Raw genomic sequence first — 44623 nt, 5'->3', positions numbered from 1 at the left:
ACAAGGTAAAAGAAAAAGAACCAAGCAGTTTATTAGCTGCTTGATTCTATTCATTTAAGCTCTATCAACAGGATTTGCCAAGGAGCCTAAAATTATTTACAAATTTTAAAGCTGAAATTTTCCAACAAAAAGTTAGCAGTATTTAGTCATTATTTTTCTTATCAGAATAATATAAATTTTCTAAACGCTGGTACGAGCCTGGCTCCACTTTTTCAATAGCAGTTGCTATGGTATCAAGAGCATCCTTATAATTATAGTCTTGCTCATAAAGGTCCATGGCCTTTTTCTGCGCATTTTGAATTGAACCATTATCAGAATATTTATTTGAATACTGCAAGGTTAATTGCACTAAATCAGCAGAATTAATAATGTCATCTGCTTCTCGTTTTAGTCTTTCAACATCATCAGAAATTTGAATCAATTCTTGCGAGATTTTTTCCATATTCAGACGAACTTGACTCAATTCTTTTGCTACGTGACCGATTTCATTAACAACTAATGTATACATTTGAACAAAAGCATCTGGATTACCCGGCAAATTTTTACGTTCTAACCGCCGGTAAACTAGAGACACTTCTTGCTTAAAACGATTAATTGAATCATTAGCGACATTTTCTGAATCATAAAGGCCATCGACATCTTGCGCCATTGTCTTTTGCTGGTTGCTAATTTCACGTAAACGGTCAAGCATGCTTAACCATGATGCCTTAATTTGTGAATAAACGCCCTTGCCATCAGCAACATTTTGCGTATCAACCGTATATTGCCGCTCCATGTCATTGACTTCCTGCTCTAGTTGCCTGCTGGTAGCAAGCTCATTATGCGTAAGTTCATAACTCTCATCGATGTGACGCAATTTGGCCACCAAGTTTTTGGACTCAACCTGTTCATGAGCAAGAAGTCTCTGGATTTTGTCCTGATTTTCTTCTACAAAAGGTCTTGCCTTATATTCATTAGCCAAAGTATCATAAAGAGCAGCAATCTCTTTTTTGATTTTTGCGATTTCTGTGTTCAAATCGGATACCTTTAATTCCGTCAATAATTTGCCCGCATCGGCCACTTGACCGCGAATTTTTTTAATATCGGCTAAAACATCAACTTGAGTTATATAATATTTTGAAGACATCATTTTCTTATAACTATTAGAAAGTTCATCCAGTTGATCTTTAAACACAGTATCAATTTGGTGACGCGCATTTCTGATCTCAGGTAAAACTGAACTGATATTCCTCAAAGCTACTTTAATCTTTGACAAAATACGCTTTGCTTCAACCTGGTCTCCTTGAGCAGTCAGACTCTTAGCTTCAGAAAAGTCACTTTCCATATTAGTCAAATCAGTTTCAATTTTATCAAGTGCACTGCCGTATTCATATGAATTAGCCAAAACGCTTTTACGCAATTCTTTAAACTGATTGAATAGGTCATTATACTGCTTTTGGTTTTCACGGTTTGATTCAAGTAATTCGGTAAAAACTTCCTTTGTGTTTTTAGCGTCTTTATAAGTTGAACCCATGATTTCCTGAGCCTGTTTGAGATTTTTGTGGGCCTTAAATAGTTGATAGTGTGAGTTTTGGTCAGCAGCTTGTTCAAGAAAACTCTGTGCAGCAGGAATTTTTTTAGTTGATGCCTGCTCATAGCTTTTGCGCCAAGTAGTCAGTGTGGTCAGACTCTCACCTGCTAAATCCATTTTATCCAGATTAATAATGTCTGTTTCTAAATGCATTTTGGCAATTTTAGTGATCAAATCGTCCAATTCAAGAATCTGCCTTAATTGGCGTCGATTGACTATGATCATGAGTGCTATAATTATAATAATGATTAAAATTGCAATGATTACAACTATGGATTGAGTCGATGACATATTTTTCCTCCAAAACTACCCCAATTATACCAAACTTCTACATTATTGTGGGCAAGAGTTTTTTAAACTAGCATATTTCATTATGCTATAAAAATTGATATGCAGTATTGATAAATGCTACCTTACTTTTAAACAAAATATTGACTTTTATATGTCTTTATAAACCAAATTTTCTTTTTCTTCCTATAATAATTAAAGCAGTCAATGTTTTCCTTGCTTTAATAAGTCAATACAACTATAATATAGAACGTGTAAAATATTTGCAGCTATAAGTGGCAAGAACGTCAACATCTTAATACGTTTTAGTGAACGAGTAACCGACGCTGCAATAGGCGAAAATGAAAATTAAGATGCACGAATGTTAAACTTATACGTAATTATTTTACTCCAAAAACTGTTATCAGATTTTATTGGAGGATTTTATGTCAAGATATACAGGTCCAAGTTGGAAACGTTCCAGAAGATTAGGAATCTCACTTTCAGGTACTGGTAAGGAGCTTAGCCGTCGTAACTACGCTCCTGGTCAACACGGTCCTAATTCACGTGGTCGTTTATCAGAATACGGCGAGCAATTGCACGAAAAGCAAAAGTTACGTTGGATGTATGGTTTAAACGAGCGTCAATTTAGAACTTTGTTCAAACGTGCTGGTAAGATTCGTGAAGGTGAACACGGTACTAACTTCATGGCTTTGCTTGAATGCCGTTTAGACAGCATCGTTTACCGCTTAGGTTTTGCTACTACCAGAGAGCAAGCAAGACAATTGGTTAACCACGGTCACATTACTGTTAACGGCAAGCGTGTTGATATTCCTTCATACGAAGTCAAGGTTGGTGAAACCATTGGCCTCAAGGAAAAGTCAAAGAACTTGCAACAAGTTAAGGATGCACTGGAAGCAGTTGTATCCCGTCCATCCTTTGTTTCATTTGATGACAACAAAGTAGAAGGTTCACTTGTTCGTCTCCCAGAACGTGATGAAATGGAACCAGAAATTAATGAAGCTCTAGTTGTTGAATACTACAACAAGTTACTTTAATTTCTACATTTTCACAAAACCCCCCTTTCCTACTTGGAGAGGGGTTTTTGCTACCCGAAAGGAAATCTCATCAATGACTGAAGATTTAAATACCAGAGTTACAAATGCTGCTCAAGGCATTACGCCACAGACAAAACCGGATGAACGCCGAAGATTTTTAGGGTCTCTTCGCGAACGGGTTTTAGTGAGAATGACCAATGCTGAAGTGCAGGATCCCAAGTTAACCAACCTTTTTTTACGCCATTTCAAGGATTACGCGGGTTACAATATCCTGATAAACGGTAATTTACATGATAATTTTGTTAATCAAGTAGAAACTTATTGTAGCAAATACGAAACTTCTTTTACCATTGTTAATAACGAGACAGCAAAAACTGGGTCTGATGATTCCGCAATCTTAGTGGTAGCTTCCAGTGCCATTAACAAAATGCGCATTGAAATAAGTCAAGTTTATCCACCTGAAATGCCTAAAGCTCAACTAGCAACTACTGGTCAAAAAAAGGCTGGCTTTTGGCACCGGCTTTTCCACGGAGACAATTAAATGAAGCCTTTAGCTTATAGAATGAGACCGCAAAATTTGAATGAAGTTGTTGGTCAACAACATTTGATTGGTCCTGGAAAAATTATTCGGAGAATGGTCGAAGCCAAAATGCTATCTTCGATGATTCTCTATGGTCCCCCTGGCATCGGCAAAACCAGTATTGCCAGCGCTATTGCCGGCTCCACCAAATATGCCTTTCGTCAGCTTAATGCTGCTACTGATAGTAAAAAGCAGTTAGAGCAAGTGGCGGCTGAGGGAAAATTAAGTGGAACTGTGATACTGTTACTGGACGAAATTCATCGGTTAGATAAAACGAAACAGGATTTTCTCTTGCCACTTTTAGAATCAGGACAAATTATTCTGATAGGGGCGACAACTGAAAACCCCTATATTGCTATCTCCCCCGCTATTCGTTCTCGCTGTCAGATTTTTGAACTAAAACCACTGGCAAAAGAAGACGTTAACAAGGCAATTGGTCGTGCGCTTAAAGATGATAAGAATGGGTTGGGGAATTACCATGTGAAGTTAACTACTGACGCCAGAAATCTTCTAGTGCAAAAAGGCAACGGTGATTTACGTGCAACTTTAAACGGACTGGAATTGGCAGTGAGATCAACCAAGCAGGAAATGATTGCTGCTGGTAAAAATGATGAAGATGAAATAACTATTAATCAAGATGAGATGGCAAATTCGATTCAGTTACGCAGCCAAAACTTTGACGCTAAAGGTGACGGTCATTACGATTTAGTATCTGCTTTTCAAAAATCAATTCGTGGTTCTGATACTGATGCCGCTTTACATTATTTGGCCAGATTAATTGAATCAGGAGATTTAGTGGCAATCTGCCGGCGATTAAGTGTAATTGCTTATGAAGATATCGGACTGGCAAATCCCGCTGCTGTACAGCACGCGCAAATTGCCATCCAAGCAGCAAAGAATTTGGGATTTCCAGAAGCACGCATCCCCTTAGCTAACGCAGTAATAGAATTAGCACTATCGCCAAAGAGCAATAGCGCTATTAGTGCCATTGATTTGGCTCTGCAAGATGTAAAAAATAAAGATTATGGCGGAATACCAGCAGACTTAAAAGATACTCATTATTCTGGTGCTACAAAACTTGGCCATGGCAAAGGTTACATTTACCCACACTCTTTTGCAAATGATTGGGTAGCCCAACAGTATTTACCAGATAATCTGGTTGGAAAACAATATTTTCAACCCAAGGGTAATTCTAAAATTGAAAAAGGGTTAAAAAAACAATACGAAACTTTGCATGAAATGCAGAAAAATGGTTTAAAATAATAAAAGCATTCAAAAAGAGCCACAATTTTTTTACAATTGTGGCACTTTTCTTGTTATCAAGCAGTTAAACTAACCCTTAAAATTTGCTTTTTTAACAAATTCGCTGGTAGTTAAAGTGTAATACTTTTTACCTTTAATTCTGACTGCTGTTCCGTAAGTATTTACAGACTTATGCTTCTTCAGTACTTTCTTACCTAGGCGATTACCATATTTACTGTATACATAGGCATTATGCTCCAATTTTAGTTTCTTGGCATCGATATTTCCTGCAGCTATATACAAGCCATTTTCAAGTGCATAATATGCTCTCTTATTGATAACTTTTTGAGTTGAAACAGCAATCGTGGAACCGGCATTTATTATCAAGCCGTTTGCACGAACACCGTTTTCATCATAAAGATAAGCATTATGCATTACCTTTTTATTGATAATTACCTGAGTTTGGTCGGCTGCAGCAATTTCCTTTGCTTTCTTTACAGTGGTGCTTACCTTATCACTGGTGAAATTTGCTGCCTTGACGAAGCGGTTTTTGGCAATAATATAGTATTTTTTGCCCCGAATCATAACAGAGCTGCCATAAGTCCTAATTGCTTTACCGGCTTTAGACTTGCCGTATTTTTTGACACGTTTGCCGTATTGATTGTAAATGTATGCATTATGTTGCAATTGTTTAGTAGTACCATTGACATTGCCAACCGCAACATAGTATTTTTTACCTTTTGCTCCCTGGTCTACTAAAACATAATATTGTCTATTATTGATTGTTTCAGTGCCAATCGTTTCAAGTATTGAACCGATTCCTAGAGTAACTCCATTGGCACGATGACCATTATTATCATAAAGATAGGCATTGTGTTTTAGAACAACTCTTACTGTCTTAGCTGGTACCTGGCTGTTTTCCGGCATATTAGGAGTTTGGTTGTTTTGATTGTTATCAGGATTAATATTAGTTATATTTGTGACTTGATCGCTGCCACCACCCGAATTAATAACATTGGTCACATTCACGTTAGTATCAATGGCATCACGATATAGTTGATCTATACCATCATTACGTTTTTGGGTAATGAGTTCGCTTACTGCTGGACTTTCATTTATGCGATTAGTTGCTTTATCAAAATCTTTTTGAATTTGCTGCTTTATCTTATCCTTAACAGTTGAGCTATAATCAGTATTACTGTCTACAATATTGTCAGCAGCTGTCTGAGCATCAGTTAAAGCCCCATTAGCAATTAATTTTTCCCCAGCGAGTTCAGTTGCTAAATCTGTCGGATTAGAATTAAGGATCTTTTTGGCTTCTTCATACTTCTTATCGGTCAGATCATGATTAATGTTTGGACTAAATTTTTGTAATTTGTCAACGGCAGCCTTATAGGCCTTAGCAAGACGTTCAAGCAATACAGCCGGATCATGCTGCAAAACATTTTCATCTTCTTGACTATCAGCAATCGCTTCACTGATAATCTTGTTGACGGCATCATTACGGACAGTATCTATACCTTTTGTATCCGTAGGTTTATCTAATGTACCCGACTGATCTATAGATCCGTTTGCTTCAAGCACATCTTTTTGAATCTGTTTCTTTAAAGCTTTCTTTTCATTATCGGTATATACAGTACCATCCTTATGTTTTAGATTATCAACTCTTGCTTCTGCGTTTGTAGCGGTATCACGAACCTCGCCTTTAGCCAATTCTCTTTCAGCTGCTATTTCTTTTGCGTTAACCTCTGCAACCGTACTACCAGTAATTCCTTTATATTTATTAAATACATTATCAACTTCAGTGGTCTGGGCGCTATCACTAAATTCCTTCTTTAGTCTGGCAATAGCTTCTTTGTATTTTTTCTCAAACTCATCATTTGCATACTTAATAGCATTTTCTAAGTCTGTCTTTTCACTATCCTGAAGTGCTTTTATCTTATTAATTGCAGCTTCAGTAATTTTTTCAATTTTTGCAACAGTTTTTGCATCTTCAATATCACTATTAGCTTGAGTTACAATATCTTTAACGGCAGCTTGTCCCTTAGGACTTAAGACTTTATTTGCCTGTGCAGCAGCATCTTGAATCTTATCTTTACCTGCCAGTTTTGCGAAAGAGACCTCGGCATTAGTAGCAATTGTATTGAACTCTTGTTGTGCCTTACTTACTGCGGCATTAATAGCATCAACATTTGGAGCACTATCAATCTTATCTTTGGCAGCACTCTTGGCATCAGTGATAGCTTTAATAGCAGTATCGTACTCATTTTTTTTAGCAGTTCTTTCAGCTTCGGTTAATTTTTCATAAGCTTTATTGACGCGGTCAAGCGCTGCAGTTGCATCTACATCAACTGCATTCCTGCTGCTGCTTTTAGCATTAGACAAGTCATTATTTTCTTTATCGTCTGTTGCATTTTTGATTTGTTTTATTTTCTGAATAGCTTCATCCCGAATTTTGGTCACGTCTGGGACGCTTTTAGCTCCGTCAATGCTTGTTGCAGCATCCTTATTAATTTTATCAACAGCATTCTGATCATTCGGGTCTTTTAAATTTTGCTTAACAATATCACTTATTTGTTGAACAGTTTCTTTTGCTGACTCTTTGGCAAATTCTAGTGAAGTATCATCTGTTACACCATTAATTTTATCAATGCCAGTTTTAGATATGGTGCTTACATCATTTTTATCTGTAGCACTTGAAATTGCTGCTTCAGCATCATTTTTAGCTTTTTCAATAGTGTCTAGTGCTTTTTCAAGTTTGCCTTTTTCTTTATCTTTACCATTTTGATCCAGGTTATTATATTCATCTTGAACTTTATTCTTGGCATTCTCGGCTGCATTTTCAACTCTTATTTTTTCAATAAGTTTAGCCCTTTCAAGATCAGTTAAATAAGCTGCTTTTTCAATCGCATCAATAATAGCTTTTCCAGCTTTTTCAGCCGCATCTGCCCTCTCAACAGTAGGTTGCTGTCCAACTGTATTTTTGGCATCATCACGAGCCTGACCGATTGCCTCTATTGCTTTTTCTTTATCATCTTCTGATAAATTAGAATTATTGATATTTTCAGTTGCTTTTTGTGCATATTCATCAAGATTCTTTTGATCTAATCCAATTTTTTTATTTAAATTCAAAGCTTCTGAATATACCGTATTTATATTAATAGTGCCATTACTTTTTTCCGTATCAGCTAAGTCTAAATCACCAGCTTTTTCTATATTATTGATAGCAGTCTGATAATAAAGGTTAACCTTATCTTTTAGAGAACTCTTTCTTTCAGCACTAATATTTGGTAAATTGTCAATCAGCTCATTAACCAAGGTTTGAGTGTCAGTTAAATCTTCAATTAGTGCTGCAATTTCATCTGGTTCAAGTACATTATACTTGTTCAACTCCGCTTGGTCAGCATCTGATTTGACAGCAAAAATATTTTTTATTGTTTTATCTGTTATTAAATATATTTTTTGAATGGAGTCAGCAGTGGTAAAATCTGTATCAGCTTGCTTTTTCTCTTCATCAACAAGATTCTCATAAATTTTATCGTTGGCCTTAATAACACTTTTTTTAGCATTATTAGCTTGTTCGTCAACGTTTGCTTTGCTTGTAATAGCATCAATAGTTGTCTTTTTGGCAAAATGCAGTTCTGCAGCCGCTGCAAGATTTAAAATGTCCCTAATAGCAGTTTCTGCTGTTGAATCTATTTCTTCGACATTTTTTCCTGCATTGAGTTTAGCTATCACATCAGTATCAATTTTATCAATCTGAGCCAAATAATCATTTTTAGTGTCCAAGTCGTCTTGATCTTTTGAAGAAGAACCATATGCTTTATTTACTCGAATTTGCGCAGTTTCAATTGTAGATTTTATATCAGATTTTCTATTATTTCGCACTGATTCAATATCACTTTGATCGGATCCATCTTTTTTCAAATGATCTTTAGTAAGATCGTTTTTTGCATCCTGATCAGTATCAGCTTTTTTAGCAGCGTTTGCTTGAACATCTGAAGCAGTATTATTAGATACAGACTTTGGGACAGCGCAAGTGTTTGTGGCACCTTTTTTGTCACCATCAGTCTCAGTATTTTTTTTAAAACCAAGTGTGATTACATTATCATTAGCAGTAGAATTACCTGAAACTGTTTCTGTTTTATCAATAGCATGCTGTGCAGTCGATTCAGTATCAGCTTTAACTGTTTGACTGCCAGCTCCGAAAAGAGTGAATCCCAGTAGAACAGAAGTCGCTCCAATTGTTAATTTGCGAATTAAAAAATGATCCTGCTTTGCTTGCAATTCTATTTTTCTTAATTTCGCATTATAGTTATTTTTACTTAGCATTATTAGTCCTTCCTCATTATTTAAGCACACCTATATTGTATAAGAATCATTATTAGTTGTAAATATATTATATTTATTAATATTAAATTATAAATACTAGTTATTTTAATATAAGTAGTATTACATTAGTTATATCTATTTAATCCCTTTATAACTAAAACAAATTAAAAATAGTTTTCATAAATAGATAGACATAAGTATTTATTTTTGATAAATTTATTTAATTTTGATTTTTAAGTTTTTTTTCAACTAATTTTTTAGTATTAAAAAACTATCCGAAATAGTGGGTTGTGGTTTTAAGGTGTTATATATTAATAAGTCACAAAATATTTCGCAAAAGAAAAAGTGACATAATTGTTTTTTACAGTTGTGTCACTTCTCTTGTTATCAGGAAGTTAAACTACCCTTTAACATTTGCTTTCTTAACAAATTTGCTTGTTGTCATAGTGTAGTACTTCTTGCCCTTTATCTTTACTGGATTACCGTAAGTCTTAATTGATTTACGTTTCTTCAGTACTTTCTTACCTTTGCGATTGCCATATTTACTGTATATATATGCATTATGCTTCAATTTCAGTTTCTTGGCATCGATATTTCCTGCAGCTATATACAACCCGTCTTCAAGAACATAATATAGCTTCTTGTTGACAACTTTTTGCGATACTACGTCAACATTTGAACCAGCATTTATTACTAAGCCATTTGCACGAATACCATTTTGATCATAAAGATATGCATTGTGCATTATCTTTTTATTAATGATGATATGAGACTGGTCTCCTGCTTCAACAGCAGCAGTTTGATTAGCCGTTGCTGTCTTTAAAGGTACATTTTGACCTGAAATATTTGCCGCTTTGACATAACGATTCTTGGCAATGATGAAGTATTTCTTACCGCGAATCTTAACGCTATTGCCGTAGGTAGCAATGACCTTGCCTGACTTTAGTTTACCTGACTTCTTAACCCGCTTGCCGTATTGGTTATAAATGTAAGCATTATGCTTCAATTTTTTAGCTGTACTCTTAACATTGCCAATTGCAACATAGTACTTCTTATTATCAGCACCCTTGTCAACTAAAACATAATATTGTGCACCATTAATTGTTTCAATACCGTAAGTATCAAGAATTGATCCGGCTCCCAAAGTAATGCCATTTGCGCGTTTACCTTTACTATTGTATAGGTATGCATTATGCATTAAAATTACTCTTTCGGAGTCTTCATTCTTATCAGATTCTTTATCTTTATCATCAGTCTTATCAGGTTGAGCAGGTACTATCGGTTGAGCTTGCTGTCCGTTACCATCGCTTTCTATAATATTGGTAACATTAACATTTGACTCTGTAGAGTCACGTTTTAATTGATCAATACCAAGATTACGTTGCACAGAGATTACTTCGCTGACTGACGAGCATGAATTAATACTGTTCACAAATTCATTATAATCCTTCACAATATGCTCTTTGATTTGCTTTTTAGCAGCAGAATCATAATCAGAATTACCATCAACAAGCTTATTGGCAGCCTTTTGTGCATCAGCTAATGCACCCTGGGCAATTAGCTTTTCACCTTCAAGTTCAGTTCTTAAGTCTGTAGGATTTGCTTTAAGTTTTGCTAGCGCAGCTTCATAACTTTGCTGAATGGTACTATCATCAGTGTCAAGAGTAAACTTATCTTTCAAATATTTTGAAGCAGCTTCACGAGCTTGGGCTAGTCTTTGACTGAGAACGTCTTTATCTTGATTTATGATGTTGTTAACTTCCTGACTGTCAGGAACTGTTTCACCATTTATCTTGTCGATTGCATCTTTACGTGCTTTGTCAACACCTGCTGAATCGCTTGCTTGATCAATAGTACCATTTTTATCAATAGCTTCATGAATATCTTTATCAATTTGGTTCTTGATAGCATCTTTTTCAGCTTGAGTATAGTCAGTACCATCTTTGTGCTTTAAATCGTCAATTTTCTTCTTAGCATTAGTGCCAGTGTCTTGAACTTCGCCTTTAGCCAATTCCCTTTCGGCTGCCAATTCGTGTTCTTTAACTTCATCAACCGATGTACCAGTGATGTCCTTGTTCGAGTTGAATGCTTTATCTACTTCAGTGGTATCTGCATCTTTGCCAAACTTATCTTTTAGTCTTCCTACTGCATCATCATGCTTTTTGCTCAATTCTGCTTTGGCATTTGAGATAGCTTGAGCTAAGTCTTTTTCATCATTACCTTTTAAGGCATTAATTTTATCAATAGCGGTTTGCTTAATTCTAGCAACATTGGCAACAGTTTCAGCTGAATCAATATCAACACTTGCCTGTTTTGCTATCTCATCTACCCGATCCTGATTATCTTTACTCAAGCTTGGTTTAGCAGTAGAAGCTACTTTTTTGACTTCATCTTTGGCAGCCACTCTGCTAAAAGCCAATTCAGCTGTTGTCGCTGCAGAATCAAATTGTCTTGAAGCATTGTCAACTGCTGCTGCAACCGCGTCAGCATTAGTAGCACTGTCTATCTTAGTTTCAGCTGCTTTCTTAGCATCCTCAATAGCGGTTAAAGCCTTGTCATAATCAGCTTTAGTAGTTGCCTTTTGAGTGTCATTAAGCTTGTTATAAGCTTCTTCAACCCTGTTTTTAGCCTTAGTTGCCGCCTGGTCAACATTTGTTTTGTTAGTTGACTTGATAGTAGCTAAGTTATCTTTATCTGACTGGTCAGCAGAATTCTTAACACCCTTAATTGCAGTAATTGCTTGGTCACGAGTGCTATTCACAGAATCAATTGTAGTTGCAGCGTCAATATCTTTATTAGCTTGAGCAACAAGAGAGTCAACCTTGTCTTTGTCGTCTTGTTTATTTAAGCCACTCTTGATATCATCAGCAACTGCTTTAACTGCGTCCTTAGCTGCAGCTTGAGCAAAGGCTAGTTCGGCATCGTTCTTGGTTTTGTCAATGTCAGTCTTAGCTTTATCAGAAGCATTGTTGACATCTTGCTTGGAAGTTGCTGAATCTATTGCTTTTTCGGCATTAGCTTTAGCCTGATCAATATCTGCTTTAGCTTTGTCATACTTATCTTTAACTTCCTTCTGCTCATCAAGAGTCAGTTTATTATAGTCATCATCAAGTTGTTTCTTAGCATTATCTGCCGCAGCCTCGACTTTAGTCTTTTCGGTAAGTTTAGAATTTCCTAAATCTGTATCTGTAGCCGTTTTTTCAGCTGTATCAATTACACTCTCTCCAACTTTTTCAGCTGCGTCTGCCTTTTCAACAGTTGGCTGTGAAGCAACAGTCTCTTTAGCATCATCACGAGCTTTATTGATTGATTCAATAGCCTTTCCTTTGTCAGCGTCAGATAAATCAGACTTATTAATCTTGTCAATTGCTGCAGAAGCATGATCATCTAATTTCTTTTGATCATTTGCAATAGCTGTGTCTAAGGACTTTGCATCATCAAGAACTTTGCCCATGTTATCGATGCCTTCTTGTTTAGCACCGTTAACTTGGTCAGAAGTAGTTGTACCTGCGTCTTTGATCTTATTAACTGCATCTTGGTAATAGCGATCTACTTTATCTTTTAGAGCAGCCTTGTTTTCAGCACTGATGTTTTTCAAGGAATCGATGCCATTTTTAACTTCAGTTTGTTTGTTAGTTAAAGCATCAATTGCAGCTTTCTTGTCATTATCAAGCTCAGTTGCAGCTGCCTTATCTGCGTTTGTCTTAACAGTATCAATGTCACTGATGGCTTTATCTCTAATATCATTGATCTTTTGCACTGTATCAGCATTATTTAACTGCGTATTAGCTTCGTTGACAATGCCTTCTACTCTATTTTTATCACTTTCAAGGCTCAAGCCATTTTTGATCTTATCTGCTTCGTTTCTAACATCGTCTTTAGCAACTACCCGTGCAAAAGCTAGTTCAGCCTGAGTGGCTGCTTTATCAAAGGCAGTATTTGCAGTTGAAACAGCTTCAGCTACAGCACTCTTGTCTTTTGCTTGACTAATGGCGTCATTTGCTGCTTTTTGTGCATTTTTAATTGCAGTAATAGCTGCATCATAATCTGCTTTAGTTTTGGTTTGTTGCTGCGAATTGAGCTTATTATATGCATCTTCAACCCGTTTTTTAGCGGCTGCAGCAGCTTCATCAACATTTGCCTGACTGTTATCCTTAGCTTCTTCTAACTTAGCTTGTTCAGCGGTATCAGCGGTATTCTTCACCTTATTAATATCATTGATGGCTTGATCTCTGATGTCATTGACCTTTTGCACTGTATCAGTTGAAGCTTTGTCAATGTTTGTCACTGCGGCGTCAGCGATATTCTGAACTGTTTCCTGATCCTTTTCATCTTTCAGATTCTTAATCACATTTGCAGCTTCAGCCTGAACCGCATCTTTAGCAGCTGTTTTTGCAAAAGCTACCTCTGCAGTAGTTGCTGCTGCGTTAATCTTGTTAACTCCCTCAATAGCTGCTGAAGTGATAGCATCTTTGCTTGTTGCTGCATTGACTGCATCAATGGCTGCAGTTTTGGCATTTTCAATTGCAGTAATTGCATTATCATGATCCAGTTTTGTTGCTGCCCTTTGGCTTGAACTTAGTTTTTCATAAGCATCATCAACTTGCTTCTTAGCTGCTTCTGCGGCATTAGTGATATTCTGAGTGCTGTCTTGGCGCGCTTGATCTAGCAAAGCCTTGTCTACTGCTGATACTGTATTTTTAACAGCATTAATGGCGCTAATGGCGTTTTCTTTGATGCTGTTTACTTTGTCAACCGTATCTGTTGCAGCAGTATCAAAAGCGGTATCTGCTTGATCAGAAATGTTTTGAACTTTTTGTTTATCAGCAGTGTTCTTTAACTGACTTTGGGCATTAGCGGCTTCCTTGTGAACTGCATCTTTAGCTGCCACTTTTGCGAAGGCTACCTCTGCTTTTGTTGCTTCCTGATCAAATTTTTGCTCTGCTGTTGCTGCTATGGCTACCGCAGCATCTTTAGTTTCAGCATTTTGAATATCGGCAATTGCTTTTTGAAGTGCATTGTCAATTGCAGTAATTGCGTCATCGTGAGCCTGCTTAGTTTTTTGTTGTTGATCTTTTTCTAGATCCCCATAAGCTTTTTCTACTCGAGCCTTAGCTGCGTCTGCCGCTTTGTTAAGATTACCCTTTTGATTATTTTTAGTTTCCTCTAGGCTTGCCTGTTCATTACCATTAGCCGCGTCTTTAACAGCATCAATATCATCAATCGCTTTATCTCTAATGCTGTTTACTTTTTGCACTGTGTCTATAGCGTTATCGTTAAACTGGATATTAGCTTGGATAACAATACCATCAACCTTGCTTTTATCAGCTTGAGACTTCAGATCATTCTTAATCTTTGTTGCTTCCTTTTGAACAGCAGCTTTAGCTATAACTTTAGCAAAGGCTACTTCAGCTTTGGTTGCAATATCATTAAACTTGGTCTTAGCATTATCTACTAACCCATTAACTTCGTCAGCAGTTTGGGCTTGACCAATTTGGATATTTGCTGCATCTGCAGCGTTGTCAATTGCAGTAAGAGCATTTTGATATGCTTGATAATTATCATTCTTTTGGTCAGAATTAAGATTATTATAAGCATTTTCCACACGTTTTTTAGCATCTGCAGCAGCACCGTTAACATTGGACTTGCCATTAATCTTAGCTTGATCCACGGTTGCCTGGTCAACAGCAATGGCAGTCGCTTTAACAGCATCGATGTCGCTAATTGCTTTATCTCTTAATTTATTAACAGTTGTTATATCGGCAGCAGCATCAATAGCTGTGTCAGCTTGATCTGAAATTGCATCTACTTTTTTCTTATCAGTATCTTTACTTAAACTACCCTTAACAGTATTTGCCTCATTTTGAACCGCCTCTTTAGCAGCTGCTTTAGCAAATGCTAATTTAGCGTCTGTTTCGGCCTTTGTGAAAGCCTGATCGGCATCTCCTGCAGCCTTACTTACGGCATCCTTATCCGTTGCTTTTTCTATAGCATCTTTAGCTGCAGCTTGGGCACCGGTAATAGCTTGAATTGCCTTGTCATACTCCGTCTTGGTTGCTGACTGTCCATTTGCACTAAGACTATTATATGCGTCATTAATTCTTTGCTTTGCAGCTGCGGCAGCTTGATCAATACTCTCTTTAGTATCATCCTTAACTTTAGCAAAATCCTTTTGCTCATTTTCTTCAGCAGTCTCTTTAACGGCGTCAATGTCTTTAATAGCTTGAGCTGCAATAGTATTTACATTATCTACGCTTACGGCTGCAGCAAGATCATTTTCTGCTCGTAACACTACGTTATCGACTTTTGTTTGGTCAACTTCCTGCTTCAAACCTTTTTTGACCTTATCAGCCTCAGCTTGGATTGCAGTCTTAGCTGTCACTCTGGCAAATGCTACTTCAGCTGTTGTAGCAGCCGTATCAAGGGCAGCAGATGCAGTACTTACCGCTTTAACAATTGCATCAGCATTTGCAGCCGCACTAATCGCATCATTTGCTGTTGCTTGGGCTTGAGTGATGGCATCCATGGCTTTACTGTAATCACTTGCAGCCAAAACTTTTTCGTCTTTTCCAAGTTTGTCATAAGCATCTTGAACACGTTTTTTAGCAGCTGTAACTAAATCATCAACACTGGTCTTATTATTTTCCTTTGTTTTCTCCAGTTCTTTCTGTTCATTGTCATCCGCAGTTGCTTTTACATTACCTATATCGCTGATCGCTTTATCTCTAATGCTGTTTACCTTATCTACAGTATCTGTTGCAACTCCGTCAATATCTTTATCTGCTTGATCTGAAATTGCTTGTACTTGCTTCTTATCATCAGTTTTATTCAACTGATCTATGATAGATTTCGCTTTTTCATGAACTGCATCTTTAGCTGCTACCTTGGCGAAGGCTACTTCTGCTTCGGTTGCTGCTGCATTAACCTTATTAATACCCTCAGTTGCTGCCTGAGTAATTTCTGCTTTTGAATTTAATGAAGAAATTGCATCGTTAGCAGTTTTTTGGGCACTTGCAATTGCGTTAAGGGCATCATCATGAGCCTGTTTGGCAACTGTTTGTTCAGTTTCCGTCAGCTTACTATATGCTGCTTCAACTCTCTTCTTAGCTGTTTCAGCTGCTTCATTAATATTCTCAGAGCTGTCTTTGCGAGCTTCGTCAACAATAGCTTTATCTACTGCATTTGCTGTATTTTTAACAGCCTTAATAGCACTAATTGCGCTGTCTTTAATGCTGTTTACTTTGGCAACAGTATCTGTTGAATTTTGGTCAATTTCTGTAATAGCATTGTTAGCGATGTTCTGCACAGAAGTCTTATCGTCTTGACCTTTCAGATCGGCAATAGCACTCTTTTCCTCGGTCTGAATCGCGTCTTTAGCTGCTGTTTTGGCAAATGCTACCTCTGCTTTTGTTGCTTCTTGATCAAGTTCCTGCTCAGCTGTTGCTGCTATATCGCTTACCGCATCCTTAGTTTCAGCACTGGCAATATCGCTATTTGCTTTAAGGCGCGTATTTTCAATAGCAGCAAGAGCATCATTATAAGCCTGCTTTGTTGCATCTTGCTCAGCCGGTGTCAGCTGAGCGTAAGCCGTTTCAACACGGGTTTTAGCGTTTGCTGCTGCCTTGTTAACATCACCAGTCCGATTATTCTTAGTTTCTTCCAGACTGGCTTGTTCACCACCATTGGCTTCAGCTCTAACAGCGTCGATATCTTTAATAGCCTGATCCCTAATACTGGTTACTTTAGCTACAGTATCAGTATTAGTGCTATTAATACTGGTAGTAGCAGTGGTAGCAATATTGTCAACCCGATTTTTATCAGAATCAGCCTTTAGGTCTTGTTTAACCTTATTAGCTTCATTCGAAATATCTGCAACAGCTGTTACCTTAGCAAAAGCTATTTCCGCTTTTGTGGCTGCATTGTCAAACTGAGCTTTGGCATCTTTAACTATCCCTGGTATTTGGTCACCTGAATCAGTTTGTGCAATTTGGTTATTCGCACTAGTTGCAGCATTGTCAATCGCATCATGGGCATTTTGGTAAGTCTGATAATTAGCATTCTTTTGAGAATCATTCAACTTGCTATATGCATCATCGACACGTTTTCTAGCAGCATCAGCAGCTTCATTAACATTAGCGGTGTTGTTTTTCTTGTTTTCGTTTAGTTGTGCTTTTTGAACAGCGTCTGCCACAGCTTTGACACCATTAATATCATTGATAGCCTGGTCCCTAAATCTAACCACGTCAGTTATAGTAGTAGCATTGTCAATGTTAGAATTTGCTGTAGTTACTATCTCTTGTACCTTTTGCTTGTTTTCATTATCAAGACCGTTAGTGACTGCATCTGCTGCTGCTTTAACTGCAGCTTTAGCTCCTAATTTTGCAAATGATAGTTCAGCTTTGCTAGCAATATCATTAACTGCAGAAATTCCTGTTGTAGCGGCACTGGTAGCATCATCTACTGTCTTTGCAGCTTGAATTGCCGCATCCGCAGTATTCTTTGCCTCATTAATATCGCTGAAAGCTTTATTATATTCTGACTTAGACTGCTCTTTTTCAGCTGCACCTAACTCGTTATAAGCATTCTGAACGCGTTGAGTTGCATCAGCTGCAGCTTTATCAATATTAGCTTTATTAACTGTTTGGGAATTGTTAATTGCTGCATCAGCTGTAGCTTTCACGTTAGCAATATCTTTAATTGCCTGGTCTTTAATGAAGCCAACTTTAGTAACACTATCAGCACTGTTCAAATCAGTTTGAGCCTGGGTTACTATACTGTCTACTTTATTAAGATCAACTGTTTGCTTTAAGCCTTGCTTGACATTATCCGCTTCGCCTTGAACTGCATCTATCGCAGCTACCTTGGTAAAGGTCAATTCGGCATCAGATGCAGCTTGTGTAAAGGCTTTATTAGCATTATCAACAGCTGTTGTAATTTCTGAATTAGTTTGCGCAGCAGCTATTGCATTCTCTGCTACAGTCTTAGCTTTATCAATGGCATTATTAGCTGCGTTATAAGCGGTTTGGACTGCCGTTGTCTTTTGCTCGTCAGAAGTGAGCTGATTATAAGCTTCTTTGACCCGCTTCTTAGCGGCATCTGCTTGGGCATCAACACTTGCCTTGCTTGATTCTTGTGCCTTTTGAATTGTTTGTTCTGCATTACTCTTGACGTTGTCAATTGCCTTGATTGCATTCTCTTTTATTCTGTTTACGTTATCAACGTTCTCAGCAGCACCAATGTCATCTTGTGCTTGACTAACAATTTCATCTACTTTATTTTGATCAGCTGTTTCTTCGAGATTAGGTTTTACTTTTGCCGCTTCAGCTTGTACTGCGTCGTTAGCAGTGATCTTGACAAAGGTTAATTCAGCTGCATCTGCCAGCTTATTAATGTTTGTTGTACCTTCACTGGCTGCGGCAGCAACTTCAGTTTCAGTAGTTGCGGCTGCAATCTTTGCTTCAGCTGCAGTTTGGGCATTCTTAATATCTGCAACAGCTTGGTCATGTGTGCCCTTATTGGCTGCCTTTTCAGCAGTTGTTAAGCTGTTGTAAGCAGCATCCACCCGCGCAATCGCTGCTTGAGCTGCTCCATCAATACTAGTCTTATTCAGCTCTTTTGCTTTATCAACTTTTTCCTTTGCACTTGAATCGGCTGTAGTTTTGACCTGGTCTATATCCTGGATTGCCTGATTTTTGATACTATTAATAGTTGAAACATCAGTAGCAGCGTCTATCTTGCCATTAGCTGTAGTAACAATGCTATCAACTGTTTGTTGATCAGCTGTGCTTAAGCTAGGCTTAACCTTAGCAGCTTCATTTGCAATTGCCTCTTTTGCATCGGCTTGCGCAAATGTTACTTCTGCTTTTGTTTCAATAGCAGCGATTGCCTGTGTGCCTGTTCCAGCTGCAGCTATAATATCTGCCACATTTTGGGCACTCTGAATATTGTTTTTAGCAGTTTTAGCAGCTTGGTCTATATCATCTAAAGCTTTCTGTAACGATTGTTGGCAACTAGTTTGATTATCCGTTGACAGTTTCTGGTAAGCATCACTTACACGCTTTTTAGCTGCAGTGGCTGCCGCATCAATATTAGCTGCCTGAGTATCCTTGTTAGCCTTGATTTCGGCTTGCTTAACTACATCAGCAGTAGTTTTAACATTATTGATATCTTTAATTGCCTGATCTTTAATGCTGTTGACCTTGTCGACTGTAGTTGCTTTTTGGAAATCGTTATTAGCTGTTGCAACGATACCATCAACTTTCTGTTGATCAGCTGCACTTAAATTCGGCTTGACACTGTCAGCTTCTTTCTTGACAGCATCAACAGCTGCTATTTTGGCAAAAGCAACTTCAGCTGTGGTTGCCGCGTTGTCAAACTTGTCTTTAGCAGTATTAAAGGCATTAATGATTGCATCTTTGGTTGTAGCAGAGTTAATTGTTTCGGTGGCTGCTTCTTTAACCTGATTTATAGCTGTAATTGCAGCCGCTTTATCGGCATCAGCTTTTTCCTGCTGACCTGCTTCTGTCAAACCATTATAAGCTTTATTCACACGGTCAATTGCGCTATCAGCAGCAGCGTTAAGGTTAGCAGTGTTAGAAGTCTTAATAGCTTCAATGTTGGCTGCATTGGCGGCGTCTTCAACTGCTTTTATCGCGTCTTCGCCATCATCTGCAGCCTTATCTGCATTTTCAGCCGTTAATTGTTTGCCCACATTTATCTTGGCATCATCACGAGCCTTGTTAATATCGTTTACCGCTTTTTGCTTGTCTTCATCAGACATGTCCGTCTTATTGATGCGGTCTGCTGCAGCTTGGGCGTAATCATCAAGTTTTTTCTGGTCAGAAACAATTTCCTTATCAAATGCCGTAGCTTTGTTCCAAACGCTGTCAATATTTCTAATCCCAATGTTCTTCTCAATGTCTACCTGTACAAGACTTGCTGGCGTCGGGTTATTAACTTTGGCAGCAGCATCTTGATAATAATCCTCAACTTCCTTATTTAATGCAGCCTTAGCATCAGTACTGATATTTTTTAAATTAGCAATGAAATCTTCAACGTTTGCTTGTTCAGCTCCTAATTCTTTCAAAGCATTTTCTTTAGCTGTCTTTAAATCACTTGCAGCCTTATCAATAACTTGTTGCGCCTTAGCATCTGTTAAAGCCTGATCAATGTTTGCTACACCATTACCTTGCGCTTTAGTGATTTCATCAAAACTTTCACAGTCATCAATAGCTTTCTTAGCAGCGTCGTATGCCTTTTGAGCTTGATCTTGATATATCTTAACGTTGTCCTGAGTTAAACCACTATTTGTTAAATCGGCGATTTGGTTAACTACACCCGGCATCCCGGAAGTGCCATTACCATTGAGCTCATTATCAAGTGCTTGTTTAGCAGCTTCTTTAGCTGCAGCTAATTTATTTTGCTCATCTGACTCTTCATTAGCAATTTGCAAGGCTTTTTTTACAAGGTCAAGAGCCGTTTCTTTACGTCTATTGACTTCGGCAATGGTATCTGCACCATAAACTGTTGTGTCTTTATTAGTTTCAGTGACTGAATCTGCCATTGCCAATGCTTTAGCCAGTTCATCTTCAAAAGTCTTTGATTGACTTTCTTTTAAATTAGTTGGCTTCTTGCTTTCGCCATCTTTTACCGCATTTCTAATCGTAGCAGCAGCATCGTCTTGAGCTTCTGATAAAGTAAGAATATCTAAGCTCTTTTGCACCGGACGAGCACCTGCATCAATAAGTGTTGGGCTGTACTCAACAAAATTGGCGTCTGGGATTATTTCAACTTTATCACCCTTATTCATGTTTAAGGTAACATCAGCCGGTATTGTTACTGAAAAAGTACCGTCTGGATTGATTTCAGAGGAAAATACATTGGGCAATTTGCTAATATTATCCTCAATACTTCCACGATAGGTATCGGTAGTATTTGCATATGGTTTCAAATTTTCATTTTGGAGAATTTGTTTATCATAATTTGGATTGCTACAAATATATTTAACAATGACATACCCTTTAGTACCTTTCGGAAAATACTTATAAAAGGCATTGTCATTACTTGGGCCATCTACCTCTTCACTGTAATTTGATACCTTTCCTGTGATAGTTCTAGAGCCATCTTCATTTTTGATAACTTGCAAGCCATCCTCATCGATATCCAGGAAGCCGCTTGGGTTAGCGGGAACAAAAGCTATATTATTGTAGCTACTAGTATCTTTACTACTCAAAGCACTCTCTAAAGCATTTTTAACAATATTATCTAATGTATTAGTTCCTGGATTTTTAACGGCGGCTTCAGCGGCAGTTAAGAATGAAACAAAGCTCTTGTCATTGACAATGTTTTTTATTTCAGGGTCATTTTTAATCTCATCTAACTGCTCTTGGGATAATGTTTTGTTACCATCCAGCATTTCAATCGTGTTTACATTAATGCCAGTATCAGTTTTCTGCATTTGCAAAACATGGAATGGTGGTAACGTAAAAGCTTTACCCGTACTGTTTTGTAGTTGTTGGCGCACATTGGTAATCGTGATTTTGTTATTACCGATAACGCTTGTATTAGGATTTATGTTATTGTGGGCATCCAAAACAAATGATGTCGGATTATTAACTTTGAATGTGCCTCCAGAGACATCGAGTAAAGTAATGTTTCCAGTACCAGCAATGTCTCCCAAGCGAATATTAAAGCTGCCGTTCTCAACGTCAGCTGTCCCCGTGACATAAACCAAGGTACCTGAATAATCACCCATATTATTTCCCACGATGTTCATTTCACCATTGGGATTAATAGTCAAATTGCCGTTGTCAAAAAATAAATTATTGGTATCTCTATCACTGATATTACCATTAGTTTTTATGTTAACTTGACCATTTTGCATAACGTTAAAAGTTGAACTAGCATCTTTCAAATATACCGCTCTTGCTCTGGCACCATTCCTCGTGCCTTTATAAGGCATGACTGTGTTATCACCAATGTTAATATTTAGGACACCAGCGACCTGTATAGTTCCTGCGCCTTCCATATAAATCGCACTGTATGGAAAGCCATATTCACCGTCGTCATCGTTACCATCATAAGTTTGAACAGGAATAAGATTTACTGTAGCGCCTCTATGAATTTTAAGAGTGTTACCATTACTTTTCATCTCAATTATGGTTCCGCCATATGTTGAACCAGTAAATTCGCCATCCAGAAAATCAATACTATTATTTTTTGTGTTTCTAAATTCAAACAGCTGTTGCTGATTATTATATGCGTTTGATGTCTTAATATTACGACAATCATTATTACCCGTAAAGTAAATATGGGTATTATCACCAGAATATATTAATTGTGTACCTCTAAAAGTGCAATTGTTAAAAACTATATTAGTATGAAAAGAACCACTTACATATAGTGTATCCCAAACACCGTAAAAGTCGTTACTCTTGATATTTATATTTTGAAAAGTAACATTTGCGTTTGTTCCAGACGTTTGTATAGGCGCATTTCCATCAAAATCCAGAGTATACTTGTTATTAGTGTCGGACCTAATTAATAAATCACGTCCAGGAACGCTAAATGTAGTGTTCAAAAGACCTGAAGGTGCAATAACGTTATTCATTAAAACAATTTCAGTAATTTTTTGATTATTTAGTGCGTTTTTGAAATCTTGCCAGCTACTTACTTGATATGATATTCCATCACCAGCATCTTTTACTATTGGAATTTTATCATTTGCAACCGCAGTTTCATCTATATCACCATTTTGTCCACCCTCAGAACTGGCATCATTATCAGGTTTATCAACGTTACTCTGTGAATCTTCTGGCAACTTACTATCACTTGAAACATTATTTCCAGCCGTAATATTAGAGACAGTATCTTTACCAATTGAGTCATTTTTTTCTGGTGCTGTCACGCTTGAACCATTTGCATCAATTTCCGGTTGTTTAACAGAATTGGCTTGACCAGCATCTTTAACATCTTTCTTTTCCTGATCTTTTGCAGTTTCCGTTTTGGTTACATTTTTTGAGGCCTGATCATTACTCTTCAAAAATGAAGTTAAACCGGAAAAAGTAAATAATTTTGGTTCTTTTTTTGTCCTCTCAGTTTGATTATCAACTTTATTAGATTTAAGTGTAGTTTCTTCTTTATTATCTGTCACAGTTGTCTTCAAATCAGATTTGTTTGACTTGGCTTCAGCTTTAGGCTCTAAATTTTGTGCAGGCGTATCAGTATCGGCCTTTACTGTCTGGCTGCCTAAACCAAGAAAAGTGAAACCAAGCAAAACAGAAGCAGCACCGATTGTCAATTTGCGAATTGAGAATCGGTCTTGCTTTGCTTGCAATTCCATTTTTCTTAATCTCTCATCATAGTTATTTTTACCTAACATAAGTTATCCTTCCTTGAAAATTTAAATACATTTTGAATTTTATAACTATTGTTATTAATTGTCAATATAGTACGTTTAATATTATAAGCAAGTATAAATAACTGTTATTTAAAAATCTATCATTTTCAAAAATAAATAACAAATATATCTTAAATTATTCCTTTAATTATGATATTTTTAGCTATTTAATAAAAATAACTATAAAGTGATGTATAGATTTAGTTTTTAGTTTTTATTTTATTATTACATTTTATATACAAAATATAGATTCTGCTTTTTAATTTAAAATAACAAAAAATTAAATTATTAGGTAAAATTAATAAAACCATTTATTATTTTTATGTTATGTTTAATTGAAATTATACTATATAAAAAGAAGCATCAATTATGATGCTTCTTTCAACTTATTTTAATATATTGTATTTAAGCAAAGTGTATTAAAAGTTTGCCTTCTTTATATATTTACCATTTGCTATTACATAGAATTTCTTATGACCAATTTTAATAGGATTGCCATAAGTCTTAACAGCCTTATGTTTCCGCAAAACTTTTTTACCTAAACGATGACCATACTTGCTATAAATATAAGCATTATGTTTCAGCTTTAATTTCTTGGCATCAATATTGCCACTGTCAATAAGTAAACCATCTGCTAAAACATAGTAGGTTTTACCGCCCATAGTCTTCTTACCAGCTGTTTCAATTTCTGAACCCAAGCTGATGATTAGCTTGTTAGCACGTTTACCAGTTTCATCATATAGATAAGCATTATGCATTAGTTTCTTAGTAGTAGTTACAACAGGTTGATCTGCAGTATTAATAATTGCTGTAGCGGTTTCCTCGCCTGCTGCTCCTGAAGCAGTTACTAATTTAACATTTCCTGCTTTGACGAAGCGGTTCTTTGCAATAATGAAGTATTTCTTACCGCGAATCTTTACAATTCCACCGTAAGTATTAAGCAGTTGGCCCTTCTTGTAAACGCCAGTCTTCTTAACCCGCTTACCTAGTTGGTTATAAATATAAGCATTATGAACCACTGTTTGCTTAGTGGCCTGGCCATTTGCAGCATCAACGTAGTACTTCTTATTGTTATCATGTGTGTCAACTAGTACGTAGTATTCTCGTCCTGCAATAGAAACTGTACCATAAGTAGTGAGGATTGAACCGGCAGCAAGTGTAACTTTGTTAGCACGTTTGCCAGAATTATCATATAGATAAGCATTATGCATTAAGGTTACATTAGTATTTTCGCCTAAATCGTTTGGCGCATCATTTGTGCCGTTTTCGTTATCAGTAGTTGGTTGCTCAGCTGGATTAACAGGGTTAGCAGGATTAGATGAAGTGCTACTGTTATCAGTGGAATTAGAATTGTCACCACCGCTATTAGAATTATCATTATTGCCATTGCTTCCGCTATCATTGCCACTGTTTCCGGCATTATTGCCATCGCTTCCGGCATTATTGCCACTGCTTCCGGCATTATTGCCACTGCTTCCGGTATTATTGCCATTGCTTCCGCTATCATTGCCATCGCTTCCGGCATTATTGCCATTGCTTCCGGCATTATTGCCACTGTTTCCGGTATTATTGCCATTGCTTCCGCTATCATTGCCACTGTTTCCGGTACTATTGCCGTTGCTTCCGCTATCATTGCCACTGTTTCCGGTATTATTGCCATTGCTTCCGCTATCATTGCCACTGTTTCCGGTACTATTGCCGTTGCTTCCGCTATCATTGCCACTGTTTCCGGTACTATTGCCGTTGCTTCCGCTATCATTGCCACTGTTTCCGGTATCATTGCCATTGCTTCCGGCATTATTGCCACTGTTTCCGCTACTATTGCCATTGCTTCCGCTATTATTGCCATTGCTTCCGCTATCATTGCCATTGCTTCCGGCATTATTGCCACTGCTTCCGGCATTATTGCCACTGTTTCCGGTATTATTGCCATTGCTTCCGCTATCATTGCCACTGTTTCCGCTATTATTGCCACTGTCTCCGGTATTATTGCCATTGCTTCCGGTACTATTGCCATTGTTATTGTTGTTGGCACTATCTTTAATAATTTTATCAATGACAGTTGAATCTGATGAAGCCTTATTAATTGCTTCAATACCATCGTCACGCTTGCCGTCAATATCAGTTAAAGTATTATTTTGATTAATCTTTTCCTGAGCATCAGCTAAAATACGGTCGATTTCAGTCTTAATCTTGGCTTTTTCATCATCAGTATAGTTATCACCGTTTTCATGCTTTACCCTATTATTATCAATTTTCTTCTTAGCATTAGTAGCAGCATCTGAGACAGCAGCTTTGGCAATTTCCCGTATTCCAGTTATTCTATTATTCGAAACTTCATCGTAAGAATTACCAGATATATATTTATACTTGTCATGCTCACTATTAGTTGCATAAATCCATGCAGAATCACCAAAGTATTTCTGGTTCTGGGCAACGGCTCCTTTGTATTCAGTCTCAATATCCATATTAGCAGAACTCTTAACTGTGTACAATGCTTGCTGCATTAACTGATCAATTGCCTGTCTTGTCATATCAATATCGTGGTTTATCTGATTGGCAATACTTTCATACGATGCATCGGCATGAGCATCCTGAGTAAGCACAGTATTGACACTTCCATGAATACCATCAAGTCTATTTTTGAAATGATCTCTATCTTGAGGAAGTAGACTATCTATATCATTAAGCGTATCCTTTGCTTTTTTGAACATATCATTAACTCGTTCTTTGCCCATCAGTTCATTATAAGCATTGATTCCGTTGCTATACGATTGAGTTGTAGAGTCGATATTAGTTGAATGCTTAATGGCAGCAATTGCTTCACGTATAGTTTGAATATTGCTTTGATAATCAGGATTAGCTTTTTGCTCTTCCGTTAGCCCATTATATCCGGCTTCTAATCCTGTTATTTCATTTCCAGCTCCATTTAAAGCATTTGCTTGATTATATTTGAACCAGTCAGAAGTATTTTGATAAGTATCAGTTAGCTTAGTACCGATTTGATTTTCAGCAGTCGGAATTTTGTTGATATCAGTTTGTTGTTCTATACTTGCTTTTTCAGTTGCATAGAGATTATCAACTATCTGGTTTAATGCTTTCTTTTGAGCGGCAGTTAGTTGGGATAATCCAATAATGTTGTGAGTTGTTGAATATTTTCTTTGTAAAATATCCTCTGCCTTTGCTTTGACAGCAGCAAGATCAGTATCTTTTTCAACATCAGTAAATCCAGGAACGTGACTGCCAGAATCGCTATCAGAATATCCTTGGGTTGCATTGTTGACAATTTGATCAACGTCCTTTTTGATGTCATCAGTAGAACGATCATTTCCATTCTTATCTGTTGTTGGAACTGCGTTAATCTTTGCCTTGCTTTGATCGTAAATATCTTGAATCTTCTGCTTTTGCTTTTGTAAATCAGAGTTTACTAAACCAGAATCTTCAAGCTTTTTGTCAGCTTCGGCTTTTTGCTCAAGAAGATTATTAATAGCATTTTGCTTAATTTGATATATTTTCTCTTTATCTTTGGCAGTCTGGTATAGCTGGTCAATTCCAGTTTCACCTAAATTGATTGAGTGTCCTTCGCTATCGAGCCCCTTTTCAATGTTTTGCAGTTTTTGTTTAGCATTTTCGAGATCTGTTGTTGTCGGACTACTTGGTAAAGCAAGTTTACTAATTTCATCCTTGGTCTTTTGAACTAACTGATTAAGCTGATCTTGCAAGTCAGCCTTTTGCTGATCAGTTAAATCGCTGGCAACTTGGCTAATACTGCCCTTATCTTTGACATACTTATCAATAGCCGCAATTTGCTTATTCTTTTCACTTAGTAAATTGGCTGGAATACCTGCTTGATCTATAGCGGCCTCACCAGCTTTTTCAACTTGACCTAAGTCTGCATTATCATCGGCACCATATAAGTCGCTAACAGCTTTTTGCATTGCATCACTTATTGCAGCTTCATTTTGGCTTATTTCCTTTGGATCAAGTCCTGAACTTGGCAATTTTGCCTTAGTAGCTTCAGCATATTCTTTCAGAGTATTAATTTGCTTGTTCTTTTCTTCGAATCGCTGAGTTAAGCCAGTAATTGCATCATTACCAGCTTGCGCTGCTTGATTCATTGCACTATTGGCGTCAGTCGCATTGTTTTGAGCAGCTTGAACATTTTGGGCAGCTTTATCACGTTCTGACTTAATACGCTCTCTCATCTGATCCGCCAGATTAGGATTATCCTTGGCAATCTTATCTGCAGCTTCATTTGCCTTATTAACTGCATCTTGCAATTTAGTTAACGCGTTATTGACTGACTCTGCCTTGACAATTTCATTATTAACTTTATCCAAATCAGCATTATTCTGACCTTTAACATCAGATAATTGATCCTGAGTGGTAGCAGAATTAATTCTGGTTTCACCAGACTGCCGAATTTGATCAATTTTATTCTTCAAATCATTATATTGGTCTTGACCTAATTTCTTATCAGCTAAGTCTTGATCAATTTGCTGTTGTAATTTATTAGTTGAATTATCAAAATCATTTTTAGCAGAAGTCTTAGCATTAGTGATTTTTTCATCATTTGCTGTATCAACAATTGCTTTAATCGCTTTATCACCCTCATCTTGAGCTTTTTGGACATCATCTTGATTTTGAGCTTTATCAATATTCTCTTTGGCCTTATCCCGCTCGCTCTCAATTGTAGATTTATCTTTAGCATCACCATCAATTGAAGTTTGGGCTTTATCATCTAAAGCAGATTTTGCCTTATTTTTAGCCGCCTGCAGTTTAGCATCAGCCAAAGCCTGGTAAATATTGCTTAGACCGGTATTCTTTTCTGTATCAATATTTTCAGATAGAGCGCCACTGACGTTTGCAACAGCATGATTATAAGCATCTTGTGCTTGTTGTTTAAACTTACCCAGCTGATCAGAGGTTAAATCACTTAAACCATTTATTTCTCGTAGAACACCGGTATCAGTTGAGCCTTTCCCAAGAGCTTTATCAAGTTCTTTAATTGCTTGATCTCTTTGGTTACGGATATCATCAGCATCACTCTTACTTGCATTAGTAACTACGTTACTAATTCCCTGTAAGGTATTATTTTTGATTTTCTCAACTGTAGCGCTATCATTAGCCGCGCCAATATCTTTAATGCCTAAATCAGCCACTGCAAAAACTGCATTTTGGTCTCGTGAATCATGTAGTTTAGCTCGAGCCGCGTATGCTGTATTTTTAATCAAATCGGTGGCAACAACTTTATCACTAGCTAACTTGGCAGCAGATTCAATGTTATTAATTTTATTTAATGCATCTTGATAAATTCCAGTTAGTTGTTCTTTATTTGTGGCTGCGTCAATTTTACTATTTGCATCCGTTGGGATTGACTCAAGCTGACTAATTGCATCATTAAATTGTTTCTTTACTTCATTTCTTTGGTCTTCCGACAATTTGCTATAAATGTCATTTAAGCGATTCTTGGCACTGGTAGCAGCATTGGCAATACTATTTTTTGTATCAGTTTTAGATGTATTAAAACCATTACCTGCAGCTTCTGCAGCGTCAATAGCAGATTCACCATTTTTCTCAGCTGTATTAGCATCAGAAACTGCAGCTGTAGAATCAACTACGGATTTTGCATTATCACGTGCAGAAGTAATATTATTAATAGCTGTTGTCTTGGCATCGTTAGTGATATCTGACGAATTATTGATTCGGTCAATTGCTTTTTGAGCATAATCATCAAGCTTTTGTTTATTAAGGATCTTATTAACATTTATGTCACTAATCACATTGTCAATTAATGACTTACCATTCTGGACGATAGCATTAAGTTGCTCATTAGTAGTTGTGTTTTTATTATTGATACCAGTAACACCAATATCATAAGTAGCATCTACTTTGGCACGCAAGTCAGCTTTGTTGGCACTTGTAATCTGGTCCATATTGCCAATTTGTTCTTTTACTTTATTGCGCTCATCCATTAGGGCTGCTAAAGCTTGGTCTTTTGCAGATTGCAAGTTTGCTGCAGTTTGAATGCTGGCTAAATCGTTTTTGCCTTTAGTTAATGCTGCATCTATATCATCTTTACCTGCACCTTGAATAGCAGTTTGAGCTTGATTGAAGGCATTTGTAATCTGGTTATAGTAGTCATTCTTTTCGGTTACGCCCAAATTAGGATCATTAGTAATCTGACTATTTACAGAATCGCGCGCATCTCTTAATTTTTCGATTGCAGCTTGACGCTGTTTCGTTAAAGCCTGAGCCTCGAGATCAGGCGAAAGAGAATTAATAACAGAATTAATAGCATCAATTCCCTTCTGCGCATCAGTGTTAATATCGGTTACTGTATGGTCATTATTAATAGCTTGGATTGCTTGATCATAACCGTCATCGATTTGATCTCGTTTAGCTTGTACTGTTGCCGGATCAAGCTGTTCATTCTTTTGCGCATTTGCAAGAACATCTTTAGCATTAGCTTTGGCCTGTTGCAATTTACTAATTGCTTGCGCTTTAGTAGCTGTAATTTGGGCAGCGCCTAAATCTTTAAGAATATTGTTTTGACCCTCTTGTTTGGCCGAAGTAATATCAGAAACATTTTGAGCCGAAGCAATTTTTGCCTTTGCAGCCTGGGCATCTTGATCAATTTGGTCTTCATAATACTTTTTATTTGAAGGACTAAGTTGACTATCAGCAATGCTTTCAATTTTAGCCTTTGCATCATTAACAGCTGTATCTACATCTTGAGTTGCATTTGTTCTAGCTTCTTCTACCTCCTTATTTGCCGTACCTTTGGCATCGCTAACAATATTATCTATACTGTTTTTAGCGTTAGTTACAGTTTCAGCGATTTTAGAACTATCGACCTTGTTTAAAGTATCTATACTGTCAGTAACTACCTTGCTTATTTGATCATGATATGCTTTCTTTTGTTCAGCAGTCAGATTGCTTGTCTGGTCAATTTGTTTATCAGCATTAGTTTGCTCTTGTCTAATCTGCTTGATAGAATCAGCCAAGGAATTGTTACGCTCACCTTTAGCTTTAGCTGCAACCAGTAAGTTGTTCAAGGCAGCAATACCATCATTACGCGCTGAATCAATTGCAGTTAAACTATCTGCTTGGTCAATGCGCTGGTTATAACCAAGAGGAGTTGTTAAATTGTTAAGTAACTTCTGTGCAGCCGCCACGCTATCGTCAATATCATTTGCAGACAAGCCAGGCAAGCTACGCAGTTGGCTTTCAATATCGCTTTCAGCTTTAGCAAGCTTGATCTTGGAAAGTTGTCTTAAAATTGACCGCTTGGTTGACTCCTCGGTTGTCGAAACAGCAGCAGAGTCACTGGCTTGATCAATATTAGTCAAACCATCAGCTACTGTTTTCTCAATTTCAGAGTTTGAAGGGATGCCTAGCGAATTTTCAGTAGTGGTTGCATAGCCCATAATTTCGGCTTTTGCCGCATTTTGATCAAAAATAGTTTGCGTAGCTGCTTCTCTTTGCTTGATGGCAGTGTTATCAGAAGTGCCGTAAATCGATTTTTGCTCATCATACTTAGCACTTCCTGGTTTAGCAGTTGCAACTTGGGCAGCCTGATCAATTGCATCTAATAAAGGAACTTGTTGATCTAAACTAATACCTGAATCTTGTACTCGCTTTTTGGCAGCAGCTGCTGCTGCACTAATTTTACTTGCTTCTTGGTCAGCATTTATATCCTTAATAGACTCCTTACCCTTGGAACCATCGGGATCATCACCAGTGATAATATTGTGAACTGCTTTATTATAAGAATCCCTTATTTCTGCAATCTTATCGGCATGGTTGTTAATTTCATCTTGAGCGACAGCCTGTAAGTCTTTCAATGCCTGAATTGTTTTGTTAACTTTATCAATTATATCTTGAGCTTCTTTTTGGTGCCCATCTACTGATACTTGGTCAAGGTCTCTTTCAATATCACCTTCCGGTTGAGCGATAGCCTGAGCGCGCGCCAGACGTTTAGGTAAATTAACTACTTCGTCCTTTTCTTCTTGACTCAAGTTAGGATCGCTTGAAAGCTTGTAAGCATCGACATAGACTTGATCAATTTTTTGTTTAAGATCAGTTTCAATACTCTCCTTATAGCCATAAGCTGCTTGATCAATCGCATTAATACCATTCTTCTCTGCTTCTGAAATACCTTTATCAGTTTGAAAAGCTTTCACAGTATTTATAGCTTTATCACGTGCAGCATTAATTGCATCTATCATTGTAGGAAATCTCTTTGACTGCAATGTGGCCTCATTATTTAAATTCGTAATTGCATTATTATGAGATGCTTCAATCGTTGAAGAATTTTGCGCCTGGCTTACGATATTCTTAATTGCATCAAGGGCAGCATTCTTACGGTTGTTAACTTCTGTTAAAGTGTTTGCACTTGAAGCATAGACTGAAGTTTTTTCGTTATTAATATCAATTGTCTTGGATGCAGCGGCCGCAACTTTATCTAATTGCTCATTAAAGTCTTTAACTTGAGCTTCAGATAGGTTGTTAGGTCTATGAATTTTCGCATCACTAATTGCGTCAGTAATTGCCTTAGCAGCTTGATCTTGTGCATCAGACAAAGTTAGAATATCCAAGTTTTTAATTATTGGACGACGTCCGATAGCTACACTAGACGGATCATAACTAACAAAGTTAGCATTTGGAGTTAATTCTATAGAGTAGCCTTTATCAAACCTGATAGTTTGATCGGCTGGAATAGTAAAACTAAACGAACCGTCATCATTTACAATTGCTGCAAATTGTGTTGGTAAAGGATTTAAAGAACTGTTGCTTGAATCTCTGGTGGTGTCTTTTGTTTGTGCGTATGGATTGTCGATTATATTTTTACCATTTTGATCCTTTGGAGTCCACGCAGTTTTTACCCCCATACTATCAATTAAATTAGCCATAATATATGCTTTAGTAGCAACTGGGAGAATCAAACTAAATGGGTTTTTCAAATTTTCTGGATCTGAATCCGGACCATCAACAGCAGAATTATAATTAATTACGCTGCCTGGTTCACCGGAAATTGTTTGCGAGCCATCATCATTTCTAGTGATTTTGACCTTACCAGGATCAATATCCAAAAAGCCACTTGGATTGGCCGGAATAAAACTAATGTTGTTATAGCCGAAATTATTGCTATTATTGAATGCTTTTTGAATAATATCCGAAAAGATTTGATCGTAAGTCCAGCCGTTCTTAATACCATCAGCTAACGAATTTTGGACATCAGCTGGCAATTTGTCAAGTGAAATATGAGCTTTAGCTGCCTGCGCTTTGATTGCTGCTAATTTCTCTGCAGTTAGCTTTTCTTGCCCGTTAAGTAACTCAATATTATCAACTGCAATTGTATTGTCAGTTTTCCTAACAGTTAAAACGTGAAATGGTGGCAATGTTACTTTACCAACCCCAGTTTGTGTTGAGCTCAAATCAAACTGCTGCCGCACATTTGTTAAGGTAATCGGCATTGTGCCGATAATACTCGTAGCAGGATTGGTATTGCCCTGGACATTCAAAATTAATGAGGTAGGATTATTAACAAATAACTTCCCGCCTTGCACATCTACCAAAAGTATTTGGCCATTACCGCCATCTACGTATCTACCATTTGGACCTGGAGTTCCTAGAATGATGTTAAAACCACCGTTTTCAATATTGGCCGTACCCCTAATTAGAACTAAAGTACCAGAATAGTCGCCCATATTTGAGCCATTAATGTTTAACGATCCTCGTGGTAAAATGTTAAAATTACCACCATCATAAATCAGGTTTCTGTTGCCCCAGTTATTAGCTATATCACCGTTAGTAGTAATATTGACCTTTGCATCACTATTAATATTAAAAACAGAGTTACCATCATTAATCAGGATCGCACTAGATTGATCATTGTCATTTGTACCATTATAGTGATCGCTACCAGTTGTGATATTCAGCTCACCATCAACATTGACGGCTTCATTATTACCTAACATGGCGATAGCTAAAGGTAGCCCAGTATGTTCAGCAGCATTGGAACCTAAATTATTATTAGGAATATAGATCCGCGGTGAAAGGGACACCTTAGCGTTCTTTTCAATGTTAACAACATTGTTGCTCCCAGCCATTTCTATTACGTTACCGCCAACGGTTTTACCCGTAAAAGTCCCGCTAAAATCGATTGAGTTGTTTGAACCAGTAAATTCAAATAGTTGTTGAACATCACCACTTGATATTGTAATTCCTGGATAAGGCGTGTGCGTTACTTCCCCATAGTTGGTACCAGTAAAGTAAATTTTAGTATTATTACCACAGTGAACCATTTGTGAACCATGGAAATTAACATTATTAAAGGTGATTTTTGAAAAATGACCATCTTGGTTGTAATCATCAGTCATGATGACGCCCCAGATATCGGCACTCCATAAATCAAGGTTGTCGTATGTTATATCTAAATCCTGCGTACTGCCACTATTTAATTGGAGGTGGTTACCTTTCAAGTCCACTTTAAATCTGGTATTACCATTACCTGCGGATTTGATCAGCATTTTCCTGCCATAGAAGTAGTATGCTTGTGATCCATTCTCTGGTCCGTCAGTAATATCGTTCATAACGTCAATTTCTGAAATACTATTATTTTGAAACGCACCTATAAGCTCAGTAAAGTTATGGACCTGTGCTACACTAGCATCCCTAGTATTTATTTCTGTATTTTCAGCAGCATTTGCATCATCAGCCACTGCAGCAGTTGAATCGACAGGCTTTGTTGTATCACCTTTAGCGGATGAATCAGCAGCGGTATCCTGATTATGACTAGACTGCTGATCAGAATTTTTCGTCGACTCGGGGATTGTCTTTTCTGATTCTGCTTGACCAGTTGCAAAACTATGACTAGCTTTTGAGTCACTATCTTTTAAAAACGAACTTAAGCCAGAAAAAGTGCTTAAATCGTGCTTTGTATTATCTTGAATTGATTGCTTTTGTGTAGTTGCAGTTTTTGCCTTAGTCGCAGTTTGTTCAGTATTAGTTGTTTCATTGCCATTAGTTTGGGAATCTACTTCTTCACTTGCTGGATCAACTGTATCAGCTTTAACTGTTTGATTGCTTAAGCCAAAGAATGTAAAACCAAGCAAGACAGAAGCAGCACCAATAGTCAATTTACGAATTGAGAAGTGGTCTTGCTTTGCCTGCATTTCCATTTTACGTATTCTTTCCTTATTATTATTTTTACCTAGCATAATAATCCTTCCTCAAAATTATGATTACATATTAATTGTAAGTCCTGCTATTTTTACTGTCAATTTAGTAATACTATTATGCATTTTAATAGGTAATGAAATTCAAAAAATATAATATAAAATAACTTAAATTTTAAGTATTATGCTGATTAAATAGTATAATATATATAAAAATAACAATAATTTAATCAATAGAAATGAACTTTTTATTTTAAATATAAATTAATTTTACTATTTTTATAAACATATTTATATATAATATACAAAATATAAATTGTACTATATATACATGAATATGTTTGTGATCTGATTAACATGGTCAACTAAGTAAATATAACTTTTTCGGACTTGCTTAGATATTTAGATAGTATGGAAGATATGCCTGCTAGAGTTTTTCTCGCAGAAAAAAGGAGGAGACTCAGCCCCTCTTTTTCTAAAACTATAGATAATTTGAAAATGCAAAAGAAGTGCCACAAATGTGACACTTCTTTTGTGATATTTAAGCTGTATATGCTAGAATTTTAAATTTTTAAAAATTTGCTTTCTTAACGAACCTCCCTTTACTTAGTGTGTAGTATTTTTTATGACCGATTTTGACTGGATTACCGTAGGTATTCACAGATTTACGCTTCTTGAGTACTTTCTTGCCTAGACGATGACCATACTTATTGTATATATAAGCATTATGTTTCAACTTTAATTTCTTGGCATCAATATTACCACTAGCTATATAAAGTCCATCAGGCAAGGCATAGTATTTCTGACCATTGATTGTCTTCTTACCAGTAGTTTCAACAACTGAACCTGCATTGAAGATCAGCTTATTTGCACGCCTGCCGTTTTCATCATAAAGGTAAGCATTATGCTTTAAGCTCTTAGCAACAGTGACAACAGGTTGTTCAGCAGTATTGGTAATTGTCGGTGTAACCTCTTCATTGACTGATTTTGCAGAAGTTACTATCTTAACATTTGCGGCTTTGACGAAGCGGTTCTTACCAATAGTAAAGTATCTCTTACCACGGATCTTAACGACTGCGCCATAGGTATTTAGCAGTTGACCCTTCTTGTAAACGCCTGTCTTCTTAACCCGCTTGCCAAATTGGTTGTAAATATAAGCATTGTGAGTCAATTTTTGTCTAGTAGCCAATACATTTGCTGTAGCAACAAAATACTTCTTATTCTTAGCACCTTGATCAACTAAGACGTAGTATTCTTTACCATTGATCGTCTGTGTGCCATAAACAGTAACTATTGAACCAACACCTAAAGTGATCTGGTTAGCACGCTTGCCTGTTTCATCATAAAGGTATGCATTATGCATCAATTTGACTTGTGATGAATTAGGTAATTTATCGTTTGGAATGCTATCACTATCGCTTGGATTGTTACCAGGTTGCTTATTTGGACTAGATACAGGAGCGGTAGAACCACCACCATTGCTAATGTTTTCAGTATTTGAACCGTTACCGTTATTATCTCCGCCGTGAATAACCTTATCGATTGTTGCTGGATCGGAGCTATCCTGGTGAATGATATCTATACCGTTATCACGGTTCTGGTCAATCTCGTCGCCGCTACCAGCATGATCAATCTTATCTTTAGCATTATCTTTTTGATGGTCGATCTCATCCTTAATCTTCTGCTTTTCATTATTAGTTAAATCACTACCGTCTTGGTGCTTGCCCTTATTATTGTCAACGTCCTTTTTAGCATTCTTAGCAGCATCATCAACGGCACCCTTGGCAATTTCCTTTTCGGCTTCAAGTTTATTCTTTTGAATTTCGTCATAAGAATTGCCCTCAGTGTTTTTATGTTTATCTAAAGCATTTTGGATTGAAGATGTATCAGCGCCATCACCAAATTCTTTATGAATTTTATCGATAGCTTCTTTGGCTTTATCAGCAACTTCCTGATCAGCTTTCTTCTTGCTGGTATCTATTGCCTTATTAATCTCAACTTGGATATCGTTTTTGGCAGTGTCAACTACTTTATCAATATTAGTCTTCTTACCAGCAGGATCATCACTAGGTGCATTAACTTGATCAACTGCTGTGTTACCTTCTTTAGCATGGTTATCAATATTATTAATAAGGTCTTTCTTAGTTTGGTCATCTAAGTCTTTATTATTGTTAATCTCAGTTTTGGCCTTGTCAGCAGCGTTTTTAATGTCTTCCTTAGCTTTAAGTTTATTCAAAGCTGTAATGCCTTGATTGTAGGCAGAACTGATATCCGGAATATTGTCAGCCTTATTAATATCGGCAAGACCAGCAATAATATCTTTGATATAGTCCTGATAGTCTGGATTAGCTCTCTGGTCACTAGTTAATTTGTCATATTCACTTTGTAAACCATTAGTGCCGCTTGTCGCATTCTGTTTATCTTTCACAAACCATACTGAAGGATTATGCCAAATCTGATCAATGCCAGTACCAATCTGAGCTTCATCTTTTGGTACCTTATCAACATCACTGATAGCTTCAATGTTTGCTTTTTCTCTATCATAAGCATCATCGATAGCTTGGTTAGCTAGCTGCTTTTCGGAATCAGTTAACTGCGACTGGTTAATGATATTATGAGCCTGATTCTGTTTTTCTTTCAAATGGCCTTCTGCCTTGGTCTTAGCACCAGCAAGAGCTGCTTGATCAATAACATTTGCGGTGCCAGGCATCTGTTCTCCAGTTGTAGGATCTTTATACCCGTCCCTAGCTTTATCAATTATAGTTTTAGCATCTTGCTTGACATCTTCAACGCTTCTGTCGCTACCATCCTTATTTTTATCAGGAATATTATTAATAGCAATCTTACTCTTGTCAATGATATCCTTGATCTTTTGTCTTTCAGCTTGTTGATCTGTTGCTGACAAGCCAGAGTCTTCAATCTTCTTATTAGCTTGATCCTGTATATCTTGTAACTGCTTAATAGCATCTTGCTTGGCTTGATAGATATCCGCTCTGTTCTTAGCTAGATCGTATATCTTATCTACGCCTGCTTGACCAAAGTCAAGTGCTTCATTGTTTTCTGGAACACCCTGTTCGATATTAGCCAACTTCTTCTTTGCGGCTTCAAAGTCAGATTGAGTCGCGTTATCAGGTAAAGTGACTTTGCCAATTTTGTCTTTGGTACTTTGCACTACTTGATCAAGTTGCTTTTGCAAATCAGCCTTTTGGTCATCAGTTAAATTAGTAGCAACTGAATTAATATCACCTTTACCTTTGACATAATCATCGATAGCTGCAATTTGCCTGTTCTTTTCAGCTAGCAGATCACTTGGCAATTTAGCTTGGTCGATGGCCTTTTCGCCGGCCCCTTCAATATCATTTAAATTGTCATTATCCTTAGCGCCATAAATGTTGCTGGTTGCATTTTGCAAAGCAGTATTAATAGCATCTTCACCTTGACTAATTTCATTAGCATCAAGATTATTCCCTTGCAAGCCCTTCTTTGCAGTTTCTGCATAGCCCTTTAACTTGTTGATAGCGACATTCTTAGCTTCAAAGCGGTCAGTTAAACCAGTAATTGCTTTGACACCGTCTTGTGCAGCCACATTCATAGCATTATTAGGGTCTTGTGCATCATTTTTAGCATTTTGAATGATTTGAGCAGCTTTATCACGTTCAGATTTGATCTGTTCTCTCATTTGCTCAGCCAGATCTTTATTGTCCTTAGCGATCTCGTCTGCAGCAGCAGAAGCCTTATTGACGGCATCTTGCAACTGAGTTAAAGCATTGGTCAATGATTCTTCTTTACCAATATCAGTACTGATATTATTTAGATCATTGTTGTTCTGGCTCTGAGCATTAGTCAAACCATTTTTATCCTTGGCCGAGTTTATCCTGGTCTCACCATCTTTACGAGCCTGATCAATTTTGGCATTTAGCTCGTCATATTGGTCTTGACCCAGCTTTTTATCAGCTAGGTCTTGATCAATCTTTTGTTGGAGTTTGTCTGCAGCATTCTTCAGATCATTCTTAGCTGCGACTTTATCATTGGCAAGTTGAGTATCCTTTCCAGTTTCCTCGATACCGTTAATGGCATTTTGGCCTTCATCTTTGGCTTTATTAACTTCATCGGTATTTTTAGCTTTATCAATCTTGTCCTTGGCTTTATCACGTTCGTTATTGATTGAATCTTGGTCCTTAGCATCATTTTTACCAGCTTCAGATGCAAGTTTATCCAAGTCTGATTTAGCCTTATTCTTAGTGGCTTGCAATTTGGCATCTGTCAATGCCTGATTAATGTTGACTATACCAGCATTCTTTTCACTTTCAATTTGATCTTTAGAAGCTCCGCTGACCTTGGCAACAGCACGATCATATGCGTCTACAGCTTGTTTTGTGAAAGCAGTCTTTTGATCATCAGTTAAGTCATTCAGTCTATTAATTTGATCACGAACACCAGCAAGATCGTTCTTCCCATCTAAAGTATCCTTTAGCTCTTGCAGTGCTTCATTCCGTTGATTCCTAATCTGCTCAGCTTGCTGAGAGGCAGCAATATCAAGAATGTTTTGTATGCTTTGAATAGTGTTGTCTTTGATCTTATTAACAGTTGCAATATCACTGGCAGCATTAATGTCATTTTGACCAAGATTCGTAACAGCTTTGACTGCGTCCTGATCTTTCTTATTTGTTAGTTGGGTATTTGCTTTAGTACTTGCTTCATTAATTGCAGTTATTGCGGCAGCTTTGGCAGCAGCTAAGTCTGCACCTGTTTCTGCCTTATTAATAGCAGCTATTGCATCTTTACTATAGCCATCTACTTGATCTTTATTAGTAGCCTTCTTAATGTTTGCAATTGCAGTACTGGAAGCCTGCTGAATAGCGTTGTTGGCCTGATCAAATACGTCCTTAACTTTTGCCTTATCATCATCGTTAAGTCCATTATAAATTCCTTGCAAACGAGAAGTGGCATTAGTTGCAGCAGTAGAGATTTGATCAATTGCGCTGTTCTTATATCCTTCAAGGCCATTGCCTTTGGCAGCAGCTGCGTCAATTGCCAGTTCACCATTTTGTTCTGCAAGATTAGAAGCTGGAATATCTTTTTGACTATCGACATTACCCTTAGCCTCATCACGAGCAGCTTTAATTCCAGCAATAGTGGAATCCTTCACAGCTTGAGTAATATCGGTTGAGTTGCTAATGCGATCAATTGCTTTTTGAGCATAATCATCAAGTTTTTGCTTGTTAATAACTTTATTAATGTTTAAATCACTGATGACATCATCAATAGCTGCTTTGCCTTGTTGAGCTGCTTGGGTAACTTGTTGAATAGAAGATGTACTTGCAGAGTTAATATTCTTGACTGCTTGATTGTATTGTTCGTCAACTTTAGCACGTAAATCATTCTTATTGGCACTTGTAACTTGATCCATATTGCCAATTTGCTCTCTAATTTTGCTTCTTTCAGCAAGCAAGTCATTTAGAGCCTGATCCTTAGCAGATTGCAAGTTTGCAGCTTCCTGAATCTCAGTCAGTTTCCTCGTACCATTGGTAAGAGCAGTATCAATATCGTCTTTACCAGCTGCTTGAATAGCCGATTGAGCATTATTAAAGGCATTTGAGATTTGGTTATAGTAATCGTTCTTTTCGGTAACGCTTAAATTAGGATCAGTAGTTATTTGGGTATTCGCATTGTCGCGAGCTTCTTTTAGTTTATTAATAGCATCTTGACGCTGTTTTGCTAAAGCTTGTGTGGCCTCGTTGTCCGAGATACTGTCAACTATACTTTGGATACTCTTTTTGCCTTTATCTGCATCATCATTAATATCTGAAACATTAAAATCACCCGTTACAGCCTGAACAGCTTGATCATAAGCGTTGTCAATCTGGTCTAATTTATCTACCCAGTCTTTGTCGTTAAGTGAACCTTTATCATGAGCGGTAGAAATGGTCTCTCTGGCATCATTTTTAGCAGTTTGTAAATCAGATATTGCTTTGGCACGTGCTGCAGAAACCAGAGCATCGTTCAAGTCCCTGGTAATATTGTTTTCACCGTCCTGAACAACAGATTTGATACTGTCTTCATCTTGAGCGGCAGCAATCTTATCTTTAGCTGATTGTGCATCCTGATCAATCAAATCTTCATAGTGTTTTTTGTTTGATTGACTGAGTTGACTGTCAGGTATGCTTTCAATCTTAGCTTTAGCAGCCTTTGCTGCATCATCAACTGCTTGTGAAGCTTTTGTCCGTGCATCTTTGATTACACTGTTACCCTTATTCTGGGCATCAGCGACTATACTGTCTATCTTTCCTTTGGCTGTTGTAACAGCATCATCAACCTTTGAAGGGTCAATGCTGTTTAAACCGTTAATACTGTCATCTGCAACTTTTTTAATTTGTTTGTGATATGAATCCTTTTCGGCGTCACTGAGGTTTGTTATACCATCAATAGCTGAATCAGCATCTTGTTGTTTCTGCCTAATCTGTGCGGCAGCATCAGTTAGTTGATTATTACGTTTACCTAACTCTTGCTGCTTAGTCAACAGATTGTTAAGAGCTGTAATACCGTCATTTCTGGCTCCGTCAATTGCTGTAAGCGAATCAGCTTGATCGACCCTCTGGGTATATCCCAGTGGATTAGTATTATTACTTAAAATCTTCTGAGCCAGTTTCTTAGCATCATCAATATTCTGAGCAGTTAAACCAGGAATATTGCTGATTTGATTTTCAACATCGGCTTCAACATCGGCTAACTTCTGTTTGGAGATTGCTTTAAGCACATTCTTTTTAGCAGTATCCTCTGCTGCTGCAACTGCATTAGAATCAGCAGAATTATCAATACTTGCCAAACCGTCACTAATTGCTTTGGCGATAGTGGTGGTTGAATTAACCGACAGACTATCCTCGTTAGTAACAGCATATCCTGAAACTTCTGACTTAGCAGCAGCTTTAGCAAAAGCAGTTTGCGTTGCTGCTACTCTTTGATCGATAGCTGTAACATCAGACGTACCATAAATCGATTTATTAGCATCATAATTTGAATCACCCGGTTTGGCAGTAGCTACTTTAGCAGCATTATCAATTGCATTTAAGTAAGCTACTTGATCTGCAGGAGCAAGACCAGAATTTTGGACTCTCTTCTTAGCTGCTGCAGCTGCCTTGTTGATATTGTCTGCTTCCTGATTTGCATAAACTTGTTTGATTGCTTCTAGACCATTTGAACCGTCAGGATCGTCACCATTGATGACTTTATGTACGGCATCATTTAAAGAATCCTGAATATCAGTTGTTTTGTCACTATGCTTGGCAATTTCATCTTTGGCTGCTGCCTGTAATTTCTTAATTGCAGCGATAGTATTCTTAAGAGCGTCAATGGTATCTTGAGCTTCTTTTTGGTGATTTTTGACTGAAGCTTCATTAGTATCTTTATCGATGTCACCTTGAGTAGCGACGATTGCATCCGGACGTTTCAACCTGTCAATCAAGCCATTGACTTCATCTTTTTCTGTTTTATTCAGGTTAGCATCTTTAGCAAGGTCAGCTATATCAGATTTTACTTGACCGATTTGCTGGTTAAGACCTGTTTTCACAGTGTTCTTATAGTCAAGACCAATCTTGTCAATTGCCTTTATTCCGTCATCCTTAGCTTTAGCAACATCAGTGCTATTTTGTGCTGCCTTAACTTGGCTAATTGCACTATCCCTAGCGCCATTGATTGTCTGCGATTGTGAAGGATAATATCCAGCTTGTTTACTTGCTTCAGCGTTCAGGGCATTAATGGCACTAGTCCTATCAGTTTCAACTTGAGCCGAATTTTGTGCTGCTGTAATAGCATCATTAATAATCTTTAAAGCATCATTTTTGCGTTGATTTACTTTAGTAATTGAGTCTGCACTAGGGTCATAGACTGAAGTTGACTTGTTAGCACTATTAATGGTCTTGGAAGCAGCAGCAGCAGCCTGAGTCATCGCATCATTAAATGCCTTATTCTGATCGGCGGTCAGATTATTTGGCTTATTCGTTTTAGCATTATTAATTGCATCAGTAATTTCCTTAGCTGCTTGATCACGGACTTCACTCAAGGTCAAGATATCCAAATTCTGTCTGACAGGTTTTGAAGTATCAGTTGGATCATAGCCAATGAAGTTAGCACTCGGAGACAACTCAATACCATAATTTTTATTAAATTTGACAGTTTGATCTGCTGGAATGGTAAAGGTAAATGAACCATCATTGTTGACCTCAGCAGCGTACTGGGTTGGCAAAGGATTTAGTGAACTATTCTTAGGGTCTCTATACGTATCATCAGTTGCAGCATAAGGATTGGGAACTCCATGATTCTTATCATCCTTATCTGGCCACGGAATTTTTTTGCCCTTATCGTCAATAATATTGGCGGCAATATAAGCTTTAGTAGCTACCGGCATAACCAAACTAAACGGATTCTTAATGTTTTTTGGATCGCCTTTAAGGTCATCTGGACCATCTGTATCAGGGTTATACCCAATTACGCTTCCTGCAGCACCTGTAATAGTATTTGATCCATCGTCATTTCTCTTGACAGTCACCTTGCTAGTGTCAATATCCAGAAAACCACTTGGGTTGGCAGGAATAAAGGCAATGTTGTTATAACCAAAGTTCTTACTATTATTGAACGCTCTTTGAATAATATCAATAAAGAGATCGTCAAAAGTTTTATTGCCCTTAGCAGTTTCAGTTAAAGAATCTTTCACATCGGTTGGTAATTTATCATAATCAATACCAGCAGCTGTTATCTTGGCTTTTAATTCATTTAGTTTATCAACATTTAGCTGCGTTTTCCCATTCAGCAACTCAAGTTTGTCTACAAGAATGGTGCCTCCCCGTTTTTTTCTAACATTTAAAACGTGGAATGGAGGCAAAGTGACCTTGTCAATTCCAAGTCCTAAACCAGTTAGATTAAATTGCTGCCGGACGTTAGTTATAGTAATGTTATTTGTACCAATAATACTGGTGTCAGGATTTTTGTTAGCCTGCGCATTCAAAATTAATGAAGTAGGGTTATTGACAATTAAGGTACCACCTTGAACGTCTACTAATGTAATAGCTCCTTTTCCGGCACCTGACCCAGAACCTACTGTCGTGGAATCGTCAAGACTGATGTTAAAAGCACCGTTTTCAATATCTGCTTTACCCTGAACTAAAACTAATGTTCCGCTATAGTCACCCATATCAGAACCGACAATATTTAAGGTTCCCTTCGGTTTAATTGTGAAATTACCAGCATCATAAACAAGGTTACCAGTCTTCGCGTCACTAATGTTACCGTTAGTAGTGACATTTACTACACCGTTAGTTCCAATATTAAAACTAGAGTTATCATCCTCTAAATATATAGCCCTACATTTGTTGCTATTGCGACTACCTTGATATGGATGTGAAGTAGAGTTATCGCCCATAAAAATATTTATCGTACCCGAAACATCTACTTTGCCCTTACCTTTAATGTAAATGACGGAGAATGGATACCAATGTTCACCATATGTTCGAGAAGCGTCATAATTTACAAGGGGCGTGAGATTAACAACGGCACCTTGATCAACTTTAACAGAAACATTATCACCTGTCATTTCGATCATACTGCCACCATATGTTGAGCCATTAAATACACCATCTACAAATTCAACGCTGCAATTTTTGCCATTGAACTCAAATAATTGTTGATCGTTACTCTCAGTTGGTCCACCATTATAAGGTGTTTTAATCGTATTTATATTATTTTTACCATAAAAGTAGATGTGAGTATTTGCTTGAGCATATATTAACTGTGAACCGTAATAATCAACATTTTTAAAACTAATATTGACATTAACATTTTTGGAACCGCCTGTTCCAGAAAGTCCATAAGTGGAAAGAACGCCCCAATAGTCTGCACTCCATAACTCTAAATTTTCATAAGTTATATCTGTTGAATTTCTCTTATCACAATCAGGGTGATTTTGCTTAAAATCAATTTTATATTTTGTAGTTCCTGCGG

8 protein-coding genes (1 of these 8 running past the window's edge) are annotated in these 44623 nt (G+C 37.2%); 3 read left to right on the top strand and 5 right to left on the bottom strand.

Going from position 1 to position 44623, the window contains the following annotated elements; translation table 11 throughout:
- Window positions 1-142 precede the first annotated feature (142 nt).
- Window positions 143-1861, bottom strand: a complete 1719-nt coding sequence (gene ezrA / locus ACZ2M0_RS03505; RefSeq protein WP_490058536.1) for a septation ring formation regulator EzrA — start codon at window positions 1859-1861, stop codon at window positions 143-145.
- Between the two features lie 422 nt (window positions 1862-2283).
- On the opposite strand from ezrA, the gene rpsD reads away from it, so the two are divergent.
- The 3 genes from rpsD to ACZ2M0_RS03490 all read left to right on the top strand — a co-directional run bounded on the left by rpsD (window position 2284) and on the right by ACZ2M0_RS03490 (window position 4738).
- On the top strand, window positions 2284-2895 hold the full coding sequence (gene rpsD, locus ACZ2M0_RS03500; protein WP_109586202.1) for a 30S ribosomal protein S4: 612 nt from the start codon (window positions 2284-2286) through the stop codon (window positions 2893-2895).
- Window positions 2896-2968: 73 nt separating this feature from the next.
- Complete coding sequence (locus tag ACZ2M0_RS03495) at window positions 2969-3436, top strand: YueI family protein (protein ID WP_490058535.1); 468 nt, start codon at window positions 2969-2971, stop codon at window positions 3434-3436.
- A complete protein-coding gene (locus tag ACZ2M0_RS03490; protein WP_490058534.1) occupies window positions 3437-4738 on the top strand; it encodes a replication-associated recombination protein A in 1302 nt (433 codons plus the stop codon).
- 69 nt (window positions 4739-4807) lie between these two features.
- On the opposite strand, the gene ACZ2M0_RS03485 is transcribed toward ACZ2M0_RS03490, so the two are convergent.
- From ACZ2M0_RS03485 to ACZ2M0_RS03470, 4 genes are all read right to left on the bottom strand, one after another.
- Window positions 4808-9049 (bottom strand): SLAP domain-containing protein, encoded by a 4242-nt coding sequence (locus tag ACZ2M0_RS03485; protein ID WP_490058533.1) that lies wholly within the window; start codon window positions 9047-9049, stop codon window positions 4808-4810.
- A 400-nt stretch (window positions 9050-9449) separates the two neighbouring features.
- Window positions 9450-23429: an SLAP domain-containing protein gene (locus ACZ2M0_RS03480; protein ID WP_490058532.1), complete on the bottom strand. Its 13980-nt coding sequence runs from the start codon at window positions 23427-23429 to the stop codon at window positions 9450-9452.
- Between the two features lie 437 nt (window positions 23430-23866).
- Entirely contained in the window at window positions 23867-34672 is a 10806-nt protein-coding gene (locus ACZ2M0_RS03475; protein ID WP_490058531.1) for an SLAP domain-containing protein, read from the bottom strand.
- Window positions 34673-35201: 529 nt separating this feature from the next.
- Window positions 35202-44623 carry the 3' portion of an SLAP domain-containing protein gene (locus ACZ2M0_RS03470; protein WP_490058530.1) on the bottom strand. 796 nt of this gene lie beyond the right edge of the window, so only the last 9422 of its 10218 coding nucleotides appear in the window; its start codon lies off the right edge, out of view; it ends in the stop codon at window positions 35202-35204.

The organism is Lactobacillus sp. VURO6/B1 (VP7) (genome assembly GCF_058139575.1).
The sequence above is the reverse complement of the archived record's forward strand: the minus strand, read 5'-3'. Positions and strand labels throughout refer to the sequence as shown.

Coding starts and splice junctions, on each gene's coding strand:
- ACZ2M0_RS03475 (WP_490058531.1), bottom strand. CDS start 34,672: ATGCTAGGTAAAAATAATAATAAGGAAAGAATACGTAAAATGGAAATG.
- ACZ2M0_RS03495 (WP_490058535.1), top strand. CDS start 2,969: ATGACTGAAGATTTAAATACCAGAGTTACAAATGCTGCTCAAGGCATT.
- ACZ2M0_RS03480 (WP_490058532.1), bottom strand. CDS start 23,429: ATGTTAGGTAAAAATAACTATGATGAGAGATTAAGAAAAATGGAATTG.
- rpsD (WP_109586202.1), top strand. CDS start 2,284: ATGTCAAGATATACAGGTCCAAGTTGGAAACGTTCCAGAAGATTAGGA.
- ACZ2M0_RS03490 (WP_490058534.1), top strand. CDS start 3,437: ATGAAGCCTTTAGCTTATAGAATGAGACCGCAAAATTTGAATGAAGTT.
- ACZ2M0_RS03485 (WP_490058533.1), bottom strand. CDS start 9,049: ATGCTAAGTAAAAATAACTATAATGCGAAATTAAGAAAAATAGAATTG.
- ezrA (WP_490058536.1), bottom strand. CDS start 1,861: ATGTCATCGACTCAATCCATAGTTGTAATCATTGCAATTTTAATCATT.